This is a genomic window from Neobacillus sp. DY30, from assembly GCF_030123065.1.
GTDB lineage: Bacteria > Bacillota > Bacilli > Bacillales > Cytobacillaceae > Neobacillus.
The window spans coordinates 3776474-3834144 of sequence record NZ_CP126093.1; the positions used below are offsets into that span (position 1 = coordinate 3776474).

At 39.8% G+C, this 57671-nt stretch carries 55 protein-coding genes, 3 rRNA genes and 1 pseudogene (2 of these 59 running past the window's edge); 14 read left to right on the forward strand and 45 right to left on the reverse strand.

Features of this window, described 5'->3' with window-relative positions:
* The 4 genes from QNH29_RS18300 to QNH29_RS18315 form a co-directional block, all read right to left on the reverse strand.
* Positions 1-840: the 5' portion of a S66 family peptidase gene (locus tag QNH29_RS18300; RefSeq protein ID WP_283860803.1), read on the reverse strand. The gene continues 177 nt to the left of window position 1, outside the view; only the first 840 of its 1017 coding nucleotides appear in the window; its start codon is at positions 838-840; its stop codon lies beyond the left edge, outside the window.
* A gap of 63 nt (positions 841-903) precedes the next feature.
* A complete protein-coding gene (locus QNH29_RS18305; RefSeq protein WP_283860804.1) occupies positions 904-1458 on the reverse strand; it encodes a GNAT family N-acetyltransferase in 555 nt (184 codons plus the stop codon).
* Positions 1459-1471: 13 nt separating this feature from the next.
* Positions 1472-2158 carry a phosphatase PAP2 family protein gene (locus tag QNH29_RS18310; RefSeq protein WP_283860805.1) on the reverse strand — a complete coding sequence of 229 codons (687 nt, stop codon included), beginning with the start codon at positions 2156-2158 and terminating at the stop codon, positions 1472-1474.
* 146 nt (positions 2159-2304) lie between these two features.
* Positions 2305-3393: an FAD-dependent monooxygenase gene (locus tag QNH29_RS18315; RefSeq protein WP_283860806.1), complete on the reverse strand. Its 1089-nt coding sequence runs from the start codon at positions 3391-3393 to the stop codon at positions 2305-2307.
* A 358-nt stretch (positions 3394-3751) separates the two neighbouring features.
* Between QNH29_RS18315 and QNH29_RS18320 the strand changes: the two genes are divergently transcribed.
* Positions 3752-3904 (forward strand): hypothetical protein, encoded by a 153-nt coding sequence (locus QNH29_RS18320; RefSeq protein ID WP_283860807.1) that lies wholly within the window; start codon positions 3752-3754, stop codon positions 3902-3904.
* A 58-nt stretch (positions 3905-3962) separates the two neighbouring features.
* Here the strand turns inward: QNH29_RS18320 and QNH29_RS18325 are convergent, their stop codons facing one another.
* From QNH29_RS18325 to QNH29_RS18345, 5 genes are all read right to left on the reverse strand, one after another.
* A complete protein-coding gene (locus tag QNH29_RS18325; RefSeq protein WP_283860808.1) occupies positions 3963-4358 on the reverse strand; it encodes a DUF3147 family protein in 396 nt (131 codons plus the stop codon).
* Between the two features lie 16 nt (positions 4359-4374).
* Complete coding sequence (locus QNH29_RS18330; RefSeq protein ID WP_283860809.1) at positions 4375-4737, reverse strand: DUF3147 family protein; 363 nt, start codon at positions 4735-4737, stop codon at positions 4375-4377.
* A 209-nt stretch (positions 4738-4946) separates the two neighbouring features.
* Complete coding sequence (locus QNH29_RS18335) at positions 4947-5879, reverse strand: D-2-hydroxyacid dehydrogenase (RefSeq protein ID WP_283860810.1); 933 nt, start codon at positions 5877-5879, stop codon at positions 4947-4949.
* Positions 5880-5902: 23 nt separating this feature from the next.
* On the reverse strand, positions 5903-6094 hold the full coding sequence (locus QNH29_RS18340; RefSeq protein ID WP_283860811.1) for a hypothetical protein: 192 nt from the start codon (positions 6092-6094) through the stop codon (positions 5903-5905).
* Between the two features lie 73 nt (positions 6095-6167).
* Positions 6168-7613 (reverse strand): DEAD/DEAH box helicase, encoded by a 1446-nt coding sequence (locus tag QNH29_RS18345; protein WP_283860812.1) that lies wholly within the window; start codon positions 7611-7613, stop codon positions 6168-6170.
* Positions 7614-7977: 364 nt separating this feature from the next.
* On the opposite strand from QNH29_RS18345, the gene QNH29_RS18350 reads away from it, so the two are divergent.
* Positions 7978-8568 carry a guanylate kinase gene (locus QNH29_RS18350; RefSeq protein WP_283860813.1) on the forward strand — a complete coding sequence of 197 codons (591 nt, stop codon included), beginning with the start codon at positions 7978-7980 and terminating at the stop codon, positions 8566-8568.
* Positions 8569-8740: 172 nt separating this feature from the next.
* A complete protein-coding gene (locus tag QNH29_RS18355) occupies positions 8741-9193 on the forward strand; it encodes a S1 domain-containing RNA-binding protein (RefSeq protein ID WP_063251682.1) in 453 nt (150 codons plus the stop codon).
* Between the two features lie 84 nt (positions 9194-9277).
* Here QNH29_RS18355 and QNH29_RS18360 read toward each other — a convergent pair whose 3' ends face one another.
* The 4 genes and pseudogenes from QNH29_RS18360 to QNH29_RS18375 all read right to left on the reverse strand — a co-directional run bounded on the left by QNH29_RS18360 (position 9278) and on the right by QNH29_RS18375 (position 10632).
* Entirely contained in the window at positions 9278-9853 is a 576-nt protein-coding gene (locus QNH29_RS18360) for a DUF3231 family protein (protein ID WP_283860814.1), read from the reverse strand.
* 6 nt (positions 9854-9859) lie between these two features.
* A pseudogene (locus QNH29_RS30345) lies at positions 9860-10033 on the reverse strand (hypothetical protein); the annotation flags it as partial.
* The gene (locus QNH29_RS18370) at positions 9964-10284 is read right to left on the reverse strand and encodes a DUF3231 family protein (protein ID WP_283860816.1); all 321 of its coding nucleotides are present in this window, start codon (positions 10282-10284) and stop codon (positions 9964-9966) included. The pseudogene QNH29_RS30345 and the gene QNH29_RS18370, both read right to left, overlap by 70 nt.
* Positions 10285-10356: 72 nt before the next feature.
* Positions 10357-10632, reverse strand: coding sequence for a hypothetical protein (locus QNH29_RS18375; RefSeq protein ID WP_283860817.1), 276 nt, complete (start codon positions 10630-10632; stop codon positions 10357-10359).
* A gap of 295 nt (positions 10633-10927) precedes the next feature.
* On the opposite strand from QNH29_RS18375, the gene QNH29_RS18380 reads away from it, so the two are divergent.
* Positions 10928-11635, forward strand: a complete 708-nt coding sequence (locus QNH29_RS18380) for a hypothetical protein (RefSeq protein WP_283860818.1) — start codon at positions 10928-10930, stop codon at positions 11633-11635.
* Positions 11636-11894: 259 nt separating this feature from the next.
* Here the strand turns inward: QNH29_RS18380 and QNH29_RS18385 are convergent, their stop codons facing one another.
* A complete protein-coding gene (locus QNH29_RS18385) occupies positions 11895-12686 on the reverse strand; it encodes an HAD family hydrolase (protein ID WP_283860819.1) in 792 nt (263 codons plus the stop codon).
* A gap of 245 nt (positions 12687-12931) precedes the next feature.
* Between QNH29_RS18385 and QNH29_RS18390 the strand changes: the two genes are divergently transcribed.
* The 4 genes from QNH29_RS18390 to QNH29_RS18405 all read left to right on the forward strand — a co-directional run bounded on the left by QNH29_RS18390 (position 12932) and on the right by QNH29_RS18405 (position 17798).
* On the forward strand, positions 12932-14668 hold the full coding sequence (locus QNH29_RS18390) for a sensor histidine kinase (protein WP_283860820.1): 1737 nt from the start codon (positions 12932-12934) through the stop codon (positions 14666-14668).
* On the forward strand, positions 14669-15400 hold the full coding sequence (locus QNH29_RS18395; protein ID WP_283860821.1) for a LytR/AlgR family response regulator transcription factor: 732 nt from the start codon (positions 14669-14671) through the stop codon (positions 15398-15400).
* Positions 15401-15548: 148 nt separating this feature from the next.
* Positions 15549-16997 carry a carbon starvation CstA family protein gene (locus QNH29_RS18400; protein WP_283860822.1) on the forward strand — a complete coding sequence of 483 codons (1449 nt, stop codon included), beginning with the start codon at positions 15549-15551 and terminating at the stop codon, positions 16995-16997.
* Positions 16998-17180: 183 nt separating this feature from the next.
* Positions 17181-17798: a YitT family protein gene (locus QNH29_RS18405; RefSeq protein ID WP_283860823.1), complete on the forward strand. Its 618-nt coding sequence runs from the start codon at positions 17181-17183 to the stop codon at positions 17796-17798.
* A 9-nt stretch (positions 17799-17807) separates the two neighbouring features.
* Here QNH29_RS18405 and cysC read toward each other — a convergent pair whose 3' ends face one another.
* The 5 genes from cysC to QNH29_RS18430 are packed head-to-tail and all read right to left on the reverse strand — an operon-like array spanning position 17808 to position 21652.
* Positions 17808-18407, reverse strand: a complete 600-nt coding sequence (cysC, locus tag QNH29_RS18410; protein WP_283860824.1) for an adenylyl-sulfate kinase — start codon at positions 18405-18407, stop codon at positions 17808-17810.
* On the reverse strand, positions 18397-19569 hold the full coding sequence (sat, locus tag QNH29_RS18415) for a sulfate adenylyltransferase (protein ID WP_283860825.1): 1173 nt from the start codon (positions 19567-19569) through the stop codon (positions 18397-18399). The genes cysC and sat overlap by 11 nt, the downstream gene beginning before the upstream one ends.
* A gap of 55 nt (positions 19570-19624) precedes the next feature.
* Positions 19625-20326 (reverse strand): phosphoadenylyl-sulfate reductase, encoded by a 702-nt coding sequence (locus QNH29_RS18420; RefSeq protein ID WP_481858841.1) that lies wholly within the window; start codon positions 20324-20326, stop codon positions 19625-19627.
* A 40-nt stretch (positions 20327-20366) separates the two neighbouring features.
* Entirely contained in the window at positions 20367-20900 is a 534-nt protein-coding gene (locus tag QNH29_RS18425; protein ID WP_283860826.1) for a histidine phosphatase family protein, read from the reverse strand.
* A complete protein-coding gene (locus QNH29_RS18430; protein ID WP_283860827.1) occupies positions 20885-21652 on the reverse strand; it encodes a phosphosulfolactate synthase in 768 nt (255 codons plus the stop codon). The genes QNH29_RS18425 and QNH29_RS18430 overlap by 16 nt, the downstream gene beginning before the upstream one ends.
* Before the next feature lie 163 nt (positions 21653-21815).
* Between QNH29_RS18430 and QNH29_RS18435 the strand changes: the two genes are divergently transcribed.
* The 4 genes from QNH29_RS18435 to QNH29_RS18450 all read left to right on the forward strand — a co-directional run bounded on the left by QNH29_RS18435 (position 21816) and on the right by QNH29_RS18450 (position 24663).
* Positions 21816-23066 (forward strand): MFS transporter, encoded by a 1251-nt coding sequence (locus tag QNH29_RS18435; protein WP_283860828.1) that lies wholly within the window; start codon positions 21816-21818, stop codon positions 23064-23066.
* 30 nt (positions 23067-23096) lie between these two features.
* Positions 23097-23384 (forward strand): hypothetical protein, encoded by a 288-nt coding sequence (locus QNH29_RS18440; protein WP_179600947.1) that lies wholly within the window; start codon positions 23097-23099, stop codon positions 23382-23384.
* 123 nt (positions 23385-23507) lie between these two features.
* Positions 23508-24272, forward strand: coding sequence for a sulfite exporter TauE/SafE family protein (locus QNH29_RS18445; protein ID WP_283860829.1), 765 nt, complete (start codon positions 23508-23510; stop codon positions 24270-24272).
* A 115-nt stretch (positions 24273-24387) separates the two neighbouring features.
* Positions 24388-24663 carry a YqhV family protein gene (locus tag QNH29_RS18450; RefSeq protein ID WP_283860830.1) on the forward strand — a complete coding sequence of 92 codons (276 nt, stop codon included), beginning with the start codon at positions 24388-24390 and terminating at the stop codon, positions 24661-24663.
* Positions 24664-24705: 42 nt separating this feature from the next.
* Here QNH29_RS18450 and QNH29_RS18455 read toward each other — a convergent pair whose 3' ends face one another.
* From QNH29_RS18455 to QNH29_RS18525, 15 genes are all read right to left on the reverse strand, one after another.
* Positions 24706-26181 carry a spore germination protein gene (locus QNH29_RS18455; protein ID WP_283860831.1) on the reverse strand — a complete coding sequence of 492 codons (1476 nt, stop codon included), beginning with the start codon at positions 26179-26181 and terminating at the stop codon, positions 24706-24708.
* Positions 26182-26254: 73 nt separating this feature from the next.
* The gene (locus QNH29_RS18460) at positions 26255-26917 is read right to left on the reverse strand and encodes a LytA/YqiH family protein (protein ID WP_283860832.1); all 663 of its coding nucleotides are present in this window, start codon (positions 26915-26917) and stop codon (positions 26255-26257) included.
* A gap of 111 nt (positions 26918-27028) precedes the next feature.
* Positions 27029-27736, reverse strand: a complete 708-nt coding sequence (locus tag QNH29_RS18465; protein WP_283865678.1) for an ABC transporter ATP-binding protein — start codon at positions 27734-27736, stop codon at positions 27029-27031.
* Entirely contained in the window at positions 27729-28511 is a 783-nt protein-coding gene (locus QNH29_RS18470) for an ABC transporter ATP-binding protein (protein WP_283860833.1), read from the reverse strand. The genes QNH29_RS18465 and QNH29_RS18470 overlap by 8 nt, the downstream gene beginning before the upstream one ends.
* Position 28512: 1 nt before the next feature.
* Positions 28513-29451 carry a branched-chain amino acid ABC transporter permease gene (locus tag QNH29_RS18475; protein ID WP_283860834.1) on the reverse strand — a complete coding sequence of 313 codons (939 nt, stop codon included), beginning with the start codon at positions 29449-29451 and terminating at the stop codon, positions 28513-28515.
* Positions 29452-29464: 13 nt separating this feature from the next.
* Positions 29465-30343: a branched-chain amino acid ABC transporter permease gene (locus tag QNH29_RS18480; RefSeq protein ID WP_283860835.1), complete on the reverse strand. Its 879-nt coding sequence runs from the start codon at positions 30341-30343 to the stop codon at positions 29465-29467.
* 86 nt (positions 30344-30429) lie between these two features.
* On the reverse strand, positions 30430-31611 hold the full coding sequence (locus QNH29_RS18485) for an ABC transporter substrate-binding protein (RefSeq protein ID WP_283860836.1): 1182 nt from the start codon (positions 31609-31611) through the stop codon (positions 30430-30432).
* 685 nt (positions 31612-32296) lie between these two features.
* Positions 32297-32449 carry a YpzG family protein gene (locus QNH29_RS18490; protein ID WP_283860837.1) on the reverse strand — a complete coding sequence of 51 codons (153 nt, stop codon included), beginning with the start codon at positions 32447-32449 and terminating at the stop codon, positions 32297-32299.
* A gap of 192 nt (positions 32450-32641) precedes the next feature.
* Positions 32642-32757: ribosomal RNA gene (gene rrf, locus QNH29_RS18495) — 5S ribosomal RNA — on the reverse strand.
* Between the two features lie 198 nt (positions 32758-32955).
* Positions 32956-35893: ribosomal RNA gene (locus tag QNH29_RS18500) — 23S ribosomal RNA — on the reverse strand.
* Between the two features lie 299 nt (positions 35894-36192).
* Positions 36193-37742, reverse strand: a 16S ribosomal RNA gene (locus tag QNH29_RS18505).
* The 16S, 23S and 5S rRNA genes sit together here, the layout of an rRNA operon.
* A gap of 832 nt (positions 37743-38574) precedes the next feature.
* A complete protein-coding gene (locus tag QNH29_RS18510) occupies positions 38575-39915 on the reverse strand; it encodes a flavin monoamine oxidase family protein (RefSeq protein WP_283860838.1) in 1341 nt (446 codons plus the stop codon).
* A gap of 28 nt (positions 39916-39943) precedes the next feature.
* Positions 39944-41371 carry an amino acid permease gene (locus tag QNH29_RS18515; protein WP_283860839.1) on the reverse strand — a complete coding sequence of 476 codons (1428 nt, stop codon included), beginning with the start codon at positions 41369-41371 and terminating at the stop codon, positions 39944-39946.
* A gap of 89 nt (positions 41372-41460) precedes the next feature.
* The gene (locus QNH29_RS18520; protein ID WP_283860840.1) at positions 41461-42558 is read right to left on the reverse strand and encodes an aromatic ring-hydroxylating oxygenase subunit alpha; all 1098 of its coding nucleotides are present in this window, start codon (positions 42556-42558) and stop codon (positions 41461-41463) included.
* 241 nt (positions 42559-42799) lie between these two features.
* Positions 42800-43972, reverse strand: coding sequence for a saccharopine dehydrogenase family protein (locus QNH29_RS18525; protein ID WP_283860841.1), 1173 nt, complete (start codon positions 43970-43972; stop codon positions 42800-42802).
* Positions 43973-44195: 223 nt separating this feature from the next.
* On the opposite strand from QNH29_RS18525, the gene QNH29_RS18530 reads away from it, so the two are divergent.
* The gene (locus tag QNH29_RS18530) at positions 44196-45410 is read left to right on the forward strand and encodes a CdaR family transcriptional regulator (protein ID WP_283860842.1); all 1215 of its coding nucleotides are present in this window, start codon (positions 44196-44198) and stop codon (positions 45408-45410) included.
* Positions 45411-45464: 54 nt separating this feature from the next.
* Here QNH29_RS18530 and QNH29_RS18535 read toward each other — a convergent pair whose 3' ends face one another.
* From QNH29_RS18535 to QNH29_RS18585, 11 genes are all read right to left on the reverse strand, one after another.
* Complete coding sequence (locus QNH29_RS18535) at positions 45465-46544, reverse strand: tartrate dehydrogenase (RefSeq protein WP_283860843.1); 1080 nt, start codon at positions 46542-46544, stop codon at positions 45465-45467.
* A gap of 11 nt (positions 46545-46555) precedes the next feature.
* Positions 46556-47551, reverse strand: a complete 996-nt coding sequence (locus QNH29_RS18540) for a hydroxyacid dehydrogenase (protein ID WP_283860844.1) — start codon at positions 47549-47551, stop codon at positions 46556-46558.
* Between the two features lie 18 nt (positions 47552-47569).
* Positions 47570-48763 carry a thiolase family protein gene (locus QNH29_RS18545; protein WP_283860845.1) on the reverse strand — a complete coding sequence of 398 codons (1194 nt, stop codon included), beginning with the start codon at positions 48761-48763 and terminating at the stop codon, positions 47570-47572.
* A 19-nt stretch (positions 48764-48782) separates the two neighbouring features.
* Positions 48783-49931, reverse strand: coding sequence for an acyl-CoA dehydrogenase family protein (locus QNH29_RS18550; RefSeq protein WP_283860846.1), 1149 nt, complete (start codon positions 49929-49931; stop codon positions 48783-48785).
* Between the two features lie 13 nt (positions 49932-49944).
* Positions 49945-50721: an enoyl-CoA hydratase/isomerase family protein gene (locus QNH29_RS18555; RefSeq protein ID WP_283860847.1), complete on the reverse strand. Its 777-nt coding sequence runs from the start codon at positions 50719-50721 to the stop codon at positions 49945-49947.
* Between the two features lie 13 nt (positions 50722-50734).
* Positions 50735-51412, reverse strand: coding sequence for a 3-oxoacid CoA-transferase subunit B (locus tag QNH29_RS18560; RefSeq protein WP_283860848.1), 678 nt, complete (start codon positions 51410-51412; stop codon positions 50735-50737).
* Positions 51396-52106, reverse strand: coding sequence for a CoA transferase subunit A (locus QNH29_RS18565; RefSeq protein WP_283860849.1), 711 nt, complete (start codon positions 52104-52106; stop codon positions 51396-51398). The genes QNH29_RS18560 and QNH29_RS18565 overlap by 17 nt, the downstream gene beginning before the upstream one ends.
* Positions 52107-52139: 33 nt before the next feature.
* Complete coding sequence (locus tag QNH29_RS18570) at positions 52140-52988, reverse strand: 3-hydroxyacyl-CoA dehydrogenase (protein WP_283860850.1); 849 nt, start codon at positions 52986-52988, stop codon at positions 52140-52142.
* Between the two features lie 98 nt (positions 52989-53086).
* Positions 53087-54568, reverse strand: a complete 1482-nt coding sequence (locus QNH29_RS18575) for an aldehyde dehydrogenase family protein (protein ID WP_283860851.1) — start codon at positions 54566-54568, stop codon at positions 53087-53089.
* 28 nt (positions 54569-54596) lie between these two features.
* A complete protein-coding gene (locus QNH29_RS18580; protein WP_283860852.1) occupies positions 54597-55772 on the reverse strand; it encodes an LL-diaminopimelate aminotransferase in 1176 nt (391 codons plus the stop codon).
* A gap of 190 nt (positions 55773-55962) precedes the next feature.
* The gene (locus QNH29_RS18585; protein ID WP_283860853.1) at positions 55963-57183 is read right to left on the reverse strand and encodes a DUF438 domain-containing protein; all 1221 of its coding nucleotides are present in this window, start codon (positions 57181-57183) and stop codon (positions 55963-55965) included.
* 303 nt (positions 57184-57486) lie between these two features.
* Between QNH29_RS18585 and QNH29_RS18590 the strand changes: the two genes are divergently transcribed.
* Positions 57487-57671, forward strand: the start of a protein-coding gene (locus QNH29_RS18590; protein WP_283860854.1) for a ring-cleaving dioxygenase. The gene runs 793 nt beyond the window's last position; the window shows 185 of its 978 coding nt (coding positions 1-185); it begins with the start codon at positions 57487-57489; the stop codon falls past the right edge of the window.

Sequence of the window (57671 nt, forward strand, 5' to 3'; positions counted from 1 at the left end):
TACTGGTTCATTAGCAGGACTCCGGCCAAATAGGATACAAGATATGTTATCAAACCAGCCGGCTAATTTCATTTGCACTAACGTTCTTCGTAAATCGGTTGTTTTCAACTCGCAATTCTCAAGATACCACATGACAGGTTCTTCGTTGATATATTTTTCCTTGAAACTTTTTACGTCACCATACGGTGTGCCAATTAAGTGCCGGATAACGTCAATACAACCACCAAGTAAACGTCCCTCTGCTTTAACTTTTTCACCAGAAACTGTCTTCCAATCTGTTTGTTCTGTTAAATGAAAAACACAAGGAGATTGGTTATGATGCTGCCATTCTTTTTGATACTTTTCAGAAGAATGCTGAGTAATCGAGGCTCCTGCTTTTGTTGATAATACATTTTGCCACATGGCAGTTGTTTCATCGGTGTAATCCCCTCTTAAATCGATTAAGTTCGTTCCATTTGCCGTTGCTATACCGGTCTTTAACGTGATTGCAAGCAACAATACACTTGTATCAGAGTAACCCAGTACCCACTTATTCTTCATATTATCAAAATCTAACTCTTCTAAGATCTCAATAAGCAGCTCCCCGCCCCACGGTGGAATGATGAGATCAATCGCTTCGTTCTGTACCATTTCATTAAACTCTTGGGCACGTTTCACTGCCGGTGTGGATTTGGCTTTGTCCTGCTTCCACACTGTCTCTCCACAAATGATATGAAAGCCACTTTCTTTTAACCGGCTAGTGGCACTCTTCAAAAGTTCATGCAATTCTTCTTCAACACCAGAAGAAGGAGCCGTCACCCCTATGGTTGCGTTATTTTTTAAAATTGGATATGTAATCATGTTGAACCCCACCCTAAAATAGAATTTATTACCATTATTCTACTGTGTTTAAGGTAAGAATGACTAGCTTAATTTGTAGGATGCTTTATGGAAAGATGCCATACACTTCAGACAGTCTTCCCCTTTTAATGGTGTTCTAGGTTTTTCCTTAAGGTAAAGGACCATAGCCATATAGTGTTGGGGACCCCATTTGTAACAATGTTTATAATCGTCTAGGAGGTGAAACCCGCATTTTTTCCAAAAATGAATTCTTGCATAGTTCTCAGGAATGTCATCACATTCTACTTCAAGTAATATTTGCTTGTAATGTGGCTGTAATTGAGCCCATGCCTTTATATAATCAAAAAAATCCTTACCAATACCATGACCACGCAACTTCTTTCTTACCGCCAAATAATCCAATAGCAGTACACTTGAGTTTGGCATTGAACCTGTCAGTGCCATCGCCAGGACCTCATCGTTCTCTATTAACACATGAAGCGCACTATAGCCCCTAGCAAACATATTTCGGATAATCTTTTCTGGCTTGGTGGCATGTTCTCCAAAAGCAACATTATATATGTCTTTTGTCTTTAGCCATAAATCTTCATCCCATTGTTGGGTTGTGATAAATTCCATCGTTGTCGTTCCTTTATTTTGAAGTTTTTACTGATCTTTTTAGCATTCTGCCAGCAAGCTGCGGCCGACGTTCCATATACCATTGAAAGAACCAAATGGATGTAGCAAGCAAAAAACCACTCGCAAAATAACCACCAATGATATCGCTAGGATAGTGGACTCCTAAATAAATCCTACTCACCCCAATCATGATAATGAAAAAGGAGCTAAAGAGAATCAGCAGGGTACGTCCGCTTCGATTAGATATATGTCTCCATAAGAGGAAGGTTAGGATTCCATATACAGTAAAAGCATTCATTGCATGACCACTCGGAAAACTATAACCGCCGATTTCAATAAGCCTGTGTAAATCTGGACGAGCGCGTCGAAAGATTTCTTTCAGCAGAAGATTTAAGATGGGTGAACCAACAACAACGCCAATAAATAAAAGTAATTCTGATCGATGGTGCAAAACCTTATAAAGAAAAAAGATAATAAAAAGGCATAAAAACACTACAATTTTAGTTGACCCTATTTCTGTAAAAAACTTCATAATAGAGGTAATATAAGGCGCTTCCAGCGATTGAACTGACTCAATAATGGCATGATCAAAATTAACCAATTTATCTCCCCTAATCAACATCACCACTAAGCTAAAAAACATGAGTGAAACCACACTAACAACAAATACACGTGTAACCTGAAACCTCATATTGTCCATATTGCAAAACCCCTTCATACTGGTTAACCATATAATTCCCATTTACCGTAATCCTACAAACCCTACACACATAAAAAGAGCACCAAATATACAAAAATCGCTGCATAAGCAGCAATTTTTGTATATTTGGTGCCTGTCACCGTAACTTACCCTACAAATTTCTTATAGAAGGTTGTTTCTTGTTTTAGTTGCATGATTTGTTGGGATTTGATTTCGTTTTTTCTGTTCATTTCAAAGATTTTCAAATGGTCTGCAGTAATGTTATCTTCGTTTATAGCTTTGGTTAAAATTGGTGCTAGGATATGGGCGTCTTTCATTCCACAATTTATTCCGATTGCACCTGTTGGTGTCATGGTATGGGCTGCGTCCCCTATTAGGATTAATCCGTCTTCTACCCATGTTTCACAGCGGGAACTTTGTACCTTTAAACAAACAAAGTCGCTCCAAGATTGAAGATACTCTCTTACACCATCTTGTAGCTCTGGAAAACTTTCCATCAATGGTTCTAAGAACGGCTGTATCGAACCTTTCCTTAATACAGGAAATGAGCCCTCTGGTATGTTCCAGCCTATTTGGATGAATCCCCCAGTTTGGCTGAACAACGCCAGCTGATGACCATTAACCAAAGCCATTCTTGTTGTCGGTTCCCATCCTTCTGGAGCTGGTATTTTAGCCCAAAGGACATCATATCCATGTGTCATTTCAACTGTTGGAATCTTTGCAAGCTTCCTGACGGTTGAATAACGACCATCTGCTCCTATTGTCACTTTACTGTTGATCATAATTTCTTGACCGTTTTGGATTGCTTTTACACCTGTATAGATTCCTTGTTCATCCTGGATTAATTCTTTAACCGTTGTATTAAATAATAATTGGAAATGGTTATTTTGCACAGACTCTTGAATAATGGCACTTAACAAATGTGCTTGTGGTACATGAATTCCAACGTGGTCCTCGTGGACACCTGGTGAAATGCTATTCACCATTTTTCTTCCAGAGAAATATTGTACTTTTTTCATTTTTAGGATACCAAGCTCTTCTATTTTCTCAAATAATTTGTGCTCTTTCAGGATTGCTTCTGTTTCGGCATTAATATGCTCGCCTCTGAATTGCCTATTCACTCCAGCAGATCGTTCTATTATGATAGTAGATACACCGTTTTTAGCTAATAAATGTCCTAGTAATGTCCCTGCAGGTCCGCCGCCAACGATACAAACATCTGCTTGTAAGTTCATTTTACCCACCTTCTACTGTTATTAAATTTTCTATATATTAATGTATTTTCAACAAATAGTTTCGTTTAAAAAAGTTTCATTATAAGAAAAAAAGTTAAGTATAGAGTAACAAAATTATTAAAAACGGTCAATCATTTATTTACCCTGACTATTACCATTTACCTATAAAATCCAAGATAATTGGACACCAAAAACAGTATGTTAAATTATTTGTAAATTTAACATCAGATAGTTTGCGATTTTTTAAAGAAAAGGTTAACCAATGTTAAGAAATGGCAAATTGAATCTATTTCCCTTTAAAAGCTTGTATGATAATTCTGTAGTACAAATTGCAAGCATTCAAGGAGGAATTTTTGAGATGAAAAGTTTCAAGACTTGGTTAGTTGCTACAATGTCCGTTTTAATGTTACTTGGAGTTGCCACTGGTTGTGCTGATACTGGAAATGATGAAACAGAAACAGAACAAAACGAAGAAGGTACTGAGGAAGGTACAGAAAATACAGAGGAATAAGCAATATTTACAATATGTAACATGAAACAAGGCGGCCAACTGCCGTCTTGTTTTGTTTTTATTTATGTCTAATCAGTAAATTTGTTCCAAAGGTATTCCTTCTACTATTTTTCAGCTTGTCCCTAAATGTAGAAACAATGATGGAACTGCCCAACCAAAACAGGAGCCCAAGTACAATACTTAACGTCCAGTTACCGCTGACCTGTAATACTGTCCATACAGTTGCCACGCAAACTACACCGCCAATCATTCCAAAAACCGATCCATTTGCGATCTTCGCTGCATTCTTTGAACCCGAAGCAATCCCCACCATTAACACCGCTGTAATCATCACGGCTGGGAATGCTGCAAAGATACCAGCTAAGATTTTCCAAGGAGAAATGACCGTTATCAAATAACTTACCATTACGGCTGCCCCGCCTAGCATAAAGCGGATCATTAAATCTTTATACATAAATATCACCCTTCCCTTATGAGTAAGTTGTAATCATCACAACAGCCATAGATATAACCAGCCAAAATCCCATAGCCTGTAAAAGACCGCGTTTCCATCCTTGTCTTGGCAAGAGATATCCTGCAAGTATAGCAACCAGAATATTAATTCCCATACCGACTATGGCACCTTTCGATAAAACTATTGAATGGGCTACTAGCTCATTACCACTAAAATCCAAACCCACTGTCAATAAAGCCGCTAAATATACAGCAGGAAATGCTGCAAAAATTCCTCCAGCCTTTTCACCTAGATTCCTTGCAACAAGTGTTGAAACAACTACAGCAGCTCCTCCTAAAATAAATCTTATCAGTAAAGCACTTATTGATAGATCTCCCATGGTGATTCACCTCTGTTATTTTTAAAAACTAAATTGGTTATTACTTGTGAATAAATTCACATAAATATAACATACGTTCATTTTACCGCATTTTCACGCTATTACATGTGAACATTTCTTTACTATTTTTAAAGCGTTACCATCGTGAAGTATATAGGGAATCGTAAAAAAAGAAAAACCCTGGTTTAGGGTTTTGGCCTGAAGCTATATCAATAACCTTTTTTTGTATCCACTCTATTGCTCAGCGGTTTGCCTTGGTCAATGTTTTTAAGTGTTTCGAGAAAACAAGCAGCCCCCTCACTTGGGGTTGTTACGGCGGAGATATGTGGAGTTATTTGAACCTTTGGATGGTTCCACAACGGATTGCTGTCTGGAAGAGGCTCTTGATCAAAAACATCAAGGACAGCAAATCCAACTGTGTTTTCATTCAAAGCCTGTAGAAGGGCTGATTCATCAACCGAAGCACCTCTACCCACATTAATAAAGCCGGCACCAGAAAGTTGATTAAAGATGCTACCATCAAATAACTTCTCTGTTCTATCCGTCAAAGGCAAAGTATTGATCACATAATTCATCTCATTTAACTCAGGAAAATGATAATCAACCGTCATAACCTTTTTAAAACCAGCTTTTTCCTTCCCGCTTAAAGATAACCCGTACACGTCAACCCCTAATCCGGAAAAAACGTTCGCAATCTTTTGACCGATTTCACCTGTTCCATAAACAAGAACTTTTTGTTCTCCGATTAATTTCGGTGTTGACTGAGCCCATTTTTTTTGCTGCTGTTGCTCTTGAAAACAGTCATGAAACTGTAAATCTTTTAAGATGTAACTTAAACAATACTCTGCAATCCTTTGCCCAAAAGAACAATTTGTTCTTGTTAAGAGTATCTCTTGATTCCAATCTTTCTTATGTAAAAAGCGATCGACGCCTGCGCCCAGCGAGTGAACCCATTTTACAGAACTGAAATTATATTCCGCTTTAAGATTAAAAGAGACCAGTGCGTCTGCCCAGCTTAAATCTTCCTGTGATAGCTCTTCCTCCGACATAAAACGGAAAGTTTTATGTCGGGCTTCCTTTTCTATTAAAGCTTGAAGTTCTCTATACATTGGACTTACAAGTAAAATATTCTTTATTTTCATTCTTTCTCCACTTCCTAAAAAGCTTAATCTTTTGGCACGTCAAGTGCTTGATAGGCAGACTGATATTTCCCGCCATCGGCTACTTCTGAATGGTACAAAGCCTTAAGGGCAAAGTTCTTTTCAAGGTCATGTTCATTGATCAATTCCTTTAAGTGCTGCTGCAATTCTTTGTGGTCTTTTACTAACTGTTTCATTTGTGATTTAAAATACTTCATTGCGGAGATTTCTCCTCTCTATTGTAAAAATAAGGACGATTATTGTATATTTAATCGTCCTTATTTGTTCGGGTTATTTCAAAGCCTTACTCACTTTCAGCTTCTTGCCTTTGACCGTTGTGTGTTCCATGGCTTGCAGTACTAACGAGCCTTTTCCATTAAGAATGTCAACATAGGATAAGTTATCCTGAATGGTGATGATGCCAATGTCATCTGCTGAAACCCCAGGAATATTGGAAATGGTACCAACAAAGTCCACCGCACGCAGCTTCTTCTTTTTGCCGCCGCTGAAGTGGAGCTTGGTAATATCCTTGTTAATTCTGGCCGTCTTATTATTTCTTACCACTCTTCGCCCGCTAAGTTTTTCTTCAAATGCCGCTTTTCCTCTTGTAACCTCATCCGGCGTCGGAGCATCCATTGCAGGGAGTTCGAAGCCAATATATCTTTCAATTGCTTTTAGGAACTTCCCTTCAAAAGGTGTTGCGAAGGTAATCGCTTTTCCTTTGTTTCCAGCCCGACCTGTTCTTCCTGTCCGGTGAACGTAGCTCTCTTTTTCCATCGGAACATCGTAATTTATAATTAACGTCACATTATCAATATCGATACCCCTTGCAGCTACATCCGTCGAGACTAAATACCGGAAATTGCCCAATTTAAATCCATCCATGACAGCAAACCGGTCCTCTTGCTCCAGCCCGCCATGTAATCTTTCACAGGAATAATTGGCTTTTTCCAATTCCGTATAGACCTTCTCTACATTTTCTTTTGTTCGGCAAAAAATGATACAGCTATCTGGATTTTCAACTACTGTTACATCCTTTAACAGTGAAATCTTATCCTCATCCTTCACTTTGATGACCGCATGTTCAATCGTATTCGTTGTCACACCAGTAGCAGTGATCTCAATATGAATCGGATCTTTCATATATTGATGGCAGAGGTTTTCAACATCCTTCGGCAGGGTTGCTGAAAAGACCATCGTTACCCGGTTTTCCGGAAGTTCTTTTATGATAGCCTCGACTTCGTCAATAAAGCCCATATTTAACATTTCGTCCGCTTCATCGATGATTAAATATTTGATTTTATCTAATTCGAGTGTTCCTCGTTCAATGTGATCGATGGTTCGACCAGGAGTACCCACGACCACATGCGTTTTTTGCTTTAATTCTTCCTTTTGTTTCGAGAAAGGCTCTTTCCCATAAACCGCCATCGCTTTGATTCGTTTAAAACGGCCAATATTCGTTATGTCTTCACGAACTTGGACGGCTAATTCACGAGTAGGTGTAAGGATTAACGCCTGGGGTTTTTTCTCGTCCCACTCCATCATTTCGCAAATCGGTATCGCAAAGGCTGCTGTCTTACCGCTGCCTGTTTGTGATTTTACTACCAAATCTTGATTCTCTAATGCCTTTGGTATAACTTCTCTCTGGACTTCTGTGGGCCTCTCGTATTTTAGTACGGAAAGCGCCCTTCTTATTTCCTCGCTTAACGGATAATCCTCAAACTTATTTTCACTCATGCAGCAACCTCATTTTTTATTATTATCCAACTTCTATATAGGATTTCTCTGAGAGAAATATCATATGCAAAATCTGAATAGGTTCATTATACTTGAATTACATAACATTTCGAGGGTTATTTTTACTCTAGTTTCATAACTGCTTTACAAGAATATAAAGAAAATGTACAGTAAATTTTAGAAAGATAGGTAATTTGGCTGTATCTTCTTAAAAAAGTCAGAAATATCAAAAATTCGGACGAAAATCTGTTATAATGGAAATATCCTATTCTAAGGATAGTAGAATTTAGGTAACAGACAGCATGATATTCTAACAGTAGACTCTTTTTTTATTTAAACCATATTTCATAATAGGAGGTTATCTATGTATAAAATCAAAGATAAAGAAAAATTATTTATTTACACTGGACCCGATGGTTCTGGGCGAAAAACCATTGCAAAGATGGTCGCAACAGCATTTGATATGGAAACGGTCCTCTCATACACCACTCGTCCTCCACGTCATTATGAACAAGATGGTGTAGACTATCATTTTATTACGGACGATACCTTCCAAGAGATGCAAAACAACGAAGAATTTCTTGAAACAGTTGATATTGATGGAATTCATTATGGGATTCGTGAAGACGATATCGTCAAAGCCTTTGAGCATCACAATCTTGTATACTTAACGTTAAACCCAGAAGGCACCGAAAAATTAAAAGAGATGTATGGTGACCGTGTGATGCGCTTTTTCATCTTCGCTAACCGTGATACGGTAATCGAACGACATAAAGCACGTAACGATAAGGAAGAAGATATTCAAAGACATCTATCTCATTATGATGAAATCATGGCTTATAAAAATGAATGTGAGCATGTCTTTGAAAACTATGATTCTCCGCAAGTTTCGTTTCAGGTTAGTGAAGTCATTGAGGCCTTTCTGGATCGTAATAGGATTGTTACAGATTATTAATTACAGAGAAAAAGGACCATTTATTGGATATTTATCCTTTAATGGGTCCTTTTTTAATGTTCAACAACTTTACTTTTATGAACGGTAGAAAACATTATAGATAACAGCTTGAAATTCTCTTATAAGGCGTGTATAATTAAGTGTTGAAAACATTATTTAGGGGGAACTCTTTTTGTCGATCGAAGTAGGCAGCAAAGTACAAGGTAAAGTAACGGGTATTACTAATTTTGGAGCGTTCGTAGAATTACCAGGTGGCACAACTGGTCTTGTGCACATCAGTGAAGTAGCTGATAGCTATGTTAAAGACGTTAATGATCATCTTAAAGTTGGAGATCAGGTTGAAGTTAAGGTAATTAGTGAGAAAGACGGTAAAACTGCCTTGTCTATTAAAAAAGCTATTGATAAGCCAGAAGGTCAAACTTCTTCTTATTCCCAGCGTCCACAACGCCAAGGAAGAGATAACAGGCAATCAAAAGACTTCCGTTCAAAAGGCGGCAATTTTAAGCCAAAAGAGAACTTTGAAGATAAAATGGCTAAATTCTTAAAAGCTAGTGAAGAAAACTTATCCAGTTTAAAACGCAACACCGAAACAAAACGTGGCGGCAGAGGCGGCAGACGCGGATAATTATAGATAAAGAAGGCATGCCCGCACAGGCATGCCTTCTTTTATTTTAAAGCGAATAAAATTGTTTATATAGTAAAGATTCCTCTAATTTTTTGCCAAATCTCTTCGATTTGCTGCTAAAGGCGGCTGCTCTAGCCATTCGTTCTCGATCATAAGATTGGCTCCATCTTCCGATAGTTTCAGAACTTCCACCGTAAAACGTGAATAATCAACAACTAAATCGGTTTTCTGACTTTCCGAAATCGCGATTCCATAGTTCCCTACCCCAGCATATATCATTAGGTTAAAGTGAAACATCATTAATTTATCGGAAAATGGGGATTCATTGGAATCTGTCACTTCCTGTTCAAATCCCATCGGAAATGCTAGTGAGTCCATTTCTAAATAGCTGCTTAAGACTTTAATATGCTTCAAGGAAACATCTTTTCCTCTTAAGAAGTATTTTCTAACCTTTTTGGACTTGGCCACTTGGCTAAAAGCAGTTGTAATTGCGACACCAATGCGGTTAGTAAGAACATTTGCATAAAGATTGGTAACCTCCGTCCCCGTAAGTGATTCCCTTCTTCCCAACCCTTCTAGAATAAAGGATTGTTTATGGACAAACTCTAATTTTTGTGGATATGGAATAACGGGCGGGCGCATGGCAAGGCCTTTGTCCAACAAAATCATCGCCGCTTTTGAATCCAGTTCGAGGGTATCAGTTAAACATTCAGCATAAAAGGAACGAATATCATGACGATAAACATTTTGTAATATCCTTCCATATGTAACTAAACGCCTTTTGACATGTTTCGTAAATACCTTATGTAAAAAACATCTGAAAATAACCGGCTGGCCAATAAATTTACATCTTGTTCGGTAAACCCTTGTGGAACCTGAATTTGTTCCTTTGTAAATATTTCACGAATAAACCTCACATGTTTCTGAGACAATTCTAATGCGTAAGTCGTAAGGGATTTAATGTCATTGTCATCGATATGTACTAAAAAATACTTCAAAACGCAGAGAGACATACTGTCGGCAAGATAACTTGTCCAAAGATAGGACAACTCAGATGCCGTTAACTTGATATGATTGAGGTTTTTATCCATAAAAATTTCCTCCTATTTTCTTCAAGCATAATATTTCCAGAATAGGAGGAAATTATTTATTGGTATTAGTTATTACATAACCAATTCATTAATCGATTTTTTCACAGCAAGCCTGAATGTCCAAATGATGTCGGTTAAAATGTCGGTTTCCACCTTTATTTCTTTTATGTCCCAATATAATTCATTCTTTCGGTGATAATAAAAAGCGCCATCTTGTGTTTTCATTATTGTAAGGATTCCTATTGGTGTCTCTGTTTCCATTGTAAGAAAATGTTTTTCTCCATCCCAGTTTGCAAAGGCTTCGAAAATTTTCAGAAAGACTTGGACTTCCGTTTTAGTCTTAAGCACAATTTCCACTCCCCTTATTTAAAAATAAAGCATGAAGAACATAACCATGTATTTTCTTTCTAATTGAGTATGGATATGATTATAGTTAATAAAACAGGCAGCATTCCATCATTCTGTAAGAAACACTAACATGGTTTTCCTCCTTTATTTGAAAACTATTATGACCATACGTCCAAACAAGTGTTAAAGCAGTTACAGGAATTCTCATTAATTTCTAATAATTTTTTCATCAACCTCTAACTCCCGTCCATGATAATAGGATTAAGAAAATGTTACACCTTAGGGAGATGGTAGGATGAGTGTTGTTATTGGCTATGTATCAGATTACTTCTCGATTATAATGACGGATACTCGGATTACCTATGGTAAGGACGCAGAAATGGGTTGGGATGATAATTATGAAAAGCTGGTATCCCTTCCAAATATGGGGTGGGCAACTGGCGTAGGAGTATATGATTTTATTAACAAATTTAATAGAAAGCTAGGAACTATGAAACATACGACTGTACCAATCATGGAGGAATTATTTGAGGAAACACTTGAACAAGAAAAACAGCAACATGAATACCTAAAAGAACATTTTGATTCTACCGTGATTACCTGTTCCTGGGTAGGAATGCAAGAAGATAAAAAAATGTTCCGTGTTGGCATGTTAAACAAAGAGTGCTTCGGTAACAGGCTCGTTGAAATTGTCAATCATCATATTACGATTTTGTATCCTTATGATTACTTGGATGACCTTAGCAAGGTGGAAAATATTGAAAATAGATTCAGCATGTATACGGAATATAATGGGGATTTTATGAGTCTTCTCGAACAATTGCTACAAATCTTCGCTGAAATATCTGCAAACTCCTTCGGTGTCAGCAAAATCTGCAATATTGGTATTCAAGTTAACTTGGATAATGATTTTTATAAAATTCACCTAAAAGAAGATATTCGTCCACTCATAAAAGCTGCAAAAGATGGTTCCATTTTAAATAAATTCTCAGTCGTGTTTTAGGATTGTTACCGTAATTGAGCACTCCATATATTATCAAAACAATTCTTGCCTGATTGTTACGATAATTTGATCCATCCCAGATTTATCGGCACAATTCTTACCTGATTGTGACGATAATTAATCAATCCCTGATTTATCAGCACAATTCTTTCCTGATAATTACGATAATTAACCAATCGCTGCTTTATCGGCACAATCCAATTAATAAGTTAAGGCTGTCCGAAAGTCTAGTGGACTTTTGAACAGCCTTTTATTAATCTTATTTCTTGTTTAACTCATCTAGCAGCGGAAAAAGTTCTTCTAAATGTTGAATCTCATAGGTTGGAATAACTTCATTTCTTTCTTTATCGTGGCGGTTGATCCAAACCGATTTAATTCCAACCTTATTAGCACCAAGAATATCTGTCATTAAGTTATCTCCCACCATCAGGACTTGATCCTTCTCTAATCCCATTAATGACAAGGCGTGCTCAAAAATAGACGGATCTGGCTTCCCTCTTCCGAATGCACCTGAAATGACAATCTGATCAAAATAAGGAACAAGTTCAGGCGTAATCGATAGTTTCGTATTCTGCAAATCGGGGGATCCATTTGTCAAAAGAAGCAATTGGTACTTCCCTTTTAATGATTCTAAAATATTAAACGTTTCCTCATATACGAACGGTAAGTTCCTACGCTCCTGAGGGAATCTCTCCGCTAACTCATACCCAAATTCAGGGTTATCTACTCCCAAAGCCTTAAGTCCTGCTGTCCAAGCATCCTTTCGATAGCCAGGTACGATTTCTTTCATTTTTCTAAATTCATCATGATCATCTAAAAAGTTTCCCCATAAACCTTCAAACGGATTGATTCCAATCATTTGTGTAAACGAATAAGTTTCATAGGAGGAGTATAAATTTCTAGCAGCCTCACGAACTGCTTCTTCTAATTCAATGGCGTCTACCCCATAGCGTTCCTCCGCTACTTTACAAGTAGCAACAAATGCTTCCTGAATACTTTTTTGATCCCAAAGCAGTGTGTCGTCTAAATCGAAAAAAATTGCTTTTATCATTCTAAGTCTCACCTTTCACACAAATATATTTTTCTAGTTTACCATTATTTAAATTAAATGAATATTCTTTCACAAAATAAAATATAAAAATCCATCGGATAACTGCAAGGAAATCATAGCTATCGACCGATTACTGACTTGATTTAAGCAAGATGTCGTTTTTTACTATTCCGAATATTCCTAATACTGTTATACTAAAAGGGTATATAGATTGGGCGATGACAGCCACTCTAAGGAGTATTGTTATGTTGAATTTATTGATTACCATGGTGGAGCGGTTAGGCATTCTAGTAATGATTGCGTTTATTTTAACGAGATTTCCTTTCTTTCGGGATATGATTTATCAGGAGAAATTGAATCGAAAGCAGCAATTGACAGCGATTCTGTTCTTTGGTTTTTTTGGGATTATTGGAACATATTCAGGTTTAACTCTAAATACCGACAGCCTTGAAATAAACCGTTGGACGTCCGAATTAAATGCCGACGAGGCAATTGCCAATTCACGAGTAATAGGTGTGGTATTAGCAGGTCTCCTTGGTGGATATAAGGTCGGAATTGGTGCAGGATTAATTGCAGGTATACACCGTTTTACACTTGGGGGTTTTACCGGACTATCCTGTGGTTTAGCAACCATTGTCGCAGGAATACTGGCAGGAATCTTTTATCGAAAAAATAAAGTCCTAAAGTTAAGATCTGCTTTTTTCATTGGAGCTCTTGCAGAATCCTTACAAATGGTTGTGATTCTTCTCCTTGCCTCACCCTTTGAAAAGGCATGGACATTGGTAGAGATTATTGGTTTGCCGATGATCATAGCTAACGGTTTAGGCTGTGCGCTATTCCTGCTTATTATCAAAAGTGTCATAAATGAAGAAGAAAAAGCAGGCGCTCTGCAGGCCCAAAAAACATTAAGAATTGCGGAAAAGACCCTGTCCTATCTTAGAAGCGGACTTACTGCTTATTCTGCAAAAATAGTCTGCGATATCCTCCATAATGAAATGAATACGAGAGCGGTGGCGATGACAAATCTGTCGGATATCTTAGCCCATGTTGGACTTGGGCAGGACCATCATCGTCCTGAAAATCCCATTCAAACCGAAATTACAATGGAGGCCATCGATAAGGGCGCAATTGTGGTCGCAAACCAAGAATCTATTCATTGCCGGCAAAGGGGCTGTCCTCTTGGTGCAGCCGTTATTGCACCCTTAAAACAGCGAGGGAAAACGATTGGAACGTTAAAGTTCTATTTTCGTTCTGAAAAAGAAATAACACCTGTCACGATGGAACTAATAACAGGGCTTAGTTCACTTTTAAGTAACCAGCTTGAACTAGCTGAAGCAGACAAGTCCTATCAACTAGCAAAGGAAGCGGAAATTAAGGCACTTCAAGCGCAAATCAGCCCTCACTTCCTGTTTAATACATTGAACACGATTCTTTCACTTGTACGAGTCGATCCTCCTAAGGCACGGAAGCTTCTTGTTTCTTTGTCCCATTTCTTGAGGCAAAACCTTACCGTCACGACTCAAAGCGTGACGACCTTAGAGCAGGAATTAAAGCATGTTAAAGCTTATTTGGCTATAGAAGAAGCGAGATTTAAAGATAAATTGTCAGTCGTATACGATATCGAGGAAATCGCGCTATTAGAGACAATTCCCCCTCTCACCCTTCAGCCAATTGTAGAAAATGCAATTAAACATGGCCTGAAGGATACAGAAAGGAATGGGTTGGTGAGAATTACAATTCAAAAACAAAACAAAGAGACCCTTGTAAAGGTTGAGGATAACGGGATTGGTATAGGTAAGGAGCGTGCAAATGAAATGTGTAAATCTCCTATTCTTTCGGAAACTGGAAATGGAGTAGCCCTTTACAATGTTAACCGCCGGTTGACCATCATGTATGGCGAAGGTTCACGACTATATATTAAGAGTGAGTTAAATAAAGGGACTGAGATAGAATTTTGTGTCCCTTGTACGGAGGTAAGTTAAATGGAAACATCTATTCGAACACTAATTGTTGATGATGAACCCTACAGTCGTGATGAATTAAAACATTTATTAGGAACCTACCAATATATTAAAATTGTTGGAGAAGCTGAATCAGGTGAGTCTGCTATCTTAAGTTCTATTCAACTTCAGCCTGATGTAGTCTTTTTGGATGTAGAAATGCCCAAAATGAATGGAATGAAAGCAGCTAAAGCACTCTTGGAACTAAAAAAGGCACCATTGGTTGTGTTTGCAACCGCCTATCCGCAATTTGCTGCGGAAGCTTTCCGGTATAACGCAATTGATTATCTTTTAAAGCCCTTTGATGAAGAGCAATTACACGAAACCATTAAGCGTATTGAGAGGAAGTTCATTGGTCCAATCGAACAGGATACGGGAAAACCTCCGGGAAAACTTGCCCTAGAGGTAGACGGTGAAATCATTTATCTTGAACCAAAAGAAATTTTATATATTGTCAGAGAAGATAAAGTCACCAAACTCATTACAAAAAATCGTGAATTTGAAACGAAAACTCCTCTTAAAGATTTGGAAAGCAGACTACTTAACTTTGGATTTTTTAGAATTCATAAGAGCTTTCTTGTGAATTTGGAATATGTGAACCGGTTGTCCCCCTGGTTTAACGGGGCCTATCAGTTGGAAATTGAAGGCAGGAAGGAATTACTTTCCGTTAGCAGAAATTACGTAAAAGCATTGAGGTCACGATTAGAAATATAATCATTCTAATTTTTTTGCATCTTAATTCCTACTATGAGCATGATATTCTTATTTTTCTACCTTTTAATTGAAAATCACTCTATTCTGCCTCTTACTCTTTTAAACTAATAAATGTAACCGCATTCATTCATAAAAGGGGGAGAAGAAATTGTATACATTTCTAGCCGGAATTGCACTTTTAATTATTGGTTATTTTACTTATGGAAAATTTATTGAAAAAATGTTCGGTGTGAAGGAAGATCGTGCAACGCCTGCCTATGTTAATAATGATGGCGTTGACTATGTGCCTATGAGCACATCAAAGAATTCATTAATCCAGCTCTTAAATATTGCTGGAACAGGTCCAGTTTTTGGTCCAATTATGGGTGCACTTTACGGACCAGTCGCCTTCATCTGGATCGTTATTGGCTGTATTTTTGCAGGGGCAGTGCATGACTATTTAACCGGTATGATATCGATCCGTAATCGCGGTGCTCATTTACCGGAACTGGCAAGTAAGTTTTTAGGAAAAGTGATGAAGCATGTGGTAAATGCCTTTGCTGTGCTTCTTCTATTATTAGTAGGTACGGTATTTGTTTCAACACCAGCAAGTCTGCTTCATGTATTAATGGATGGAAAAATTGCGGTAGGAATTATTATTACTGCTATTTTCGTTTATTATATTGCCGCTACATTACTTCCAGTTGATAAAATTATTGGCCGTCTTTATCCTTATTTTGGTGCATTGCTTTTAGTCAGTGCATTAGGCGTAGGAATTGGTATGGTCATAACAGGGGCACCAATTCCTGAATTATCATTAACGAACTTCCACCCTGCTAATGCACCTATTTTACCATTATTATTTTTCACGATTTCCTGTGGAGCTCTCTCTGGATTCCATGCAACACAAACACCAATTATTTCACGTACCACTCAAAATGAAAAACAAGGTCGAAAAATCTTCTACGGCATGATGATTACAGAAGGTGTCATCGCTATGATTTGGGCAGCTGCCGGGATGAGTTTGTTCAATGGTTATAACGGATTAAATGATATTTTAGCAGCAGGCGGCCCTGGTGCTGTTGTCAGCCAAGCCTCTACTGCTCTACTAGGAGCCATTGGCGGAACGTTAGCAGTACTCGGAGTAGTGGTCCTTCCAATTACCTCTGGGGATACTGCATTCCGTAGTGCACGTATGATTATTGCGGAATACTTAAAAATTGCCCAAAAGAAATTTTCAAGCCGATTATGGATCGCACTCCCATTATTCGCCATTTCAGCTGTGCTCACTCAAATTGACTTTAACCTTTTATGGAGATACTTCAGCTGGGCAAACCAAGCAACAGCTGTGATTGCGCTCTTTGTCGGTGCTATGTACTTGTATATCGCTAAGAAAAACTACTTTACAGCACTCGTACCAGGCTCTTTCATGTTAGTGATGGTCATTACCTATATTTTAAATGCCCCTATCGGGTTTGGATTGCCGATGACAGTTTCATGGATTGGCGGCTTCATTGGTGCAGCTATACTTATCGGGTTGTTCTTCCGCGCTGCTAAAAATGCACGAGCGAATAATATGCCGCTTGAAGATGATATCTCTGGCTGGAAGGTTGCATAATATACTTTTTGCTATAAAAATTTGAGTGTACGCTGCATCCAGCGTGCACTTTTTTATGAGATAAATTAAATCAACATAATCCTTTTTCTTTTCTCATAAAATGGACAAGGAGAGGTAGTCCATAGAGGAGGAATGAATGTGGAAATAGTGATTATATATTTGAGGATTAATTTCTATTAGTTTATGAAAAAAACATTGCTGACTTATTTTTGTTTAATATTAGGAGCAACCCTGCAGGGGATTGCGATGTCTGTATTTTTATTTCCACATTCTATCCCATCCGGCGGCGGTGCTGGTCTCGCCATCCTAATTAATCATTTTTTCCACCTTTCACTTGGCTTTTCCTTATGGCTGGCTAATGTTGCCTTTTTATTATTTGCTCTCCCCTATTTTGGATTTACCTGGACCTTTCGCACGATTATTTCAGTCGCCATTACCGCTATGACGGTAGGTTACATAACCGCTTACTATCCTCACCCGCATATTAATATATTCATCTGTATAGTGGCAGGGAGTATGGTTTTTGGCTTCGGAGTTGGCTTACTGATTCGTGCAGGAGCATCCAGCGGAGGGATGGTCATTCCCTCATTAATGATTGCCAACTACAAACAGTGGAGCCCTGGAAAAGTGATGATGGGAATTAACCTAATTATCTTTTTACTAACTGCTGTTGTAATCGATTATAACATCGTATTATATGCGATAATTTGCCAATTTTTTTCCACCAATATTATTGATTATATCTACGATTTAAAGATTCATAGGATAAGGTTTTTAACTGCAAATTGGCGAAAAAGATAAGAAGATCCCTTATAGAATCTTCTTATCTTTTAGGTATTTTTTTATTAGTTCAACTGATTGAGCAATGGTCAAATGATGACTTTCAATGACAATCTCAGGTGTATCAGGTGTCTCATACGGTGAAGAAATCCCTGTAAACTCTGATATTTCTCCCTGCCTAGCTTTCTTATATAACCCTTTTGGGTCCCTAATTTCACAAACTTCAATCGGACATTTCACAAAAATTTCTACAAATTCTCCTGTTTCAAACATTTGGCGAACAAGCTCTCTATCCCCTTGAAATGGTGATATAAAGGCGGAGGAAACGATAATGCCGCTATCAACAAATAGCTTTGCCACTTCCCCAATTCTCCGGATATTTTCTTTTCGGTCTGCTGGACGAAAACTTAAATCACTGTTTAATCCATGCCGAATATTATCCCCATCTAATACATAGCTTCTACATCCCTCTTGAAATAAAGCGTAATCTACTGCATTAGCCAAAGTAGATTTCCCTGAACCAGATAGACCAGTAAACCAAAGAACACAACTTTTATGCCCATTCCTAACATGGCGTTCTTTCTTGCTCACACTCGAGTGATGCCATGTAATGTTTTGACTATTTTTCATGTTCAACACCCTTTATTTCCTTCGTGTAAACATGTTTCATACCTTGAATCAGAATATCTATTACCTCGGGCCGGCTGAATTCCTTAGGCGGGTGCACACCATTTTTTAACATGGCCCTTACCTTAGTACCGGACAGGACGACATGATCACGCACATTATGCGGACAAGTTTTCTCAGAGGCCATGTTCTCGCATTTTTTACAATAAAAGCTGTTTTCAAAAAATAAAGGTTTAATTCCTAAATCTACTTCGTTAAATTCGCTAAAGATTTTCTGTGCATCGTATGTCCCATAATAATTTCCAACTCCAGCATGGTCTCTCCCCACAATAAAATGAGTACATCCAAAATTTTTCCGGACGATGGCATGAAAAATGGCTTCCCTTGGTCCCGCATAACGCATCGCAGCAGGGAAAACAGATAAGAAAACACGATCTTTTGGATAGTAATGTTCAAGTAAAACCTGATAACTTTTCATCCGGATATCACTTGGGATATCATCAGCCTTTGTCTCTCCAACGAGGGGATTTAAGAAAAGACCATCAATTGTCTCTAATGCTGTTTTTTGAATATATTCATGTGCCCGGTGAACGGGATTCCTTGTTTGGAACCCTACCACTGTCTTCCAGCCGAGATACCTAAATTTTTCCCTAGTTTGAATGGGATCTAGGTAAAAACGTTCAAACTCACTGTTATTGATCCTTCTAACCATCGTAATAGGTCCCGCCACATAGAGTTCATCCCTAGCAAAAAGTTTTTTTACACCAGGGTGCTGTAAGTCGGTTGTTTTATACACCATTTCCGCCTCTAAAATTTTATCAGGAATATAGATTTCCTCCACATTCATTTCACCATAAACAATTCCATCTTTTATTAGGTTAATGGTTTCGCCAACCTTAAGTTCAATTGCCTTATTTTTATCAATTGCCAATGTAATCGGTAACGACCATGGAAGTCCGTTGGCAAGTCTCATAGTATTTACAACCGATTCATAATCAGCTTTTCCCATGAATCCTTCCAAAGGGCTATACGCACCATTTGCAATTAACTCCAGGTCGCTTAACTCTAAATTATCGAGTAAAACATAGTTTCGTGATAGGTCAATAGAAAGACCTTGGTTAATTCGATTGATTAATTTTCCACCGTGTGGGACACTTTCACTCACGATTCTTCCCTCCAAAATCCTTCTGAATCTTTAAACGCTGTCCGTTGGCAGCTTGTTATGATTCATGAAGTCCACATTCAGTTTTTGCTAAACCCGCCCATCTTCCCGCGCGAGAATCTTTTTGGTCTGAAACAGGTTTTGTACAAGGAGCACAGCCAATACTTGGGTAGCCTTTGTCATGCAGTGGATTATATGGCAGCTTATTTAGTTGAATATACGTCATGATATCTTCTGAGGACCAATGGATGAGGGGACAGATTTTGATTTTTTGAAATTTGTCATCTTTATTTATATATTCTGTATTGCTCCTAGTGGGGGATTGATCTCTTCTTAAGCCAGAAATCCATGCTTTTGTATCCGCTAAGGCCTCCTTTAGCGGAACCACCTTTCTCATATGGCAGCAAAGGTTGGGATTATGCTTCCATAATTCATCACCGTACCATTTTGCTTGATCCTCCAAGGACTGTTTCGGTTTAATCATGTTGATTTGCAAGGAAGGGTATCGATTTTTAACTTTTTCAATTAATTCATATGTCTCTGGAAAATGTAGTCCTGTATCAAGGAAAAAAATTTTCGCCTCTTTATTCACCTTCGAAATTAAATCGATTAGTACGATACCCTCTGCACCGAAGCTGCAGGCATAGACTATGTCTTCTCTATATTCTCGATATGCCCACTTCAATACATCTAAATAATCTGGCTGACTATCCATAAAGGAGGCAATTCGTTTTACATCCCAATTATCATGCGTTAACATCTCAGACAATCCTCAGACCCTCCATTTCTCTCCTTATCCCTTAGGTTTCAATGTTCAATGTGATACAGGCATTATTAACCACTTCAACTTTATTCATTTGGTTAATATGGCCGTAATTGACATATGAAATCAATGCTCTTATCCAAGAGCCATGACCAAACGCAAGAATATTTGTATATTTTTGATATTTATCTAAGAACATTGAAATCCGTTTTTCTAAGTTGGTTATACTTTCACCTAAAATCAGTTCCTTGGGATTATCGAACCACATGTCCCCATATTTTTGAATCAGGTTATTTTTAGGTACACCTTCAAATGATCCAAAATCTAATTCATCCAATAATCCCTCTATTTCGTATGAATAGCCATACAAATTTGCTGTTTGGTGTGTTCTTTGTAATGTACTTGCTAATACGAGGTCAAATGGTGATAACTTTTGCAGTACTACTTGATTGTCCTCGATCCCTTTTATTAGTTCTTCAGTAATCTGTGAAAGCCCGATATCCTTCTTCCCCTGAAGCCATGTTTTTTTATTCCACTCCGTCGGAAGGTGTCTAATCACAGTAATTTGCATTCATCTTCCTCCACATAAAAGGTTTCACTCCGCAAGCCGCATCGTTGTGTTTCTAATACTAAAACATCCTGAAGTCTTACATTGCCTAAGTTAACATTCGGTCCAACTTCTCTAATAAAATACATTTGATGTTTTGGAGTTGGTGCTTCAAAGATAATTTTTTTGCTGTCGATATCCTTTAATAATTCCTGTATCAAATTCGATTTAATGCTGCCAGATTTTTCATAAATTCCAGATGTGCCTGAATCTCTGCCCTCAGTGATTACATAGTCACAGCCTGCCTGTAATAAAAGGTTCATTTCTTCCTTCCAATCAAAAATATCCATATCCTTATTAGAATCCTTTGATCCAACCTCCGCTATGACATGAAAATCCTTTTTGATGTTGGAAATCAGTTGGAGGCGCTCCTCAAGTGGTATATCCAGCGTTCCGTTGGAAATTTCTATCCATTCAATTCCTAAATTACGTAAATGTCTTAAATATTCAGGTACCTTATTTTGATAAAAACATTTTTCAAATAAAGTTCCCCCGCAATAAGGCTTTATTTGGTGCTCCTTATAAAGTTCTATTTTACGCTTTAAATTTGGAGTCACATAGGCCGAGCCAATTCCTATCTTGGCAATATCAATCAGATAACCATAATCATCTAAAATATGTTTTAACTCACCGATTGGGGTGCCGAAATCAATCACTGAGGTCAATCCGTACGTTCTATTACCTGACGTCCTTTCTGGAAGTATTAAAAAATCCATATAAAAAGCGCCTCCTCTTTTTTTCTAGGATAGATTATTCAAAAATTAGGTGAATGTGTAGATATTAGGCTTGAAAAGGAGAAATTAGGCTAGTGTCTTGCATAAACTCTGCCTTCACTTGAAACAATAAAAAGGCTATTCTCACAGTTAGGGGTGTACATCCTTGTCAAAGCAAAAACATAAGGGCTTGACGATTCTGGCCATTAGTTCGATACCGCTTATCCTTGTTTTAGGAAACTCGATGCTTATTCCAGTTCTTCCTAAGATGAAATCTGAACTCGATATTTCTCAATTTCAGGTTAGTTTAATCATATCTGCATTTTCGATTGCAGCCGCCATATCTATTCCTGTCTTAGGTTATTTGTCTGACAGGTTCTCTCGAAAGGCTATTATTATCCCTGCCCTCATTTTATATGGGAGCGGAGGGCTTTTAGCGGGTGCGGCCTCCGCTTGGTTTGACAATGCTTATACATGGATTCTTGCAGGCAGGATTATGCAAGGTATGGGTGCTGCAGGAACTGCCCCTATTGCCATGGCCTTAACAGGTGATTTATTTAAAGGTGGACAACAGAGTAAAGTCTTAGGTTTGGTGGAAGCGTCCAACGGTTTTGGAAAGGTCATCAGCCCTATCATCGGTTCGCTATTAGCCTTAATCTTTTGGTATGCAGCGTTTTTCGCCTTTCCGATTTTTTGCCTTATGTCCTTACTATTAACCATCTTTTTCATTAAAGAAAAGAAAACTAAAAAGGAACCCCCTCCAGTTGGTAAATATGTCAAGGGTCTTGCTTCTGTTTTTAAAACAGAGGGACGCTGGTTATTTGCGGCTTATATAACAGGAGCTACCTGTTTATTTACACTTTTTGGGATTTTATTTTACATTTCAGACATTTTAGAAAAGGATTATAAAATTGATGGTGTGTTAAAAGGATTGATTTTAGCCATTCCTCTTCTCGTCATGACCACCACATCCTATATAACCGGAAGTAAAATTGGTAAAAAGATGAAGCGAATGAAAACATTAATCATAGTAGGGTTATTGCTCATGACCACATCATTTGCATCACTGATTTTCTTTAAAAATTTAGTCCCATTTTTCGCCGTCCTTTCCATAAGCAGTATCGGGACAGGCCTCGTTCTTCCATGTATCAATAGTTTTATCACCGGTTCTGTTCCAACAGATCGCAGGGGTTTTGTAACCTCCTTATATGGTTCTGTTCGATTTTTAGGGGTAGCGATTGGTCCCCCTGTATTCGGCTCCTTAATGGAATGGTCGAGATCAGGTATGTTCTTAGTTACTGCTGGTTTAACGTTAGTTTGCGCATTGCTTTGTATGTTTCTAATTCATGTAGCGAAAACCAAACCAGCTGAAGAAAATGAAAGTGACTCTTTATTTGAAAAATTGCAATTCACTTAAGATATGTAAGATATAAAGGAGAAGATTTAATTGCAAATATATTTTTCACCTGAGGTTATTACCCCTGAATATCAGGTCCTAAATGTAGTGAATTCAAAAAATAAGGGTGTAGGAAATGTTGCCTTTTTATTTGATGAAAAGAAGCTGTATGTTTATGGCATTCTAGAAGATGAAGAAGTGGGCTCAGATTTTAAAGATTTGGTTACTCCCTATATCAAAGGATTAGCTAAGGCTAAACCAGGTCTTGATATACTATCCTGTTTGTATGTCGGCTGTAAAAAAATTAAGCTTAAAGAAGAAGAGCATGAAGAAGAATAGATAAAATTTGAGGACGGTATTGACCGCCCTCTTTTAATTTGGGTCTGGGCAATAGTAACATGGCATTTAACCACTTCATAACTTATTGGTAAGCAGTTAGACAAATATGGAGTGTGTGGCCTAATGAGTATTGGAATCATTCTAATGGGGCTATTAATAGGATTTTTGGTGGGCTTGACCGGTGTTGGCGGTGCTGCATTGTTAACACCAGTATTAATATTACTAGGAATAAGTCCTTCCATAGCAGTAGGAACGGATCTGGTTTATAATTCCATCACCAAGCTTTTTGGATCCTTTCAACATTGGAGACAAAAGACGATCAATCTTACGTTGGTAAAATATCTTGCTATTGGCAGCATTCCAAGTGCAATTTGTGCAGTTGGAATACTCCATCTGTTCGACTCATTTTTTCATAACCAAGAGGAAGTAATCAAGCATGCTTTAGGTTACGTTTTAATTTTAGTAGCGTTGACTACTTTAATTAAAACGTTTGCTAAAGGTCAAATAGAAGAAAATTCTCTTCAAAAGAAGCCTCTCCACGAAAAACGTGGTTTAACGATTGGAATTGGGGTTATCTTGGGCTTTATTGTCGGATTAACTTCTATTGGTTCTGGTTCCTTATTTGCCTTAGCGATGCTATATTTATACAGAATGAGTCCTTCAGAGCTTGTTGGTACAGATATTGCACATGCATTTTTACTTGTCACAGCAGCTGGATTTATGCATGCTGGAATTGGCAATGTTGATTATGTATTGGTGATGAACCTGCTAATGGGTTCCATTCCAGGTGTTCTGATTGGAAGTAACTTATCGTCGAAATTTCCTGCAAAACCCTTAAGAACGATTATGGCAATCATAATTTTGATTAGTGGTGTTAAACTCATTTAAAAAACACGGTGGCTGCCGTGTTTTTTCTATTTTTAAATGAAAAAGAAAAACCTGTCCTTCTCCTGCAATACCCATCATATACTTAATGTAGAAATGGTAATTCCAGGAGGTCATTATGTTTATCATTATTGAAAAAGTAGTGCTCGGAATGGCTTTTTTACGATTAATATCTGGCAGCATTGAAATATTTGCAGCTATCCTGATGATTAAGTTTAATACGGTAGAAAAAGCCCTAATGGTTAACTCTTCTCTCGCTCTTATCGGACCAATTATATTAGTATTAACCACCTCCATTGGGTTAATAGGATTGGTTGAAAAAATATCAATTATGAAATTCGTTTGGATTGCTCTTGGAGTAAGTTTTATCTTCATAGGTGTAAGATCATCATGAAAACTACATAAAAAGAAAGCCTATCATTGACTGATGATAGGCCTATTTATGTGATTGTCTAGTTGCATCTTGGGGGTTGAGTATTCTGGCCCGGGTATTTTTTATTGGGATTGGCGTTCGGGCAAGCATAATCCTAAAATCCTGTGGATGAAACGGAATGAATGGATATAAATAAGGTGTATTCATACTCTTTGTTCTTGCAAGGAGAATAATCCACACTGTAATCCCGATGACAAAACCTGGTACTTTAAGTAGAGCGACCATCATTAAAAAGAATACACGGAATAATCGATTTGCTAAGCTTAATTCATAACTTGGTGTAGCGAAATTTCCGATTGCGGAAACTGCTACATAAAGGACCACCTCATGAGTAAAAATTCCCACCTGTACGGCCACATCTCCAATAATAATCGCAGAGACGATACCAAGTGCGGTTGCAAGGGCGTTCGGGGTGTGAATGGCGGCCATTCGGAGAATTTCTATACCGACTTCTGCAATTAGAAATTGCCATATCAAACCAATTTCTCCGGGTTCTTTCAGCCCAATAAACTTCCACCTGTCTGATAGCAGCTGCTCATTGGAAGCATAGGTATACCAAAGTGGTAAAAGGAATAAAGAAGCCATCACAGCTATGAATCGGGCCCATCTTAAAAAGACACCTACGATTGGCTTTTGGCGGTATTCTTCTGCATGTTGTAAATGATGCCAATAGGTAGATGGACAGATCATCACACTCGGTGAACCATCCACCACAATTAGTACGTGACCCTCCATTAAATGAACCGCACTTGTATCTGATCTTTCCGTGTAACGGACAAGTGGATAGGGATTATAATTTCGGCCAAAAACAAACTCTTCTATGGTTTTCTCTCCCATTGAAATACCATCAACAGATATAACCTCAAGCTTATCTTTTAACATCTTTACGTGTTCCATATCAACAATACTATCAATATAGACTAAGGCTATATCTGTTTTAGAGCGTTCTCCTACCTGAACGTAATCCATTACCAGGGAGCGATCACGCACACGTCTTCTTATCAAAGCTAAATTAAAAACAATCGTTTCAACAAAGCCATCACGCGGTCCCCTGACAACACGTTCAATATCAGGCTCTTGAGGAGAACGAATCGGATATTCACGGGAATCAATCAGAATAACCTCTTTACCGCCCTCTGCCACTAATGCCGTTTGACCAGCAAGGATCTGCGCGATAACCTCTTCTAAATCCTTCGATTTATTGACCTCTACATGTGGAATGAAAGTTTTAAAAAGCTTGTCAATTGGATCGTCGCCAAAATCCTCTGGTTTACGCTTTTCAATCTCTTTCATGATTAATAGGAGGATATTTGCCGCAGCAAAACCATCAATTAAGAACATGGCAAACTTATGCTCTCCCCATTCTAAGGGACGATGGATTACATCAAAGCTTTTTCCGATCCGTAATTCTTTTATTAAATAATCAACATTTTCTTCAAACGTCTCTTTTACTGGAACCTGAGTACCCTTTTTTCCCAAACCTGCCAACTCCTAAAATTTTCATAATGGTATTTTGCTGCAAGTTTGGAGGTTATATACAAACCTTTCGTGATTAATCCAGTAAAAACTTTTCAATAGTCTTTTGTATATCATTATCGGTATATACAAATGAAATTTCACTGCCCTCTTTTAAGGCTGTCAATTGCTGAATCGCTTCCTCTTTCAACTGAAAGGCTACCTTTTCTCCATTCATATCCACCTCAATAGAATGGGGATCGATTTGACCTGTGTATACACCATCATCCTTTGTAAATAACGATTTTTCAACCAATAAATCCATTACAACCTTTGCTTTCTCCTCTTCTGCTGTTAAAAAAACTTCAATTTTATAAATTCCATTATAAAGGTCAGAAATGGTAAACGAGTTTTGAAGCTCTTCGTTATTATTAAATGTCATTTCGGTGATGGCCTGTGTTGACATGACTTCTTCAGAATACTGTTTTACTTTTTCCCCTTCCTCATCATAAACGATATAATCTGCCTGTAACCCGCTTGCAAAAGATAGTTTTAGAGGTCCACCAGATATATTTTTCACTTTGTAATTAATAATGGTTGAGTTGTTCTCTTCTTTTATTTCGATAGTTGGATGAACATTTGCAGCAACGTGACTTTGTTTCTCTTTCTTCACAACCTCACCGTTCCCATTTGTTTGATTGCCAGTACCACAAGCGCTTAAGAATCCTGCCAATAAAATCATCAATATTTTATATCGCATAATTGAAAAACTCCTTTTAACCGAATTACATAAATAGTCGATTAAAAGGAGTTTAGAGTTACAAGAATATATATTTTTTTATAAGAGATTTTTGAAATCCCAGTGGGAATCCTAGAGACCGCCAAGGTAGGCTTTTTTGATGTCTTCACTAGCTTGCAGCTCTGCTGCTGTTCCTGAGATTTCAACCCGTCCTGTTTCGATTACGTAGGCGCGGTCTGCCACCGATAGTGCCATATTCGCATTCTGTTCGACCAATAGGATTGTTGTGCCATCTTGATTGATTTTCTCGATAATTTGAAAAATCGTTTTTACCATTAATGGGGCCAATCCCATGGAAGGCTCATCCAGTAAAAGTAGTTTAGGCTTTGCCATGATCGCTCTGCCCATTGCCAGCATTTGCTGTTCTCCCCCAGAAAGAGTTCCCGATAACTGTTTTCGACGCTCTTCCAGCCTTGGGAAAAGCTCGTAAACGTTTTGGATATCTTTACGGATTTCCTTTGAATCCTTTCGTAAATAAGCTCCCAGCTCTAGATTTTCCTCGACACTCATATTGGCAAATACACGTCGTCCCTCTGGTACATGTGATATACCGGACTTTACTATCGACTGAGGAGCCTTGCCGGAAATCGAACTTCCTAAATACTCAATAGTCCCCGACTTTGGCTTTAGGAGCCCGGATAATGTCTTAAGAAGAGTACTTTTACCTGCTCCATTGGCACCGATCAGGGTAACAATTTCTCCTTCATTGATTTCTAATGAAACTCCTTTAAGAGCATGAATATTTCCATAAAAAACATTAATACCATTTACTTTAAGCATGGTCACTCGTAACCTCCTCTCCTAAATAAGCCTCGATTACCTTTGGATGATTACGAATTTCATCAGGAGTTCCTTCTGCAATTAGCTGTCCATGGTCAAGTACATAAATTCGCTCACAAATCCCCATAACTAGTGCCATGTCATGTTCAATTAAAAGAATCGTCAAATCAAATTGTTTTCGGATAAAAGCAATTAATTCCATCAACTCGTGTGTTTCCTGAGGATTCATACCAGCAGCTGGCTCATCAAGCAGTAATAATTTCGGACTTGCAGCCAATGCTCTCGCTATTTCCAATCTTCTCTGCTGACCGTATGGTAAGTTTTTGGCTTTTTCATCTTTATAACGATCTAATTGGAATATCTTCAAAAATTCCAGCGATTTTTCTTCCATCACCTTTTCTTCGGAGAAATGGGAAGGAAGGCGAAAGATGGAACTTAAAATGGAATGCTTCGCTAAAGAGTGGTAAGCAACCTTTACATTATCTAATACAGATAATTCGCTGAAAAGACGGATATTCTGAAACGTACGGCTGATTCCGTTTCGTGTGACTTGGTATGGTGCAAGACCATTTAGTCTTTTTCCATCGAACAAGATATCTCCCTCTGTTGGAACATATACACCAGTGAGTAAATTAAAACTCGTGGTTTTTCCAGCCCCATTTGGACCAATCAAACCGACCAATTCTCCATGATTGAGTTCCATATTAAAACCTGAAACGGCTTTTAACCCGCCAAATTGTATCCCTGCATTTTTAACCTGTAGTAAAGCGCCCACGTTAATTTCCTCCTTTCACAGTTTTCTTTTTACCAAAGAAATCTGTAATTTCACGGGTACCCATTAAGCCCTGTGGACGGTAAAGCATAACAACAACCAATACGATACTGTAAATAATCATTCGAGTTTCAGGATATTGCTGTAAGTACGTAGAAATAATAGTCAAAAGAATGGCCGCAATTACAGAACCAGACATACTTCCAAGTCCGCCTAATACAACAAAGATTAAAATATCAAATGATTTTAAGAAACCAAAGTTGGTTGGCTGGATAATGTAAAAGTTATGCGAAAATAATCCGCCGGCAATTCCGGCGAAAAAGGAACCAATTGCGAATGCCGCGACTTTATAAAATGTTGTATTAATCCCCATTGCGTCTGCCGCAATTTCATTTTCCCTAATGGCAATACATGCTCTTCCATGCCGCGAGTTCGTGAAATTGGATATAACAAGAATGGTAATAACAAGACAGACAAATGCACTTGTCCATGTCGTCTTATTGGAAACCATCATTCCAGCAGCGCCGCCAACATACTCAATATTTAAAAATACTATTCTGATAATTTCACCGAATCCGAGAGTAGCGATAGCCAGATAATCCCCTCGCAGTCTCAAGGTTGGAATCCCTACTAAAAGACCAGCAATCGCTGCTACAATTGCTCCAATAATAATGGCTAGAACGAAAGGCAATTCAAATTTCATCGTAATAATTGCTGACACATATGCCCCAATTGCAAGGAATCCAGCATGTCCAATTGAAAATTGTCCGGTAATCCCAATAACCAGGTGAAGACTGACCGCTAAGATGATGTTAATAATCATTAGAATCATCATATTGCTATAAAATGCGTTTAATATACCTGTTTGAATTAAGCCTTGGCCAATTCCATAAATTAGTACTGCTAAAATGAGAAATAGCCAGAATTTATTTACCTTTTTCATCTGTCTATCTCACCTACACTTTCTCTCTTGTATTTTTTCCAAAGATGCCTGAAGGTCTAAAAATTAAAATTAGGATTAAGATAATAAATGCTGCTGCGTCTCTCCATAGGGAGAATCCCATTGCACTTACCACTGACTCTACAACACCAAGAATAAGACCGCCAACCATGGCTCCAGGGATAATTCCGATTCCACCTAAAACAGCAGCTACGAATGCCTTTAATCCAGGGATGATCCCCATTAATGGCTCAATCTTCGTATAATAAACACCAAAGATAACACCAGCAGCCCCTGCCAGTGCAGACCCTATCGCAAAGGTATAAGAGATGGTTCGGTCTACGTTTATACCCATTAAGCGGGCAGCGTCCATATCGTGTGAAACCGCACGCATTGCTTTACCAATTTTCGTACGATGAACGATAAATTGTAAAATAATCATCAGGCCGACAGATACTCCCAAGATGAATAAGGATTGACTGCTGATTTGTGCACCGAATAGATTAAAACTTGTGCTTGGTAAGACATTGTCAGGATACGCTTCTGGTTGCGCCCCACGTGCATATATCACTCCGTACTCAATTAAAAGCGACATTCCTATTGCGGTTATTAAGGCCGCAATTCTAGTTGCATTTCTTAGACGTTTGTAGGCGATTCTTTCAATTAGTACTCCAAATACCGCACAAAACGTCATTGACAGTAATAATGCTGGAAAGAATCCTAGACCCCATCCCTTAATCGCATAAAACCCGACAAACGCACCTACCATAAAAACATCACCATGGGCGAAGTTAATTAATTTTATAATTCCATAAACCATGGTATAGCCTAATGCGATTAAGGCATAGATGCTACCGAGTGATATTCCGTTAATCAATTGTTGTAACCACTCCATTGTTCTCACTCCTATTTTTTCCATAATTAACTCTTTACATAAGTAAAATGGAAGGATTATCCTTCCATTTTACTAAACTAGTACTTTTAAGGATTTACTTTTGTGTTAAATACTTGTTTGCCATCTTTATATTCTAAGATAGTAGCAGTTTTAATTGGATGATGGTTTTCATCAATCGTTACTACACCTGTAACAAGGCTTAAATCTTTTGTTTTCGCTAATTCTGCCTGAATCTTACTTGAATCAGTGCTGCCAGCACGCTTAATCGCATCTGCTAAAAAGTAAACTGTGTCATAACCAAGTGCATTAAAGGCATTAGGCGCTTCACCATTGTTCTGTTCTTTAAAGGTGGAAACAAACTTTTGAACCTTTTCATCTGGATCTTCAGATGAGTAATGGTTGATTAGATAAGTATTATTTAATGCTTCTGCTCCAGCTAAATCAACTAACTTAGGAGAATCCCAGCCATCTGCACCCACTAATGGAACATCGATTCCTAATTCACGAGCTTGCTTTACAATTAATCCAACTTCTTCATAATAACCAGGGATGAAGATGAAAGAAGGATTTTTTGCTTTGATTCTAGTTAACGTTGCACGGAAATCTGTATCTTTTGCTACATATGCTTCTTCTGCTACAATTTTTCCACCTGCTGCTTCAAAAGTTTCTTTGAATGCGTTAGATAAACCTTTTGCATAATCGCTTGAGTTGTCAGCAAAAATCGCTGCGTCTTTAATTTTTAATGTATCTAAGGCAAAGTTTGCAGCTACTGTACCTTGGAAAGGATCAATGAAAGAAGTACGGAAAACAAATTCTCTTACTTTCCCTTTTTCATCAACAGTTACTGTCGGGCTTGTACCACCTGGTGCAATTAAAACAGTTTTCGTATCATTTGCAATTTGAGCTTGAGCTACTGTATTACCGCTTGTTGCTGCACCAATGACAGCTGTTACCTTGTCTTGGCTTGTTAACTTAATAATTCCATTTGTAGCCTCAGCTGCTTCTGATTTATTATCAACTTTCACAACATCAAACTTTTTACCATCAACACCGCCATTTTCATTGATTTCTTCAACAGCCATTTCAATCCCTTTTGCCATTGATTCACCATATGACGCAACGTTCCCTGAAAGCTCTAAGTTAATTCCTAATTTAATGGTATCTGAATTACCTCCTTCTGAACTTTCTTTCGCTCCTCCTGCACATCCAGCTAATACTCCAGCAAAGATGGTAGAAGCCATAAACACACTTGCTAATTTCTTATTCATGAGTGTTTCCTCCTTTGATTGAATTTTCAGATACTAAGAATCGTAAATTAGTATCCTTATTGCCCCCATGAGATTTGTTTATAGGCTAAATTAATTAACATTAGTTATTGTAGTACTTTTTTCATTGTTAGTCTAGTATATTATTTCAATATTTCAGAACTTTTTATTTTTTGTAAATATTGAAGCGCTTTCTTGTTGTTGTAAGGCTTTTTCAAAGTAAATTTATGATGGTTTCGGATTTGTATTTTAATGATATTAATAAAAGCTTATAAAAAATACTATTCCAAATAATGTATTTATAATAGATATATTTTCCTAATATATACTTTTATTACCATCCTCATCTGGCGAAGGAAACTAATTTTTTTGGATTCTTTTAGGTGATTAAAATAATTGAAAAAGCAATAATAATTTGCAAAAACAAACTCTTTGAAAAATTAATTGTCTAACCTAGAGTAACATTTGGACAGCTATCCTTATTTTTGGGCTTGCCCTGTCCTAATAAAACCAACATTAAGACAGTTTCCCTTTTTGGATAATCCTTGTCCCAATGACTCTACAATGTACTCTGTTAATATCATTACTCTAAAATTTTACGTTTTCCCACCATATTTCCGAAAAAATCCTTCAAAAAAAAGAAAGAAGACAAATTTCGTCTTCTTTCTTCCTGACTCAGATGTATCCTTTACCACCTATGGGCCTTTGCGTTTGATCTCGCGATAATATTATGTTGAGAAATTTTTGTGTGCCCATTTACCTGAGAACTAGCACGCTTCGGCCGGGTCCAATTATTGAAGAACTTTTGAGAATGTGGATCCAAATGATCTCGAGTACTCACAATAAATCACCTCAATAGTTAGGATTGGGATACTCTGAAACGCGATATTACAGGAATATCATTAATAGTATTTGATGTTACAGTATAAAAATACATATCATTTAGCAACTCCACCATATGGTCACTACTTGAAAATAAGAGTGTTCTTAAGACACAAAAAAAAGATAACCCAATTAGGTTATCTTCCTGCTTGCCTGGCAACGTCCTACTCTCACAGGGACAAAGTCCCAACTACCATCGGCGCTGAGAAGCTTAACTTCCGTGTTCGGTATGGGAACGGGTGTGACCTTCTCGCCAATGCTGCCAGACTATTTAGTTTGAGGTTTCATTCCCTCAAAACTAGATAATCAGAAGAAGTTTGTAAAACGAGTTCACCTTAATATTGTCCAGCTTCGGCTCCTAACTTCTCGGCCGTTTCGATCCGTCCCTACAAATCCAAAACCGGGATTTGCAGTGCCGGCTCTCCAACGTCTGTCGAAGTTGACCAGTCGCCTCCGCTTTTCTATTTGGTTAAGTCCTCGAACGATTAGTATCAGTCAGCTCCACACGTTACCGCGCTTCCACCTCTGACCTATCAACCTGATCATCTTTCAGGGTTCTTACTAGCTTGACGCTATGGGAAATCTCATCTTGAGGGGGGCTTCATGCTTAGATGCTTTCAGCACTTATCCCGTCCGCACATAGCTACCCAGCGATGCCTTTGGCAAGACAACTGGTACACCAGCGGTGCGTCCATCCCGGTCCTCTCGTACTAAGGACAGCTCCTCTCAAATTTCCTGCGCCCACGACGGATAGGGACCGAACTGTCTCACGACGTTCTGAACCCAGCTCGCGTACCGCTTTAATGGGCGAACAGCCCAACCCTTGGGACCGACTACAGCCCCAGGATGCGATGAGCCGACATCGAGGTGCCAAACCTCCCCGTCGATGTGGACTCTTGGGGGAGATAAGCCTGTTATCCCCGGGGTAGCTTTTATCCGTTGAGCGATGGCCCTTCCATGCGGAACCACCGGATCACTAAGCCCGACTTTCGTCCCTGCTCGACTTGTAGGTCTCGCAGTCAAGCTCCCTTGTGCCTTTACACTCTGCGAATGATTTCCAACCATTCTGAGGGAACCTTTGGGCGCCTCCGTTACTCTTTAGGAGGCGACCGCCCCAGTCAAACTGCCCACCTGACACTGTCTCCCACCCCGATCAGGGGTGTGGGTTAGAATTTCAATACAGCCAGGGTAGTATCCCACCGACGCCTCCACCGAAGCTGGCGCTCCGGTTTCTCAGGCTCCTACCTATCCTGTACAAGCTGTACCAAAATTCAATATCAGGCTACAGTAAAGCTCCACGGGGTCTTTCCGTCCTGTCGCGGGTAACCTGCATCTTCACAGGTACTATAATTTCACCGAGTCTCTCGTTGAGACAGTGCCCAGATCGTTACGCCTTTCGTGCGGGTCGGAACTTACCCGACAAGGAATTTCGCTACCTTAGGACCGTTATAGTTACGGCCGCCGTTTACTGGGGCTTCGATTCAGAGCTTCGCTTAGCAGCTAACCCCTCCTCTTAACCTTCCAGCACCGGGCAGGCGTCAGCCCCTATACTTCGCCTTGCGGCTTCGCAGAGACCTGTGTTTTTGCTAAACAGTCGCCTGGGCCTATTCACTGCGGCTCTTCGAGGCTATTCACCTCAAAAAGCACCCCTTCTCCCGAAGTTACGGGGTCATTTTGCCGAGTTCCTTAACGAGAGTTCTCTCGCTCACCTTAGGATTCTCTCCTCGCCTACCTGTGTCGGTTTGCGGTACGGGCACCTTTTATCTCGCTAGAGGCTTTTCTTGGCAGTGTGGAATCAGGAACTTCGGTACTATATTTCCCTCGGCATCACAGCTCAGCCTTAAGGTGAACGGATTTTCCTATTCACCAGCCTAACTGCTTACACGCACATATCCAACAGTGCGCTTACCCTATCCTCCTGCGTCCCCCCATCACTCAAACGATAAAGAGGTGGTACAGGAATATCAACCTGTTGTCCATCGCCTACGCCTTTCGGCCTCGGCTTAGGTCCCGACTAACCCTGAGAGGACGAGCCTTCCTCAGGAAACCTTAGGCATACGGTGGATGGGATTCTCACCCATCTTTCGCTACTCATACCGGCATTCTCACTTCTAAGCGCTCCACCAGTCCTTACGGTCTAGCTTCAACGCCCTTAGAACGCTCTCCTACCACTGACACCATATGGTGTCAATCCACAGCTTCGGTGTTACGTTTAGCCCCGGTACATTTTCGGCGCAGAGTCACTCGACCAGTGAGCTATTACGCACTCTTTAAATGGTGGCTGCTTCTAAGCCAACATCCTGGTTGTCTAAGCAACTCCACATCCTTTTCCACTTAACGTAAACTTTGGGACCTTAGCTGGTGGTCTGGGCTGTTTCCCTTTTGACTACGGATCTTATCACTCGCAGTCTGACTCCCACGGATAAGTCTTTGGCATTCGGAGTTTGTCTGAATTCGGTAACCCGATGAGGGCCCCTAGTCCAAACAGTGCTCTACCTCCAAGACTCTTACAACGTGAGGCTAGCCCTAAAGCTATTTCGGAGAGAACCAGCTATCTCCAAGTTCGATTGGAATTTCTCCGCTACCCACACCTCATCCCCGCACTTTTCAACGTGCGTGGGTTCGGGCCTCCATCCAGTGTTACCTGGACTTCACCCTGGACATGGGTAGATCACCTGGTTTCGGGTCTACGACCACATACTCATTCGCCCTATTCAGACTCGCTTTCGCTGCGGCTCCGTCTCTTCAACTTAACCTTGCATGGGATCGTAACTCGCCGGTTCATTCTACAAAAGGCACGCCATCACCCATGAACGGGCTCTGACTACTTGTAGGCACACGGTTTCAGGATCTCTTTCACTCCCCTTCCGGGGTGCTTTTCACCTTTCCCTCACGGTACTGGTTCACTATCGGTCACTAGGGAGTATTTAGCCTTGGGAGATGGTCCTCCCAGCTTCCGACCGGATTTCACGTGTCCGGCCGTACTCAGGATCCACTCAGGAGGGAACGAAGTTTCAACTACAGGGTTTTTACCTTCTATGACGGACCTTTCCAGGTCGCTTCATCTACCCCGTTCCTTTGTAACTCCATGTTGAGTGTCCTACAACCCCAAGAGGCAAGCCTCTTGGTTTGGGCTATGTCCCGTTTCGCTCGCCGCTACTCAGGGAATCGCGTTTGCTTTCTCTTCCTCCGGGTACTTAGATGTTTCAGTTCCCCGGGTCTGCCTTCAATACCCTATGTATTCAGGTAAAGATACTGCTCCATTACGAGCAGTGGGTTCCCCCATTCGGAAATCTCCGGATCAAAGCTTACTTACAGCTCCCCGAAGCATATCGGTGTTAGTCCCGTCCTTCATCGGCTCCTAGTGCCAAGGCATCCACCGTGCGCCCTTTCTAACTTAACCTAAATGGTTATACTCTTAAATGAATAAGAGAGAAAAACTAATGTGGCGATTCTCGGTTTTACTTTGACTTCTTCTTACGATTATCTAGTTTTCAAGGAACGAGGCTACTGATTTCAATCACATCGTGATTAAACTTCAGAGATTTACATCATGCTGCCTTGCGACGAGCTGAAGGATTACATCCTCGAATAAGCTGTGGCGCAGGAGCAATTTATATTGAGAGAAATTGCACTCTCAAAACTAAACAAACAAGTAACGGTCAACTTCTTATCAGTCCGATAGGACTGCATTATCCTTAGAAAGGAGGTGATCCAGCCGCACCTTCCGATACGGCTACCTTGTTACGACTTCACCCCAATCATCTGTCCCACCTTAGGCGGCTGGCTCCTTGCGGTTACCCCACCGACTTCGGGTGTTACAAACTCTCGTGGTGTGACGGGCGGTGTGTACAAGGCCCGGGAACGTATTCACCGCGGCATGCTGATCCGCGATTACTAGCGATTCCGGCTTCATGCAGGCGAGTTGCAGCCTGCAATCCGAACTGAGAATGGTTTTATGGGATTGGCTAAACCTCGCGGTCTTGCAGCCCTTTGTACCATCCATTGTAGCACGTGTGTAGCCCAGGTCATAAGGGGCATGATGATTTGACGTCATCCCCACCTTCCTCCGGTTTGTCACCGGCAGTCACCTTAGAGTGCCCAACTGAATGCTGGCAACTAAGATCAAGGGTTGCGCTCGTTGCGGGACTTAACCCAACATCTCACGACACGAGCTGACGACAACCATGCACCACCTGTCACTCTGTCCCCCGAAGGGGAAAGTCCTATCTCTAGGAGTGTCAGAGGATGTCAAGACCTGGTAAGGTTCTTCGCGTTGCTTCGAATTAAACCACATGCTCCACCGCTTGTGCGGGCCCCCGTCAATTCCTTTGAGTTTCAGCCTTGCGGCCGTACTCCCCAGGCGGAGTGCTTAATGCGTTAGCTGCAGCACTAAAGGGCGGAAACCCTCTAACACTTAGCACTCATCGTTTACGGCGTGGACTACCAGGGTATCTAATCCTGTTTGCTCCCCACGCTTTCGCGCCTCAGCGTCAGTTACAGACCAGAAAGCCGCCTTCGCCACTGGTGTTCCTCCACATCTCTACGCATTTCACCGCTACACGTGGAATTCCGCTTTCCTCTTCTGTACTCAAGTCCCCCAGTTTCCAATGACCCTCCACGGTTGAGCCGTGGGCTTTCACATCAGACTTAAAGGACCGCCTGCGCGCGCTTTACGCCCAATAATTCCGGACAACGCTTGCCACCTACGTATTACCGCGGCTGCTGGCACGTAGTTAGCCGTGGCTTTCTGGTTAGGTACCGTCAAGGTACCGGCAGTTACTCCGGTACTTGTTCTTCCCTAACAACAGAGCTTTACGACCCGAAGGCCTTCATCGCTCACGCGGCGTTGCTCCGTCAGACTTTCGTCCATTGCGGAAGATTCCCTACTGCTGCCTCCCGTAGGAGTCTGGGCCGTGTCTCAGTCCCAGTGTGGCCGATCACCCTCTCAGGTCGGCTACGCATCGTCGCCTTGGTGAGCCGTTACCTCACCAACTAGCTAATGCGCCGCGGGCCCATCTGTAAGTGTCAGCCGAAACCGACTTTCAGCTTTTCCTCATGAGAGGAAAAGGATTATCCGGTATTAGCTCCGGTTTCCCGAAGTTATCCCAGTCTTACAGGCAGGTTGCCCACGTGTTACTCACCCGTCCGCCGCTAATCAAGAGGTGCAAGCACCTCTTGATTCGCTCGACTTGCATGTATTAGGCACGCCGCCAGCGTTCGTCCTGAGCCAGGATCAAACTCTCCAAGAAAGTTGATATAGCTCATTTTGTTACGTTGGCTAGTTTCTATAGAAGAAACTAATAATTTTTGTTGACGTTCTTGTTTGTTTAGTTTTCAAAGAACAATGTGTCATTTGTATTTAGCGACAAAAAATATCTTATCATATCCTCTTCACTTGAGTCAACATTATTTTTATTCATCATGTTGTTAATCACTCTGCAAAAGAACCTTTCATTTTTATTAAATAATTTTAATAAAAAATTAACCCGAACTAAAACTAGATGTTTAGATGTTTTAGCGAGTTAGGAATTACATCATAACATCCTAGATACAGCTGTTCAATATGTAGTTTTTTCCATTTTCGCCTGAACAAACACCCAAGGCTCTCTATTACAAATGACATGCACTGGATAATAAATTTATATGAAAAACAACTGATAAGATTTCGAGAATGACCTCATTTCTGATTTAGTATAGTAAGCTTATTCATTGTCTTAATTTCAAAATTCCATTGTTATTTAGTCGCGAACTTGGACTTGGCCGTTGTATGCTGTATCCTATCCCACCGATTATGCTAACATATATAAGGAAAAGAACTCAGGAATCGGGTTATTGCTACGATTATTTCAGACTTTGTCAGCACCGTATGTGGATTTCAACAACACTTAATACGATTGTAAGCTCCCGATTTACTAATTTCTTTAACGCAGCCTAATCCGAATTCGTCTTAGCCCTCTATTCCCAGAGAAGAAGATTATAGGTAAGATTAAGGATTATAGCGATGAGGCTACTGTGTAATTTGTATTAAAAAATAACAAAAGTGTTCCATCTTCACAGAACACTTTTGTTATTCAATATTATTTAAATGTTATTTACTGGTTCTTTCTTTGTTAATATAACGTCTCCAGCAAGAAACTTGTGGACTCTTCTACTAACAGTTATTCCATTTTCAATTGCACCATCGATAAAACCAGCCCAGCCGTTCGCATAAGTTGTGCCGCCTAGGAAAACTGTATTTTCAGGTGTATTCCACTCCTTATGATAGTTTGTTAACTGGTTAGGCTTTAACATCGGCCAAGTTTCTCTTGAGAACTCGTCGTTCACCCAGTCATGGCCCGTACTTTCCACCACTTCAATGTCTGGAATCCAATGCTTTAACGCATTCTCCACCGCGATTTTATTGTTCGGATCAAGGATTGCAGCATTTGGCCCAAAACCTACCACAATGCTATCGCCATCAATAAACCGGTCTAAATGAACAGAATTCAGTGGATAGCTTCCTGGTGCAAGGGCGTCAAATGGTGCTAACTTCCCTTTTACACGTGCCCATACCTTAACTCCTTTAGAGGTTTGTCCTTCCTTCGAGGAAGCCTGTTTTTCTAAAGAAAGTACAGGACAGAATTCAATATGTTGCAGTGTTGTCAGGGGAACTGTTACAATCACAGCTTTTCCACTATAATAAGAACCATCTGCTGAAATGACTTCTACAGAGTCCTTGTTGTGTTCGATCCTTTTTACAATGGTAGAGAGTTTAATCTCAGCGCCTGCATCTTTAGCAATTGCATTTATCAGTGCTGAAGTTCCATCTCTTAAACGGTAGGTTGAAACCATTGCGCTATGGGTTTCCCAGTTCCCTTGAGAAAACGCCCACCAGCGAAGAATTTGCGTTGCTGCACCCTCTTCAGGTGCTCCGCAGAAGTCGGATGCAACCCAGCCATGAACAATATCATATTCCTCTTTCGTTAGTCCAGAATCTTTAATAAATTGATCAGCTGTCTTTCCATCTATTTCTCTAAACTGGTCAGAATCCAAAGGCCGGAAAGGCTGTGGCAGATACTTATTACCCTCTTTTAATAATTTTTCAATCGCATTTCTGAGTTTATTTCTAAATTCTATAACAGGAGCAGAATAAGTTTTTCCATCCGCTATCCAATAAACCTTCTCCGAACTCGGACCTGTTATCAGCTCTAAACCATATCGAGTGATTTCTGTCCAAACATGCGGTTGATGCCAATGAACATAAGTACCACCCATTTCCAGCTGAGAATCTAAGCGATGGTCAACCCATGTACGGCCTCCAATTCGACCTCGCGCCTCTAAAACCAGAACCTTGTGTCCTAACAACCGCAGCTCCCTTGCAGCCGTTAAACCAGTAAAGCCTCCGCCAACAATAATGACATCATAGCCTTTAGAAACAACCATTATATTCTCCTCCTAGAACTGGAACTTTCTAGATTTCTTCCGTTTCAATCCTAGCTGCCTGGGTATCAATTGGAAGTTCAATATTTTTTCTTTTATACTTCAAGTAATAATAGAGATAGCACGCTGCAATAAAACCAAATCCCCAATAAAGTGAGGTACGCTGTGTTTCGTCATAAAAAGTGAAGGCAAAGATGAACAAGCACATCGCTATACATACTATTGGAACCAACGGGTAGAGAGGGACTCTATATTTTAAATCTTCAACTTTACCGCCATTTTTAATATACTGTCTCCTAAAGCCAATTTGGGCAACAGCAATCGCAAGCCATGTCAACGTCCCGCCAATACCGCTAATTGATAGCAAAACAACAAAAAGAGTATCTTCCGCTACAACACTTGTAAGCAATGAAAGTAATGCGAAACATAGCGTTAATAATAACGCGTATGAAGGAACTCCACTTTTGTTTAATTTAGCAAAGATTTTAGGAGCCATCCCACTTTCAGCAAGGGAATACATCACGCGGGTACATGCGAATAATCCCGTATTACCAACCGAAAGAATGGCAGTAAGTATGACAAAGTTCATGATGTCCGCGGCAAATGGAATTCCTACCATTTCAAAAACTGTCACAAATGGACTTTCTAGTACGCCAGCCTCTTGATATGGAACAATAGCAGATAAAACAAAAATGGCTAAAACATAGAATAATAGTATTCTGAAAACGATTGTTCGAATGGCCTTTGGAATATTCTTTTCTGGTTCTTCTGTCTCTCCCGCTGCTACCCCCATGATTTCAGAACCTTGGAAAGCAAAGACAACGGTCATCATTGAGATAAAAATTCCAACCATCCCGGCCGGAAACAATCCATCTCCGATGAAATTGGAAAGATAAGGTGTCGGTTCACTTTTTAAATCAATAACACCAAAAATGGCAGCAGAACCAATCACGATAAATAGAATCACAGCCAGCACTTTAATTCCTGCAAACCAATATTCTGTCTCGGCAAACACCTTTGCGGTCAGTGAATTGATGGAAAAAAGCAAAACAACGAAAATTGCACACCAAATCCAAGTTGGTACATCTGGAAACCATCTTTTCATTAGCAGACCCGCAGCAATAAACTCAAGCCCTACATACATTGCCCAGCTTAGCCAGTAGACCCAGCCAACAACGAAGCCGGTTGCCGGACCAATAAATTTTGTTGCATGAGCTTGGAACGAGCCGGAAACAGGCATGACAACAGATAATTCTCCCAAGCAAACCATTGATAAATACATAATCAAACCGCCGAATAAATAGGCCATAATCGCACCCAATGGGCCCGCTTCTCCGATTGCATAACCAGAACCCAAAAATAGACCAGTTCCAATGACTCCCCCTAACGAAATCATAAATAAATGCCTGCTTTTCATCTGCCTCTTTAATTGAGGTTGGCTCTCTTGGTTAACTGCCATTAAAATTTCACCCATCTTCCATAAAATTTTCCAGACACTTAGGAAGCGCTTACACAACGGTGTTAAAAAGTGAGATAGCAGACTATCTCCTATAAAGCTGAGGTTGTTTTTGCATTTGGTAATGGCAGTACAGCTTCTAAATCCTTTTGGATTAATAAATGAAATTGATGGACTAAGTTTTCTGTAAGAGAAAATCGCCCTTGAGTATATACACCTGTTTCGATTCCTTTTTGAACGATCTCGCAAATGTCAAGATCCTCTTTCCTTACAAGATCATCCATTGCAAGTAACTCCTTCTCCTCTTCGGTTACTTCATCAGTCATAAAAAAGGTAGTATAAACATATTTAGTTGTTTTATGATCAATCGGAATCGATTGGTGGATAGAAAGATTGGCAGGACCTGGATCGAAGGAGAACCATGTATTAGGATAAAGCCAGTAGTAACGTCCTCCCTGCCCCAAACCAAAGTCATTTGTTTTACCTTTTAGCGGAGTTCCTTGATACGAATAGTAATCATACATTGCCATTTCGTATTGCTTCATATCAAGCTTTGAAACCAGTGTCTTATGAACAATCGAGCAATGGTCACATTCAAGATAGTTATCAATACCGATCTTCCAGTTTGAATGACAGATTGTTTCCTTCACACGTACCCTCTTTAATTTACTAAGGTCATATTTTGCAACGTGCTGAAATAAGTCTGGAAATTGCTCAGTCATAGAATGGGCTTCAGGGTCTAAATTCACAAATACAAATGATTCCACCACCTCTAGCTGGATGTTTTTTAAACAAAAATCTTGATGGTCAAAATTATCACAGCCTCCCATATTTGGTGCTCTTAGAAGTGAACCGTCATTACGGAATGTCCAGGCATGATAGGGACAGGTGAAAACAGACTTATTCCCCTCGCCTTCCACAAGCTTTGCTGCACGATGGGTACAAACATTATAAAAAGCACGTAATTCACCATCGTTTCCATAACTGACAATAATAGGGCGATCAGCTATGTCGGTCGTAATATAATCTCCATGCTTCTTAAACTGACTCATATGCCCGACATATTGCCAGGTTTTAGCAAAAATTTCTCTTTTCTCAACTTCGAGAACTTCTGGCTTTGTATAGAGCCATGACGGTAAAGTATGTGCTTCACTTAGTTTCTCACTAACTCTTACTTCCCCTATATTCATACACTTAACCACCTTTTTATTTTGGAATTCATCTAAAAATCGTAATCATGGTGATAATAAATTAATTGTAAATTATAAATTTTCTGAATCATATGTGCATATTAAACGAAAATAATAATCCTGTTGAATAATTTTTTGTTGCTTTTCACTAAAGTAAATTAAGGTCACCATGATCTAGAATAAGCAAACAAAAAAATATAAGCTCCTCCTACAAATTAGTAGAAGGAGCTTTAAAAATATATTATACATTAACTGGAGACTTTTCCTTTTTCTCGATTTCAGTAATAATAATTTCCCGTTTCGCCATTTCTTTTATATACTCCTTACCAGGCACAATTAGTTCGGGTGGGTAAACTCCTTTTTTAGAAATGGTACCGCTTCCAATCATTTGCGCAACCACTGAAATCGTGTTAGCTGTAGCACGTGCCATGGCAGTAACATTATTGATACGGTCTTTTACCGTTGTCATTTCATATTCAAAAGTCGTTTTCTCACCATTTTTCTCCCCTGAAACAATCACTCGGAGCAGGACTGCATCATCTTTGTCTTTTAAATCCACAATTGGGTCAAGAACCTTCAATAATACTTCCCTCGGATTGACCTTTTGTCCTTTCACTTCCACTTCGTAGTCATTACGGGTAAGGTTAAGGTCAACTAGTAATTGAAATTTCGCTGCATGTCCAGGATATCGGATTGTTTTGTATTCCAGCGTATCTAAATTTGGATAGGAATAAGATAATGTTGAGGTTCCTCCTGAAGTATGAAATGCTTCAAGTGGACCGAACTTTTCAAAATAAATCTTCTCTACTTCTGAAAGTGACGGTACTTCTTGTTTTACACCATTTCGAATAATCAATGAAGGATCAGTATAATGGTCAAATAATCCTTCCATGGAAAAAACATGATTATATTCAAGCGGTGCCTCAGGTTTAACTGGTATCCCGCCAACATACATTTTAATAGATTCAGTCTTGTCTAGCTTACTTGCCCCATATCCGGCTAGTATATTTATCATCCCTGGAGCAACTCCTAAATCCGGGATAATCGTAGAATGAGCAGCCGCTGCTTCTTCTTTCAGCTCTAATACTTTATCAGTAATATGACCAATATGGCCGCCAAGATCAACAACACCTACTCCTGTTTCAATGCCTGCCTTTGCCACAATTTCATTGAACGAATAAAAAAGTGCATTGATAACAACATCATATTGACCAATAAACTTTATAAGCTCCTCACGATTGCCAGCATCGACACAAAATGCCTGAATCTTTTCCGATTGTAATTGACGGCACACTTCCTGCGCACGTACTAAATCTATATCAGCGAGCCCTACTGTCTGAACTCCTTCACTTTTTACTAAATCACGTGCTGCTTCTTTTCCCATTAATCCAGATCCTAATACTGCTACTTTCATAGTACCCCTCATTTCATTTTTTAATAGATTCACCTTCTAATGTATTTCCTTTAATAACTTTATTTTAAATTAATAATTTTCTAAATTGTATGTACGATTTAACCAAAAATAAATATAATAAAAAGATAACTATTTGTATTATTTTACTAATAGGACAAATTTTTAACTGAAAAATGAATAGTATTTTGTATGACATTAAGGCTGAGTGAATGGGGTGCTTTAGATGAAAATACTAGAACATATCGCACAGGAGATTGTTGAAAAGACCAGTGAAATACTGGACTTTCCTATCAGCATTACTGATAATGAGGGATATATTATTGGATCGACCGATAAGGACCGTATTGGGCTTTTTCATCAGCCCTCTCTTGAAGTAATCAAAAAAAATGTAATGGTAGATTGTAAGAGTGAATTAGAAAAAAAAATCCTTCCAGGTGTCTCTGCTCCAATCAAGTTTAATAATAAAGTCATTGGAGTACTTGGAATCGTCGGTGCACCTCGAGAAGTAGAAAAATACGTTCAGCTCGTCAAGAATCAAGTTGAAATGATGTGCCAGGAAGCCTTTCGAAATGAGATGGTTGAATTAAAAGAAAAAATGGTGGAGATGTTTGTCCATCAGATCATTCAATATAAAGAAAAAGGCAGTGAAAAGACTGATTACATACACCAATATGCAAAATTGCTTGAATTTGATTTACATAAAGATCGTGCCTGCCTGCTGATAACGATAAATTGCCCCTCGGAAATTAAGTCAGCCAATAAAGAAAGGGAAGAGATACTTGGAAGCTTTCAGTATTTCCAAAAGGAGGTCCTAAGTTTTTTAAATCTAATTTTTCATGAAAATAAAGATGATATTGTCTCCTTAATCGATTTTGAAAAATATATTGTCATTAAATCTCTTCCCTACCAGAAATCATATTTGTCTTTACTGGAAAGTTTGGAGGAAAAGTTAAAGAAAATCAATTCCTTTTTGGAAACGAAATATCATGTGTCTGCCTCTATTTCCGCAGGAGATATCAGCAATAGTTTACAGGGAATCTCTGAATCTTATCAAAATGCTGTCAAAGCCATGAACATTGGGATAAAGTCCAACCAAGAGTCCAAGATTTTTGTCTATAATGAGCGGGAGACTCTGCTATGGATGCTTCCAAAAGAACTCGTTCCCGATTATCGGAATAAATTATTAAAGCTAGTTACTCCTCTGATTGAACATGATAGTTATGAAGTTTTATCCTCTACCTTTGTCGGGTTCTGTAAGTACAATATGAATCTTAGTGAAGCATCTAGAAATCTCTTTATCCATCGTAATACAATCATCTACCGTCTTGAAAAAATCAGTGAAATTACCTCGCTTAGTACAAGCAGCTTTGAGCACTGTATGCTCCTATATACGGCTATTCAATGTTACGAGGAGACAAAACAAAAAAGCGGAGTATGATTCCGCTTTTTTGTTTTATGAACCCAGCTCCAGCACTATGGGCTTCCGATTTATTTAACCCAGGCTGGATTTTAGTTTTTGGCAAATATAATCTCCAACCTGCTCGGTCGTTGAATGACCGCCAAGATCCGGTGTAAGAACTTCTTTCTCTTGCAGAACATCCTCCATTGCATCGATAATCGCCTTCGCAGATTCTGGCTGACCTAAATGATCCAGCATCATACTTGTGCACCAAATAGAAGCCAATGGATTGGCTATTCCCTTTCCAGCAATATCTGGGGCAGAACCATGGACCGGTTCAAACATCGAAGGATATTTCTTTTCAGGGTTGATATTAGCTGATGGGGCAATTCCCAGCCCGCCAACAATTGCCGCCCCAAGGTCGGTTAAAATGTCCCCGAATAAGTTAGAGGCGACGACAACATCCATCGTCTCTGGTTTGCTGACAAAGAAAGCGGCAAGAGCATCGATATGCACAGTGATGCTATCTACATCAGGATATTCGCGGTTAATTTTCTGGACATACTCGTCCCAGAAAGGCATGGTATGATTAATCCCGTTTGATTTCGTAGCAGCAGTTATATGCTTTCTTTTACCTTGTTTTTGAGCAAGGTCAAAGGCATAGCGCAGCACTCTTTCTACACCCTTTCGAGTAAACACACTGTTTTGGATGGCCATATCCATGTCGGTTCCTTCATACATGCGGCCGCCAATACTTGAATACTCCCCTTCATTATTTTCACGAATCACAATAAAATTGAGATCCTCAGAGGTTTTTCCAGCGAGTGGAGAGGTAATCCCCTTTAGTAATTTAACAGGACGCAAATTAATATACTGCTCGAATTGCCGTCTAATTGGCAGCAGCAGCCCCCACAATGACACATGGTCAGGTACCCCGGGATAACCGACCGCACCTAGAAAAATAGTATCAAAGGCTCTCAATATCTCTAAGCCATTGTCCGGCATCATTTTACCGTGTTTGGCATAATATTCGCAGCTCCAGTCAAATTCCTTATAGGAAAGGGAGAAACCACCATGAATTTCACTAATTGTATCGAGAACTTTTTTTCCTTCCCGGACGACGTCTACTCCAATCCCATCTCCTGGGAGCAAGGCTATTGAATAATGTTCCATGTATTTGACCTCTATTCTGGTATTTTCGATTTCAACACTTCTGGATTTGCCACAAAATCTGGCTGTTTTCCATTTAGGACATTAATGACATTTGTGGCAACGGTAGTGGCCATTATATAATTACATTCCACTGTGGTCCCGCCAACATGCGGAGTAACAATCACATTTGGCAGGGATAACAATGGCAGATCCTTTGGCGGCGGTTCAGGGTCGAATACATCTAACCCGGCTCCAGCTATTAGACCCTCTTTTAAAGCAAGGTATAAATGGGTATGATTGATAACTGCTCCGCGCGCTGTATTGACTAAAAAAGCAGAAGGTTTCATTTTTGATAATAGCCTTTGATTAATCGAATGCTTGGTATGTTCGTTTAATGGGATATGAAGCGAAATAAAGTCTGATTGCGAAAATACTTCTTCCATATCGGTGCTGATGTGAACGCCTATTTCATGAGCAAATTGGTGTTTTTCAGGCTTATATTCCCTTACCCAAGCCGTGACATCCATTTCAAATCCAAGCTTCAGCCGCTTGGCAACTTCTTGTGCAATATTCCCAAACCCGATTAAACCAACCTTTTTCCCTTTTAACTCATACGTTGGAATAACCATTCGCGAATCATAGTTTCCTTTACTCATATTCTTATGGAAAGGAATCACCGATTTCGCTAAGGCCATGATAAGCATGACAGCATGTTCTGCGGTCGATACTTTATTCACCGATGGTGCATGAAGAACAGGGATCCCCTTTTCAGTCGCATAAGCTACATCAATATTATCAAGGCCAACCCCAGCCCCGGAAATGACCTTGAGATTCGGATTTGCGTCAATGACTTCTCGTGTGATTTTTGCCGGGGCTCTAAGGACAAGCCCCACTACATCCTTAACTCCCTCACATAGATGGGAGATATCAAATTGGTCTGTACGAATCACTTCTGCTCCAGCTTGTAATACCTTTTCCCCTTCGGGATGATACATCGAAAGTATTTGCAAAACTCGGGGTTTACTCATTCCTTTTCCCTCCAGGTACTATACTCGTAAATTTTCAACAATCGTCGCAATTCCCTGCCCGCCGCCGATACATGCGGTGATTAATCCATAGCGGCTGCCGCGGCGCTCTAATTCATTCATGATTTTGACCGTTAGAATGGCCCCAGTTCCTCCAATTGGATGGCCTAAAGCAATAGCACCGCCATTTACATTTAATTTCTTGGGGTCGATATTCAGTTCTTTTACACATGCCAGTGCTTGGGCAGCAAATGCTTCGTTTAGCTCTATTAAATCAATATCTTCTAATGTTAATCCTGCAAGCTTTAGCGCCTTCAATGTAGCCGGTACCGGACCAATTCCCATAATCTCAGGTGAAACACCTGCAACTGCTTGAGAGACAATGCGAAGTTTAGGTGTAAGTTCCCTTCTTAATGCCTCTTCCTCTGACATCATGACCAGGGCAGCGGCGCCGTCATTTCGGCCGCTAGAGTTTCCAGCCGTTACCGTACCGCCTTCTTTGAAAACAGGCTTTAAGGCGTTCAATTTTTCTAGACTTGTTAACCGTGGATGTTCGTCGGTATCAAATTGAATTTTTTCTCGTTTTATTTTTACCTCGTAAGGGACAATTTCGTCTTTAAATTTTCCTGCCTTAATGGCAGTTGCAGCTTTTTCCTGGCTTTCCATTGCAAAATAATCCTGCTCTTCACGGCTAATACTGTATTTATCTGCAAGATTTTCGGCTGTCAGGCCCATGGTAAGATTTCCATATACTTCGATAGGCTGGGCCCTCGGTTGACTTTCAGTATTCGAATCAACGAGTTCAGCATTTCCAGCTCCATATCCGAATCTTGCTTTCCTCAAATAATATGGCGCATTACTCATACTCTCTGCTCCGCCTGCCAAGATGATTTCAGACAAACCGGAGATAATTTGCTGGGCAGCATTATTGATTGCCTGCAAACCGGAACCACATTGGCGATGAACCGTATAACCTGGCACTTCAATCGGAAGGTCCGCCCGAAGTGCTGCAAGCCGGGCGATATTAGGTACATCTGAACTTTGTTTAGAATGTCCCCAAACTACTTCCTCGATGTCCTTCCCATTGATTTGACTTTTCTTTAATGCTTCACGCATTACTTTTTCTGATAAGAAATCTACTTCAATATCCTTCAGTGTTCCACCCATTCTTCCAATAGCAGTGCGGACACCATCCACAATCACTGCATTCCTCATCCTGTTTCACCCCCGTTTTTTATAGGAACTCTCGTTTTAATTCACTAGCTATGATGTTTTTCTGAATTTGGCTTGTGCCTTCATATATTTTCGTGATACGTGCATCACGGTAGTAGCGCTCAATCGGATAATCCTTCATATAACCAATTCCTGCATGAATTTGAACGGCTAAATCAGCAACGCGATTGTAAACCTCAGATCCATATAACTTTGCCATCGCCGCTTCCTTTACCACTCGCATTCCCTTATCGGACATCCAGGCAACACGATATGTAATTGAACGGAGCAGCTCGATTTCCATGGCCATATCTGCTAACATATGCTGAACCGCCTGTTGTTCAAAAATTGGTTTATCGAATTGAACCCTTTGCATGGCATAGTCCATGCTATGCTCAAGAAGCTTTTCGCAAGACCCTAAGTTTCGTGCTGCAAGGCCGGCTCTTCCATTCGCGAGGATTTTCAATGCATTGACGTAACCCTGGCCTTCTTCGCCAAGAACGTTTTCAGCAGGAACCTCCAAATTCTCAAAGAAAAGCTCAGCCGAATGGGAACCTCGCAGACCCATTTTTTTCTCAACACTCCCGACAATAAAGCCAGGGAAGTCCTTTTCAACAATAAAGGAAGTAATTCCTTTTGCCCCTTTACTTGGGTCTGTTATGGCCATTACCGTGAATACATTGCCGCATACAGCATTGGTAATGTAGTGTTTAGAACCATTAATAATATATCGGTCTCCCTTTTTCTCAGCCCTTGTTTTTAAATTGGCTGCATTAGACCCTGCACTCGGTTCTGTTAGAGCAAAAGCGCCAATCCATTCACCGCTTGCCATCTTTGGCAGATATTTTTCCTTCTGCTCTTTTGTGCCAAGCTCAACAATTCCAACCGAGCCAATTCCAGTATGTGCACCAATCAGCGTGGTATAGCCATTATGTGTTTTACCAAGCTCTTCATAAATGGCGCATTTCCCAACCATATCAAGGCCAAGGCCGCCATATTCTTCCGGAATACTTAAGCCGAATAATCCCATTTCCTTAGAAGCTTCGACAATATGGCTAGGAATTTCATCCTTTTCCTCAATTTCCATCGCCACCTTCTCTACTTCTCCTTGTACAAAATCATGAACCGCTTTCTTTAAAAGCTGGATATCTTCTGAAAATGTGAAATCCATTATTATTTCCCCCTTATTTTCCTTGAAATTGTGGTTTTCTTTTCTCAAGAAATGCTTGTGTTCCTTCTCGTTTATCTTCCGAACCGATTAAAATTGTTTGAGAAAGCTTTTCTAAATAAAGTGCTGTTTCCATTTCGATGTCAGCACCGCGATTAACGGCTGCCTTGGCTAAGCGTAACGCCAATGGGCCCTTTATGCTGATTTTACCCGCGTATTCCTTTGCTTTTTCCAATAGCTCATCCTGAGGGACTGCCTTACTAATAAGTCCGATTCTCTCCGCTTCTTCGGCTGTAATAATGTCTCCTGTTAAAATGAGATCCATCGCTTTTCCTTTTCCTACGATTCTAGTGAGTCTTTGCGTTCCCCCAGCACCTGGGATAATCCCTAAGCCGACTTCCGGAAGCCCTACCTTTGCATGATAAGAAGCGATGAGGATGTCGCAGGCAAGTGCCAGCTCTAATCCGCCTCCTAGAGCAAAGCCATTAATTGCTGCAATTGTTGGTTTTTCATAGTCTTCTATTTTCCGATAAACAGCTGACATATTAGGCTGCAGCGCCTCAATCATGGTTCTTTTATTTAATTGGCTGATATCAGCCCCGGCCGCAAATGATTTTTCGCCCGCACCGGTAAAAATAACCACACGAATCTCTTGATTAAATCTCCATTGATCAAGTGCTTGTTCTATTTCTTCCAGTGTCTCCAAATTTAATGCGTTTCGCAGTTCCGGACGATTGATGATAATGAAGCCGATCTCCTTTTCTTCGCGAACAATAATATTCGTATATTCCATTTCTTCCCCACCTTTAAACAGGCATAATTTTTAGATTTTTAGAAACGACAAAGTCCGCTTCTGTCAAATTGCGCACTTCCTCAACACTGCTATCCTCCGCTATCTCTTCCAAAGACAGACGCCCATTTTCGATGCGGAATACGGCTTTTTCTGTCACAATCATTTCGGCAGTCCGGATTCCGCTTGTTGGATAGGTAAGCTTTTTGACAATTTTGGGTACATTCGCTTTTGACACATGGGAAATGGCTATGATGATTTTTTTGGCGCTTGCCACTAAATCCATCGCCCCGCCAACACCGAGAATATCTTGGCCTGGAACCGCCCAATTGGCAATTTCTCCTGACCCGCTGACTTGAAGTGCGCCCATAACGGCAACATCAACGTGACCGCCGCGGATCATCACAAATGAATCAGAGCTAGAGAAAATCGATGAGCCGACTCCCAATGTAATTGGATGTTTACTTGCACTAATTAAATCCATATCAATCTCTTCTTTTGGGGGTGTTGGTCCCATTCCTAAAAGTCCATTTTCGGATTGTAAGTACACTTTGCTGTCCGGACCTAAATAGTTTTGGATTAAGGTTGGGATTCCGACACCTAGGTTGACAACCGTTCCGTCTTGAAGTTCCATAGCAATTCGTTTGGCAATTTTTATTCGATCTGCAGCAAGATTTTTATCGGTTGCGTTCAATATACTCACCGCCTATTTTTTCATAACGATCATTCAGTACAATGATGTCCACGTAGGAATGTGGTGTTACAATCTGTTCAGCTTCGAAGGTGCCAACCTCGACAATTTCGTCTACTTCGGCAATCACCAGGTCTGCGGCGGTTGCCATCATTGGATTGAAGTTACGCGCCGTTTTCGAGTAGATGAGGTTGCCCATCGTATCAGCCTTTTCGGCCTTAATTAAAGCGACATTTGCTTTTATTCCCCTGACAAAAAGATATCGGTCGCCATCAAATTCCCTTTCTTCCCTTCCTTCTGCAAGCTTGGTTCCAACAGCTGTTTTTGTATAAAATCCAGCAATCCCTGCCCCGCCAGCTCGGATGGCCTCAGCCAGAGTACCCTGTGGAATGAGTTCGATTTCTAGCTCCCCGCTTTTCCATGCTTTTACAGCATCCCGATTCGATGTGAAATAAGACCCGATTGCTTTTTTAATATGCTTGGAGATTAATAGCTTTCCTAAGCCTTTACCTGCTTCACCCAAGTTATTACTAATGATGGTTAATTCCCTGGCATGATCCGATTCGGTAATGGTATCGATTAAGGTAAAAGGGGTACCGCAAAGGCCAAAGCCTCCAACTAAAAGACGATCCCCATTTTTAATCCATTGAATGGCATCTTCGGCAGATTTTAGTTTTTCACACTTAAGCGTTTTCATCTTGTTTCTGAACCTCCCAGAATGATTAGATGATTATTTCTCATAATTGTAGAACCCTTGACCCGATTTCCTGCCTAGGCGGCCAGCTTTGACGTATTTGATCAATAATGGACATGGACGATATTTTTCACCTAACGTTTTATAAAGGTATTCCATATTTCTGAGTCTCGTATCTAAGCCTACTAGGTCTGCCAGCGCTAGAGGTCCCATCGGATGGTTCAACCCTAGCTTCATTGCCTTATCAATGTCTTCGGCAGAAGCGACCCCTTCCATTAATAGATTCATCGCTTCATTGCCGATTAAACAGTTCATTCGACTTGTGACAAACCCTGGAAACTCATTTACCTCTACAGTTTCCTTGCCTAATTTCGCTCCTATATCTTTCGCTTTTGCAACGGTATCATCGGAAGTTTCAAGTCCTTTAATGATTTCGATCAACTTCATCTTATGGACTGGATTAAAGAAATGCATCGCAATACATTTATCTGGTCTAGTGGTTTGCGCCCCTATTTCAGTTGGACTCATGGTTGATGTGTTCGTAGCAAGAATCGTATGCTCAGGACATATTTCGTCTAATTGTTTAAAAATCTCAACCTTTAGCTCCATCAATTCAAAGACAGCTTCGATGACAACATCTGCATTACCAGCGGCAGCCTCCAAGTTGGTTGTATATTCAATATTCTGCAAAGCAACTGCTGCCTGGTTCCTTTTCAGATATCCTTTTTCCGCACTTTTGGTCATTTCGGTTTCAATGTATAATTTGGCTTTATCTAAATTCTCTTGGTTTACATCGTTTAATACAACATGAAAGCCGCCAAGCGCCGCAGTATAGGCAATCCCTCTTCCCATTACACCTGAACCCACAACTGTTAACTTTTCCATACCTTACACTCCTTTTTCAAATGAACAATTAACCTGTATTCCTTTAAGGAATTACAGGTTAATCAATTTGTCATTCGTAACTTTTATCTGCACATCATTTAATAGTTATCAATCTGAGCTCTTTGCAGCTTTCCGCTGTAATCCACATAAATAGATTTCCATTCGGTATAGACATCTAATGATGCTACGCCGGAATCCCTGTGGCCATTCCCTGTTCCTTTTGTTCCTCCAAATGGCAGATGAATTTCTGCTCCCGATGTACCAGCATTTACATAGATAAGTCCTGTATCTAAATCTCTCATCGCCTGGAATGCACGATTAACATCTGCAGTATAAATAGCACTTGATAGGCCAAATTCAACGCTGTTATTCACTTCAATGGCTTCTTCTAAACTCTTAACTGAAATGATAGAAACAACTGGTCCAAAGATTTCTTCCTTAGCAATTCTCATGTCCTCTGTCACATCGGTGAAAATGGTAGGAAGATAGAAATTCCCGCTGTCCAAACCATTTTCAGTAGCAATTTTTCCACCAGCAAGAAGCTTGGCTCCCTCTTCTAGACCAATTTTAACGAACTCATCAATCTGTTCTAGTGAGGAACGATTAATAACCGGTCCAACCTTTACGGTTTCATCGAGCCCATCACCCATTTTTAATTCTCCAATTCTAGCAAGAAGTTTGTCCTCAATTACTTTTTTCACTGATTCGTGAACGAGTACACGGCTTGTAGCTGTACATCTTTGTCCACTTGTTCCGAATGCACCCCATAAAATACCTTCTACAGCCAGGTCAAGATCAGCGTCTTCTAACACGGTAATGGCGTTTTTCCCGCCCATTTCGAGGGATGTTCTCTTCAATAAAGCACCTGCGCGCCCATTGATAGCCTTTCCTACTTCGTTAGATCCAGTAAAGGAAATAAGATCAATACCTGGATGCTCCACCATTGCATTTCCTACTTCCGATCCCGAACCATGGACAAGGTTGATAAGTCCTTTAGGAAGCCCTGCTTCTTCATAGATTTTGACGAATTCCTCCGCAATCATTGGCGTTTCTGTTGCTGGCTTCCAGACTACAGCATTTCCGCTTACAAGTGCTGGAAGTGACTTCCAAGAGGCGATTGCAATTGGGAAGTTCCATGGTGTGATTAATCCAGCAACCCCAATCGGAACCCTTACGCTCATTGCAAACTTATTACGAAGTTCGGACGGAACTGTATCACCAAATAAACGGCGTCCTTCCCCTGCCATATAAAAAGCCATGTCGATTGCTTCCTGAACCTCTCCTCTAGCTTCATCAATGACTTTTCCCATTTCACTCGTTAAGATTTGGGCAAGTGATTCTTTTCTTTCTTTTAATAGAAAACCAACTTTATATAATACTTCTGCACGTTCAGGGGCAGGAACTAAACGCCATGATTTTTGTGCATTCTTAGCCGCTTGGACGGCTCTATCTACATCTTCTTTTGTCGATTGAGTTACTTCAGCCAATACTTTTCCATTTGCAGGATTTAAAACAGGTGTATATTTACCTGTAGATGATTCGCACCATTCGCCATTGATAAAGTTTAATATTTTTTTCATATAATTTTCCTCCTAAAAGATAATGTGTTTAACTCACTGTAATTTTAAGTTTTTGTTTAATCCTATTAACTGCCTCATTTAACCTCTCTGTCGGTACAGAAAGTGATACCCGGAAGAATCCTTCTCCTGAAGGACCAAATGCATTGCCAGGTGTAAGAATCACTCCTGTTTGTTCTAACACATTTGTGACAAATTCTGTTGAGGTATACCCTTTAGGGACAGGCGCCCAGATGAAAAAGCTGCCTTTTGGCGGATCCACCTCAACGCCAATTGACTTTAGTCCTTCCAGCATTGCCGTCATGCGCTCTTTATAAATTTGATTATGTTTTGTGATACAGCTTTGATCACTAGTTAAGGCAAAGGCCGCAGCCTTTTGAATCGGTGTCAATTGACCTGTATCGGTATTACTTTTCAAAATTGAGAGCGCTTTAATAATTTTCGAATTTCCTGCCACATAACCAATTCGAAATCCAGTCATGTTGTAGGTTTTAGAGAGAGAACCAAATTCAACTGAAATCTCCTTTGATCCTTCAATCTCAAGAATACTTGGGGCTTTATATGAATCAAATGTGACCATGTTATAGGCAGAGTCATGAGCAATAGGGATATTGTGGTTCCGTGCAAAGGTGACAGCGCGATGGAAAAACTCTACATCAACAGTAGCTGCCGTAGGGTTCCCGGGATAATTTAAAAACATCAGCTTTGAACATTTAAGAATCTCTTTCGGTATTGCCTTAAAATCAGGTTCAAAATTATTTTCCTTTGATAATGGCATATGATAATACTGCCCGTTTGCCAGCAGTGTTGCCATCCGGTATACCGGGTAGCTTGGATCAGGGATTAATACATAATCTCCGGGATCAACAAGAGTTGGTACAAGATGAGCAATGCCTTCCTTTGAACCAATCAAAGCTAGAACCTCTGTCTCCGGATTAAGTTCCACCCCATATTGACGGTAATAGAATTCTGCTACTGCAGTCTTAAATTCAGTGCACCCGACAAAGCTGGGATATTTTAAATTTTTCGGGTCTTGCAGTTCTTCTGTTAGTTTATCTACAATATGTTTCGGTGTTGGCAGATCCGGATCTCCTATTCCCAAATCAATGATATCTACTCCCGCTTCTATCATTGCAGCCTTTTTCTTGTTAATCTCTGCAAATAGATAAGGAGGAATTTGATCTATTCGATTCGATTGGTAATTCACAAACTCACCGCCTTAGTAAAATCTGAATATTCATTTCATGTCTCTAATTTATCGGTTTTTCGAACCATAAACTATGGTTGTTTTAAACAAAAATAACAGCTATTTTCATCATTCTTCCGTATGTTTCATACAAATATCTGTATGAAAATGACTTATAAAAATAAATAAGCCCCTCACGAGAGGGACTTTCCTAGGATAGTATTCGTTTTTCGCCATCAATTGCTTTGATTGGATCTATATTTTGTGTAAATTCCAGTGTTCCAATATATGTTCCATTTTCATCCCGAACAGCGAAATAACGGATATAGACATATTTATCACGGAACTTGATCCAAAAATCTTCTGTATCCTTCTTGCCAGCTTTAAAGTCTGCTAACAGTTCTTCCACTACATGAACACTTCTCGGCGGATGACAGTTTTGGACAGTACGGCCAATTACCGCTTTTGTACGGGCAAAAATTCTTTCTTTTCCATGAGAGAAGTAACGGACTACATCATCTTGATCGATAAACGTGAGGTCTACAGGTAAATGATTCAACAACAGCTCTAGCTGTTTTAATGATAATATTCCTGTTTCCATCTTAATAAATCCCTCTGAGATGGCTTTCTCCTCAACCGCATGTCTTTCAGGCTTCCAAACCTCTGAAGGTGCGATTAAGCAGTAGCCAATCTCCTCACTTTCACGTGCTATTTTTACCCATTCATCTTCTGTAAAATTATTTATTGCCATTGGAAATAGAATGTTTTCTTCTCTATAGATCATGGTGATAACTTCTTGAATAATAAAATTTATAATTTCAATTAATGTATGCTTGTCCCCGTTATAGGAAGTCAATTTCTGTCTAGCATCTTTAATCGCGTCACGGATAAAGTCGTTGATGCGCCACATGTTTGTAGTTGGTCCATAAATGCCGTAGGTTTCTAAATAAGGGAAAATTAAATTCTCTTTCCTGCTATAGTGTTTATCGATGTCTAGCAGCAGGTTAATATCTTCTATAAGCTTAAGGACATTTTCATAACTATCATCCTTTTCAAACTGCTCCAAATGAAGTTTAAGTTTAGTATTTACCAATTTATCAAGTTCTTTATTCTCTAATTTAAAGGTGTGTATGGGATGACCCGGCTGTTCCTCTGGCTTATTGGTGTTTTCAATTTTTTCAATAGAACCTTTAAAAATTTCTGTGTGCTTAGCGTGTAACCGATGCATTTCCTCTACTGACAGATCTCCAAACTCATGCTGCAGCTGAGAAATTTCATCAATCGTAATTTTCCCGATAAACGCATCAAAATGTGCCTTTACTTCATTAACATTTTTTCCATCGTGAAGATCTTTGAAGATTTGTTTTAATATTACCTGCCGTTTATTTTTAGTTTTGGTTTGCTGTTCACGGTTATTAATTATCTCGCTCATAGGTATTCTCCTTCGCTAGTTGCTCTGTTTAAATGATATTGATAATGAATCTCATACATAAAATAACACCTTTTAAACAAACTGTTTGTGATTAACATCATTGGTACGGAAATAAACTTAATAAATGTGATAAATTTAAGAACAAATAATAAACACGGAATTTGACAGCAGTTTTTATCCGTGTTATATTTATCTCGAATTAAAGATAAATATTTTCAAGATATCAAATATTCCCCTGTCCTGTGTTGTGTATTGGACTTTAAGGGGAAAAATAATGAAGCCATACTATTGGAGGAATAAAATTTGAACCACTTAAAAGGGATACACCATGTAACTGCGATAACAAGCAGCGCCGAGAAGAATTATGAATTTTTCACATATGTATTAGGTATGCGTCTAGTCAAGAAAACAGTGAATCAAGATGATATTCAAACCTATCACTTATTTTTCGCAGATGACACGGGAAACCCAGGAACAGATATGACATT

Bases quoted from the DNA above. Each gene is read 5' to 3' on its own strand.
- QNH29_RS18345 (WP_283860812.1), bottom strand. From the start codon at position 7,613: ATGAGTGAAAATAAGTTTGAGGATTATCCGTTAAGCGAGGAAATAAGA.
- QNH29_RS18370 (WP_283860816.1), bottom strand. From the start codon at position 10,284: ATGGATAAAAACCTCAATCATATCAAGTTAACGGCATCTGAGTTGTCC.
- QNH29_RS18535 (WP_283860843.1), bottom strand. From the start codon at position 46,544: ATGGAACATTATTCAATAGCCTTGCTCCCAGGAGATGGGATTGGAGTA.
- QNH29_RS18425 (WP_283860826.1), bottom strand. From the start codon at position 20,900: ATGCAAATTACTGTGATTAGACACCTTCCGACGGAGTGGAATAAAAAA.
- QNH29_RS18350 (WP_283860813.1), top strand. From the start codon at position 7,978: ATGTATAAAATCAAAGATAAAGAAAAATTATTTATTTACACTGGACCC.
- QNH29_RS18460 (WP_283860832.1), bottom strand. From the start codon at position 26,917: ATGCGATATAAAATATTGATGATTTTATTGGCAGGATTCTTAAGCGCT.
- QNH29_RS18310 (WP_283860805.1), bottom strand. From the start codon at position 2,158: ATGGACAATATGAGGTTTCAGGTTACACGTGTATTTGTTGTTAGTGTG.
- QNH29_RS18575 (WP_283860851.1), bottom strand. From the start codon at position 54,568: ATGAAAAAAATATTAAACTTTATCAATGGCGAATGGTGCGAATCATCT.
- QNH29_RS18315 (WP_283860806.1), bottom strand. From the start codon at position 3,393: ATGAACTTACAAGCAGATGTTTGTATCGTTGGCGGCGGACCTGCAGGG.
- QNH29_RS18520 (WP_283860840.1), bottom strand. From the start codon at position 42,558: ATGAATATAGGGGAAGTAAGAGTTAGTGAGAAACTAAGTGAAGCACAT.
- QNH29_RS18465 (WP_283865678.1), bottom strand. From the start codon at position 27,736: ATGCTTAAAGTAAATGGTATTAATGTTTTTTATGGAAATATTCATGCT.
- QNH29_RS18445 (WP_283860829.1), top strand. From the start codon at position 23,508: ATGAGTATTGGAATCATTCTAATGGGGCTATTAATAGGATTTTTGGTG.
- QNH29_RS18565 (WP_283860849.1), bottom strand. From the start codon at position 52,106: ATGAAAACGCTTAAGTGTGAAAAACTAAAATCTGCCGAAGATGCCATT.
- QNH29_RS18385 (WP_283860819.1), bottom strand. From the start codon at position 12,686: ATGATAAAAGCAATTTTTTTCGATTTAGACGACACACTGCTTTGGGAT.
- QNH29_RS18545 (WP_283860845.1), bottom strand. From the start codon at position 48,763: ATGAGGAATGCAGTGATTGTGGATGGTGTCCGCACTGCTATTGGAAGA.
- QNH29_RS18395 (WP_283860821.1), top strand. From the start codon at position 14,669: ATGGAAACATCTATTCGAACACTAATTGTTGATGATGAACCCTACAGT.
- QNH29_RS18325 (WP_283860808.1), bottom strand. From the start codon at position 4,358: ATGTATAAAGATTTAATGATCCGCTTTATGCTAGGCGGGGCAGCCGTA.
- QNH29_RS18555 (WP_283860847.1), bottom strand. From the start codon at position 50,721: ATGGAATATACGAATATTATTGTTCGCGAAGAAAAGGAGATCGGCTTC.
- QNH29_RS18525 (WP_283860841.1), bottom strand. From the start codon at position 43,972: ATGAAAGTAGCAGTATTAGGATCTGGATTAATGGGAAAAGAAGCAGCA.
- QNH29_RS18450 (WP_283860830.1), top strand. From the start codon at position 24,388: ATGTTTATCATTATTGAAAAAGTAGTGCTCGGAATGGCTTTTTTACGA.
- QNH29_RS18335 (WP_283860810.1), bottom strand. From the start codon at position 5,879: ATGAAAATAAAGAATATTTTACTTGTAAGTCCAATGTATAGAGAACTT.
- QNH29_RS18510 (WP_283860838.1), bottom strand. From the start codon at position 39,915: ATGGTTGTTTCTAAAGGCTATGATGTCATTATTGTTGGCGGAGGCTTT.
- QNH29_RS18420 (WP_481858841.1), bottom strand. From the start codon at position 20,326: ATGTTAACGCATGATAATTGGGATGTAAAACGAATTGCCTCCTTTATG.
- QNH29_RS18480 (WP_283860835.1), bottom strand. From the start codon at position 30,343: ATGGAGTGGTTACAACAATTGATTAACGGAATATCACTCGGTAGCATC.
- QNH29_RS18380 (WP_283860818.1), top strand. From the start codon at position 10,928: ATGAGTGTTGTTATTGGCTATGTATCAGATTACTTCTCGATTATAATG.
- QNH29_RS18515 (WP_283860839.1), bottom strand. From the start codon at position 41,371: ATGGCAGTTAACCAAGAGAGCCAACCTCAATTAAAGAGGCAGATGAAA.
- QNH29_RS18530 (WP_283860842.1), top strand. From the start codon at position 44,196: ATGAAAATACTAGAACATATCGCACAGGAGATTGTTGAAAAGACCAGT.
- QNH29_RS18330 (WP_283860809.1), bottom strand. From the start codon at position 4,737: ATGGGAGATCTATCAATAAGTGCTTTACTGATAAGATTTATTTTAGGA.
- QNH29_RS18585 (WP_283860853.1), bottom strand. From the start codon at position 57,183: ATGAGCGAGATAATTAATAACCGTGAACAGCAAACCAAAACTAAAAAT.
- QNH29_RS18340 (WP_283860811.1), bottom strand. From the start codon at position 6,094: ATGAAGTATTTTAAATCACAAATGAAACAGTTAGTAAAAGACCACAAA.
- QNH29_RS18390 (WP_283860820.1), top strand. From the start codon at position 12,932: ATGTTGAATTTATTGATTACCATGGTGGAGCGGTTAGGCATTCTAGTA.
- QNH29_RS18305 (WP_283860804.1), bottom strand. From the start codon at position 1,458: ATGGAATTTATCACAACCCAACAATGGGATGAAGATTTATGGCTAAAG.
- QNH29_RS18405 (WP_283860823.1), top strand. From the start codon at position 17,181: ATGAAAAAAACATTGCTGACTTATTTTTGTTTAATATTAGGAGCAACC.
- QNH29_RS18475 (WP_283860834.1), bottom strand. From the start codon at position 29,451: ATGAAAAAGGTAAATAAATTCTGGCTATTTCTCATTTTAGCAGTACTA.
- QNH29_RS18430 (WP_283860827.1), bottom strand. From the start codon at position 21,652: ATGGATTTTTTAATACTTCCAGAAAGGACGTCAGGTAATAGAACGTAC.
- QNH29_RS18570 (WP_283860850.1), bottom strand. From the start codon at position 52,988: ATGGAAAAGTTAACAGTTGTGGGTTCAGGTGTAATGGGAAGAGGGATT.
- cysC (WP_283860824.1), bottom strand. From the start codon at position 18,407: ATGAAAAATAGTCAAAACATTACATGGCATCACTCGAGTGTGAGCAAG.
- QNH29_RS18485 (WP_283860836.1), bottom strand. From the start codon at position 31,611: ATGAATAAGAAATTAGCAAGTGTGTTTATGGCTTCTACCATCTTTGCT.
- QNH29_RS18540 (WP_283860844.1), bottom strand. From the start codon at position 47,551: ATGAGTAAACCCCGAGTTTTGCAAATACTTTCGATGTATCATCCCGAA.
- QNH29_RS18320 (WP_283860807.1), top strand. From the start codon at position 3,752: ATGAAAAGTTTCAAGACTTGGTTAGTTGCTACAATGTCCGTTTTAATG.
- QNH29_RS18550 (WP_283860846.1), bottom strand. From the start codon at position 49,931: ATGGATTTCACATTTTCAGAAGATATCCAGCTTTTAAAGAAAGCGGTT.